The organism is Paenibacillus thailandensis (genome assembly GCF_042685365.1).
In the GTDB taxonomy this organism is placed as follows: domain Bacteria; phylum Bacillota; class Bacilli; order Paenibacillales; family Paenibacillaceae; genus Paenibacillus_AP; species Paenibacillus_AP thailandensis.
In genome coordinates this window covers 115,344-173,014 of sequence record NZ_JBHUMY010000023.1, presented here as the reverse complement: position 1 = coordinate 173,014, position 57,671 = coordinate 115,344, and the positions used below count along the sequence as shown (strand labels likewise).

Below are 57,671 nucleotides of genomic sequence, written 5' to 3'. Positions count from 1 at the left end.
CATCGACCCGTACGCCAACGCCTTCAACGAGTCCGCAAACGGCAAACGTTGGGACGACGACAACACCGAGCTTAATCCGTGGGTCTGGGAACGGAAATACGAGCTGGACTCGCTGTGCTACCCGCTGCAGCTCGGCTACCTGTATTGGAAGGCGACGGGCCGTACCGCCGTGTTCGGCGAGACGTTCGAAGCGGCCGCCCGGGCGATTTTGCGCCTTCTCGAAACCGAACAGCATCATACGGAAAAATCGAATTACCGGTTTACCCGCCCGCAAGGGCCAAAAAGCGACACGCTCCGCAACGGCGGCAAAGGAATGCCGGTCGGCTATACCGGCATGACCTGGAGCGGCTTCCGCCCAAGCGACGACGCCTGCACGTTCGGTTATCTGATTCCGAGCAATATGTTCGCGGCCGTTGCGCTCGGCTATTTGGAGGAGATCGCCCGCGACGTGCTGAAGGACGATTATTTAGCCGCCTGGGCAAGCCGTTTGGAAGAAGAAATCCGTTACGGCATTGAGACGTACGGCGTGTACCGCCATCCGGAATTCGGCGACATCTACGCCTACGAAACAGACGGCTTCGGCCATTACAACCTGATGGACGACGCGAACGTGCCGAGCCTCCTCTCGATTCCGTACCTCGGCTACGCCGGCCGAGACAACCCCGTCTACCGCAATACCCGCAAATTCATTTTGAGCGAACATAATCCATATTTCTTTAAAGGAACGGCCGCGCAAGGCATCGGAAGCCCGCACACGCCCCGCGGCTACATTTGGCACATCAGCCTGACGATGCAGGCGCTCACCTCGGACGATGCGGAGGAAATCGCCTCGATCGTCGAACTGCTGGAACGGACGGATGCCGGAACCGGCTTTATGCACGAAGGCTTCCACGCGGACGATCCATCGCGCTTTACGCGCCCTTGGTTCGCTTGGGCGAACAGCCTGTTCAGCGAACTGGTCACGAAGCTGATTCTCGAAGACATAACCGGAGGTGTAAGCGCTTAATCTCTGAATACCGCGTTTTCATTTGAAGGAGGAGGCTGCGGATGATGGGAACCTTTAAGTCCAGACTTTTGCTGAACTATATTCTGTCCTACCTGTCTATCTTCCTTATTCCGTTATTAATCGTAACCTACTTTATTTATCAGAACGCCGTAAACGATCTTCGGACGGAGATCGAACAATCCAGCATCAATCAGTTGAATCAAGCCAAGACCGTCATCGACGACAGAATCAAGGAGCTGCAGGATATCGCCGCCCGCATTTCGTACGACGAGCAGTTAACGGCTTACCGGTCTCATCATCCTTATTACAGCAGAGAAGCGATTGGCGCTCTCGACAAATATAAAGCGACGAGCTCCATCATCGACGGACTGTTCCTTTACTTCCGCAAAGACGACCGCATCTACTCGTCGGACGGGATGAGCGGGCTTGACGTCTTCGGCGAGTCGTACGCCTTTGACAACTGGAGTCCGGAGCAGCAGGCCATCGATTTGAACGGCGTGCAATTCCCGACCATGCGCCGCGCAGAGCCGGCCAATCCCGGCAGCTTAACGACAACGCTCGCTTATCTTGTGCCGATAAAGCCGAACAACCCGGATCCTTATGCGACCGTGCTTTATTTCATCGACGAATCGAAGCTGACGGAGCTGATCAATTCCATCCTCGTCAACTTCGAAGGAATAACGTATATTTTCGACCATGACGGCAACGTTCTGGCCGCCGACCGGAACGGAGAGAAGCTGACGGAGGAGGACGAAGGTTACTTGTCCCGCCTCGGTCCGGGGATCCACAACAAGGTGCTGGACGGCGAAAAGCATTCCGTCGTTTCGGTCCGATCCGAGACGAACGGCTGGACGTACGTCACCTCGATGCCGAGCGATCAGTTTTTTAACCGGGTCGTTCATATCGACCTGCTCATCACGGTTATATTGTCCGTCGTCATCGCAACGGGCTCCGTCGCGGCGATCTGGATGGCGGTCCGTCAATACGGCCCGATCCGCGCGCTCTCCAACATCGCCGGCCGCAAAAGCTCCGCCGTCCCCGGCCGTTCCCGCGCAAGCAACGAGCTGGAATGGATCGGAACGACATTGCGGGAATACAGCTCGCGGATCTGCCTGCAGGAGCCCTATGCCCGAAATCACTGCCTGCTTATGCTGCTCAAGCGCGGGAACGCGGCCGAGCTGACGCCGGAGCTGATGAGCACGCTGGACATCCGCTTCGAACGCACCCATTATTTCGTCATGGTCATGATGCAGGATAAAACGGCTCTGGACGACCGGTTCCGGCTGACGATGAACAGGCTGCCTTCCCGCTTCGAGCTTGCGGGCTCCGGCGTCCGCGTTTACGGCGTCGAACCCCCGCAGTCCGGGCAATTCGTCTTCATCGTCAATTTCACTCCGGATTCAGACCGGCCGTTAAGGGATCAGACCAAAGCGATTGCGGAGCATATCCGGGAAACGGCGGCGAACGAGCTGGGCGTTTCTCCTTCCGCGATCGGCGTCGGCAATTGCTGCGACAGCGCCGGCCGGCTGAACGCTTCCTTCATCGAAGCGTCGTCCGCGCTTGAAACGGTCGTCGGCGCCGGCGGGCAAGGCCAAATCGTTTATTTCGACACGCTTGCGGAGCCGGCCTCCGGCGGGTCGTTCTGGGTGTCGAAGGAAATATTGCTGAAGCTGGCGCAAAGCTTGAAGCAGGGCAACGAGATCGTCGCCGCGGAGATGATCCGGACGGCGGTGGACGAGTTGCGCGAAGCGCGTCCGGCCGCGCCGATGCTGCAGGCGATCGGCTACGACATTTACAACACGATGCTCAAGACGGCGGATGAGCTGAACGTCGAAGCGGCGCACCATCATCTTTCGAACCGCGTTTCCTTTCATTCGCTGCCGGAAACGGAACGAATCCTGCTGCGGCTCGCCGGGGACATATGCGCCCATGTGGAGACCGAAGCCATAGCGGAGGATCTGTCGCTCATCGACCGGATCATCCCGTACATCAACGAGCATTACACCGACTATTCGCTTAGCCTGGAAAGCATATCGGCTGAGTACCCGATCTCCCCTTCCTACTTCAGCCGCCTGTTCAAGGAGAAGACGGGCATTAACTTTTCCCAGTATATTTGGCAGCTTCGCTTCGACGAGTTCACGCGCCGGCTCGTGATGACGGAGGAACCGATCAAAAACATCATTGTCGGCATCGGCTATCAGGACGCCGCCAATTTCATCCGCAAGTTCAAAAAAGCAACCGGCCTGACGCCGGGACAATACCGAAAGCAATATGCCCGCCCGGCAGCGGCGATCGAGGCTTACGAGCAAACGAGCTGGCCGCAGCTTCGCCTTCGGGACCGATAAAAGGCCGATCCGTCGCAACTTCGGATCGGCCTTTGGCCCGCTTCTATTGCCGGATCTTCCGACGCGCCAGCTTAACTGTTCTGACTTCGTACGGTTTGAAGGTCAGGCTGAACGTGCCGTTCGGCGATTCGATCTCCCTGTTGCCCTCCTCCAGCAAATTAACCTCCGCCGCCTCTATGTCCCCGTCCGGCCACCGCACGGTCACCGTCTCTCTTCCTCCCGCCGACTCGTAGAACCGGAGGATCGTCGCTTCGCCGTCCTCCGATCGTTTGACCGTCTCCAGCACGACATTCCTTCCGGCAAAGCCGATAAGCGCATGCTTGGCGGGCAGATCTCCTTGCCGAAGGGAAGCCTCAAGCAGCCGCACGGGGTCATTAAGCCCGGCCGCTTCCCGCACGACGCCCGCCTCCCGCCAGTCGCCTTTATGCGGATATAACGAATACGTAAACGCATGCTCTCCTTGATCCGCCCCGCTGTCCGGCCATTTCGGCGCCCTCAGCAGGGACAGGCGCATGACGCCGTTTTTGATGTCGTAGCCGTATTTGCAATCGTTGAGCAGACTCGCGCCGTAGCCCGCTTCGGACAGGTCGGCAAAGCGGTGTCCGCACACCTCGAATTGCGCTTGCTCCCAGCTTGTATTCCGGTGCGCAGGACGCTCCAGCGACCCGAACGGAATTTCGTAAGTCGCTTTGGCCGACATCATTTCGACGGGAAAGGCGACCTTCAGCAGCTTATGGCTTTCGTTCCACTTCACCGCCGTTTTAAAATCGACGCGGCGGCGATGATGGTATAGGACGATGTCCTGCTTAATCTCCGATTCGTTCAGCCGCCAGCGGAAGCGCAAAATATCGAACAGCCCCGCTTGTCGGATCGCTTCGCTTCCTATCAGCACCGCTTCGCCGGCGCGCTGCTCCTCAAAGCGCGGATCGATATCCCAAGCGTCCCAATACGTCGGCCGGTCATGGAACAGCTGCAGCTCGTTCGCCTTGCCTTCCGCCGGAATAAGCTCGCGGCTCTCCTGCTTGTCGAACCAGCCGACAATCTCGCCTTTCCCGTTAAACCTCAGCGTATAAAACGGCGTTTCCCAGCAAGCCGGAACTGCCGGCCGTTCTTGCCCCGGCCGATCGACGGCAGTCGAAGCTTCGGCGGCCGACTCCATGCCGGTCCCGATGGCGGATGTCGGCCTTGCGGCGCCGGCTTCGCCGCCTGCCTGTCTGGCGGCGGCAAGCTCGGCGGCGGCCCGTTCGGCCGCTCCGCCTTCCCCCGTGCCGGGTTCGGCGGGAACGGCTTCGCGGAGCCAGATCGTCTTCCAGCCGAACGCCGGAATGGCCGGAACCCGGACCGAGAGGACGCACGCGCCCTCCTCTCCCGGTACGGCCGCGCAGGTTAACGGTCCGAGCTCGTCGTAAGCGGCAAGGCCAATTAACTCGCCCCCTCCTTCGATCGAAACGATTTCGTCCCGCTCCCAGCCCAGGCTGTTGAAGACGAGATAAGGCTTGCCATCTCCCGCGTCCGTCGAAATCCGGGAAGCGAGCGACCGCAGCGCATGATGCAGCACATCTTCGCCCAGGTTGAATATTTCCGCGTATTGCTCTCCCGAAGTAACGTAAACTTCCGGAATGGACGTACCCGGAATAATGTCGTGGAACTGGTTCAGCAGCAACAGCTTCCATCCGTCCCGAAGCTCTTCCTCCCGGCCGCCTTCGCCGTCCGGGAAAGCGAGCCGGCTCCAGAGCTCCGCCTCGCGGAAAAGCACTTCCGCTTTGCGGTTGCTTCGCTTGTTGCGCGCATGGGTCGTATACGTGCCGCGATGCAGCTCCAAATACAGATCGCCGTGCCACTCCGGCAGCTTCGGCTTTCTTCGGCCGATTTCCCCAAAGAAATCGGCCGCCGCAGCGAAACGCGCGGCAGGCAGCCCCGGCATGAGATCGGCCCGCCGGACATATTCGATCATCTCGTGCGTGACCCCGCCGCCTCCGTCGCCGTGCCCGTACAGGAGCATCAGCTCGTCATGGACGTCCTTTTGCCCGAACGACGCCCAATGCTCGTGAATGTCTTTCGGCCGGGCATGCTCGTTCAAGCCGTGATTCTGATAGGCGATAATCGACGTCCCGTCGATGCCGACCCAGCGGAACAAATCGTACGGAAACTTGTTCGTATCGTTCCAGCCCAGCTTGGTCGTCATGAAATATTCGATGCCGGCCTGCTTCAGCAGCTGCGGGAGCGACGCGCAATAGCCGAACGTGTCGGGCAGCCATTCGATATACGACCGTTTGCCGAACTCTTCCAGATAAAAGCGCTGGCCGTACAGCATCTGGCGGACGAGCGACTCGCCGTTCGGAATGTTCAGGTCGGGCTCGACCCACATCCCTCCGACCAGCTCCCAGCGCCCTTCCGCGACGCGCGCTTTGATTTTATCGAACAGCTCAGGGTAGTGCTCCTTGACGAAAGCATACAGCTGCGGCTGGCTTTGCGAATATTTAAAATCGGGATACCGTTCCATCAGCGTCATGACGGTGGAGAACGTCCGGCTTACCTTGCGCACCGTCTCGCGAACCGGCCATAACCAAGCGACGTCGATATGCGATTGGCCGACCATATGCATCGTGCCGGCGAAGCCGTCCCGCGCCGCTTCCCGGACCGCATCGGCGAGCCGCCGTTCGGCTGCGGCAACGGCTTCGCCGTCCTTCAGCAGCTCCGGCGAGCCGCCGTACAAGGCGTCCATCGCGGCCGCCAGCGCCCGCTCCGTCCGAATGCGGCGCATATCGCCCTCCGGCAGCAGCCTTGCCGCCTGATCGGCCGCCTGAGTGGCGTGCAGCAGGCTTTGCACCGGCTTGTTCACCCGCGCCAGACGGCTCTCGATGCCGCCGATCGGCGGCTGAATAACCGCTTGCCGGTTGAGCGGATCCAACGGCTCCGGAATCGGGTCGAACAGCTCGATATCGAGAGCAAGGCGCCTGCCAAGCCGCTCCACTGCCAGCGGAACGAACCAATGGTTCCGGTCCAAGCCGTGATAAGGCTCGCCGTTAACGCGGAGCAGCCCCTCCCCCGCGCCGGCCCGGAATACGAACGCTACCTCGTCCGGGCCCCATTCGTCCGGAATCTCGATAGGCCTGCTCATAAAATACGTCGTCCCTTGCGTACTCGTCATCCGTTCAACGTTCCGCCATTCCGCCTCGGGCATCGTAAATTCGTACAACCCGGGCTTGACGTAACGGGCCGTGCGGACGCTCCATTCCCGGATATCGACCGTTTCGAGCCATTGATGCTCCTGTAAATAGGCGACAAATCTTCCGATGCGGCTCATCGCTTCCCCTCCCGTTCGATCACCTTTAGGCGAGCCGTTTCAACTTGGGCGGCATTCGGCCCGACCATCACCACAAAATCCCCTTCTTCGACGACGGGCTTTAAATCCTTGGCGATCAAGGCGAGCTGCTCCCGCCCGACCGTAAACGTAACCGTCTTCGTTTCGCCCGGCTCCAGCGCGACCTTCTCGAAGCCCTTTAATAAACGCTCCGGCCGCGTGACGGAGGCTACCGGATCGGAAATGTACAGCTGGACGACTTCCGCTCCGCTGCGGTCGCCGACGTTCGATACGCGGACCGACACCGCGGCTTGTTCGTCCGGGCCGATTACTCCCGGTTCGACCGTCGGCTTCCCGTAACGGAATTCGGTATAGCTAAGGCCGTACCCGAACGGGTATGCCGGAGACAGATCCGTCTCCAAGTACCGTTTGCCTCTCGTTCTTCTTCCGTAATAATAAACCGGCAGCTGTCCGACATGCTTCGGCAGCGACAGGGTCAGACGCCCTGACGGGTTCACGTCGCCGAACAAAATGTCGGCAATCGCTTCTCCCCCTTCCTGGCCCGGGTACCAAGCCTCCAATATGGCGTGGGCGTGCTCGTCGATCCACGGCTCGGTTATCGGCCTACCGTTTATATAGACCACAACGAGCGGCTTGCCCAGCTTATAAATTTCCTTCGCCAGCTCCAATTGCGCCCCAAGCAAATGAAGCGTCGACCGGTCGATGCCTTCCCCGCAGTCCATCTCGCTCCAAGCGCGGTCCGTTACGACGGAAGCGCCGGTACTGAGATCGATCGTACCTTCCCCAAAATCCCGCGCGCTGGAGCCGCCAAGCGCCAGCACGACGACATCGGCCCGTTCCGCGCAAGCCAGCGCTCGGGCGAAGCCTTCCTTCGAGTCGTCACGGATGCGGCACCCCGGCGCGTACAGCACCCTGTCCCCGCCGAGCCGGCGGCGCAGCCCTTCCAGCACGGTCACGACCCGTCCCGGCGGCTGGGGAGCCGTATAATCGCCAAGCTGATTGTAAGGAGCGTCGGCGTTTGGGCCGATGAGGGCCACCTTGCCGGCGGCGGGGCTGAGCGGCAGCGTCCGCCCCTCGTTTTTGAGCAGCACGATGCCCTCCGCGGCAACATTCCGGGCAAGCGCGGCATGCTCGCCGCAGCCGACGATCGCCTCCGCCCGCTCCGGATCGGCATACGGCCTCTCGAATAACCCAAGGCGAAACTTCATCCCCAAGACTCGGCTTACGGCCGTATCCAAAGCTTCGCGCTCAATCCTTCCCTCGCGGAGAGCGGCGGCGAGATGCCGCCGGAACATTTCGCCCGACATTTCCATGTCGACGCCCGCCTTCAATGCCTGCGCGGCCGCGTCTCGGCCGTCCTCCGCCGTGTTGTGCCCGCCCGCCAGCTGGCCGATCGCGCCGCAGTCGGTGATGACCATGCCGTCAAAGCCCCATTCGCCGCGCAAAACCTCGTTCAGCAAATATTCGTTCGACGTGCAGGGCACGCCGTCAATCTCGTTATAGGCGGTCATGACCGAACGCGCTCCGGCCTCCACCGCCATCCGAAACGGCAGCAGATCCACCTCATGCAGCTCCCGCAAGCCGATATGGGCGGGCGCGCCGTTGCGCCCGCCCTCGGAAGCGCCATAGCCGGCGAAATGCTTCAGCGTGGCCGCTACCGCATCCTCCGCGCTCAGATCGTCTCCTTGCAGACCGCGTATCGCTTCGACCGCGAATCGGCCGATCAGATACGGATCTTCCCCGAACGTCTCCTCCGTTCGTCCCCAACGCGGATCGCGGACGACGTCCAGCACCGGAGAATAGGTCGCCGCCCCTCCTTGGCTTCGCACCTCCCGCGCGATCGCGCGGCACATCTCCCGGTACAGCTCCGGATTCCAGGTGCTGCCGACGAGCAGCGGAACGGGGAACACCGTCGCGCCGATCGCCATATGCCCGTGCGAGCATTCTTCTCCGAACAAGATGGGGATGCCAAGCCGCGTATGCTCGACCGCGTGCCGCTGAATCTTGTTTAGCGCAGCCGCCCCTTCCTTCGGGGACAAGCCGTTCTCCAGCGTAACCTCCGTCCACGGATCGGCGCGCAGCGTGCCGTACAGCGAGCCGACCCCGCCCTTGGCCCATTCCTCGAGGAATGCTTCCGTCAATTCGACCGCGCCGCCGTTTGTTTTACGATAACATTTCCACCCGAAAGGCTGCACGAGTTGCCCGATTTTCTCTTCCTCCGTCATCCGTCCCAGCAAATCCTTGACCCGCTCGGCAGCGGGAAGCGAAGCGTTCTTGTAGTCCATATAATTACACCTCCCCAAGTTCCTTCACCTCCCCAAACCCCTCCTGAGGAGGGGCCCCAAGGGGCTCGCCCCTCTGGACACCCACTATTACACCTCCCCAAACCCCTCCTGAGGAGGGGCCCCAAGGGGCTCGCCCCTCTGGACACCCCGAATGGGCGTACCTGCCACGCGGCCGTCTTCGACAATCCGAACGTGCAATAAGCCGCTTGCCCTGTCGGGCAAAGCTCCTTTTCGTGCCTCTTACGCCACGTTTTGCCTTATGGTGCTGCCTGCCACGCGGCCGTCTTCGACAATCCGAACGTGCAATGAGCCGCTTGCCCTGTCGGGCAAAGCTCCTTTTCGCGCTTCTTACGCCACGTTTTGCCTTATGGTGCTGCCTGCCACGCGGCCGTCTTCGACAATCCGAACGTGCAACAAGCAGCTTGCACCCGGTACTGAATAACCGGGTATATAATTCCCCGCTTGCCCGGCCGGACAAGCGGGTTGCTGGCGGCAAGCCGCCTATTAGTTTTCGGCCCAGCGGTCGTAGGCGGCCTGGTAGATTTCGACGATACGGTCGCCGCCCATTTTTTTCACCTGAGCGATATAGCTGTCCCAGTTGGCAAGAGGTTCGATACCCGTCACGAATTTCGCCTCCATCTGCACGACATAGGTGTCGAGATCGGAGCGGAGTCTCGAGACTTCCGCCTGCTCCTCCTCCGTCAAATAAACGATCGGGAACGGAACCTGCGCGATCGGCTCAAGCTTCGTTTTGTTTTCGTTGACGATCCACTCGTCGAATTCGCCTCTCAGTCCGTTGTACAGCGAAATATCTTCGAAGCCCGGCGTGCTGATGCCGTAGTTCGGCGTAAGCGTCGCGCGGTATTCCTCGCGGTCTCCTCCCGGGACGTCGAGAAATTTTTTCACATGGTTTTCTTTATCCACATATTCGAACAGCATGCCTTCGGGCCCATGGTTGAACAGCGTAGCCCCGTCATAGCTGTACAGATAGTCGATCCAGCGCATCGTCGCCTCCGGATTTGGGTTGGCGCTCGAAATCGCGAACGCCCCCGTCGACAAGCCCGGATGCTTGCCGTATACCGCCGAATCGACCATATCGCTTTTTACCGGAATCGCCATCGGATCCGCCGTGCCCGGCTCCGTGCCGCCCAGCGTAAAGTAGGCGTTATAATCGGCGAACAGCCCGATTTGGTTGTTTTTGCCCTTGGCCTTCTTCTGCTCGTCGGTTTGGGAGAACGTCTCGGCGTCGAGCAGCCCCTCCGTCCAGAGCCGGTTCATAAACGTCAAGTAGCCTTTGTAGCCTTCTTCCATGAACGGATAATGAACCTTTCCTTCCTTGTCGTTGTAAATGTCCTCGGATACCATTCCCCAAGAGCCGAACATAAACATGCGGATGTCGTCCAGCTTGACCGAAGACAACGGAATTTCGTCCGCTTGGCCGTTGCCGTTCGGGTCCTCATCCTTGACCCGTTTCAAATACGTGTACAGCTCCTCCGTCGTGGTCGGAACCTCCATATCGAGCGCCTCCAGGAACTTGCCGTTATACCACATCGGCCCCCGGTACCAGACCGCCGACAGGTCGATGCGGGGCAGCGTATAAATATGGCCGTCGGGCGTCGTAATCGATTTGCGGATTTCGGGATGTTCGTCCAAAATCGCCTTTAAATTGGGCGCGTATTCGTCGATCAAATTCTCGAGCGGAATAAGGATGCCCTGGCTTCCGTAATTGACCTCCTCCGACTTGGTGATTTCCGATGCATAGAAAAAGTCCGGATAATCGCCGCTGGCAAATACGAGATTTTTTTTCGTCGTAAAGCTGTCGAGCGGTGCGAGCCGGTATTCCAGCTTAATGTTCGTCAGCTTTTCCATCTCCTTCAGGACAGGCATATCCTCCCATTTGGCCATGCCTACGTCCGGAGCCATGACGGACAGCGTAATCGGCTCGCTTACGATCGGAAAGCCCTCTTTGCTAACCGTACTCGCGGGTTCCCCGGATGCCCCGCCCCCGGTGTTGCCGGACGAGCTGCAGGCTGAAAGCATCCCGCCGGCCATAACCAGGGTCAGCGCGAGATTAACGCCCTTTTTCCATACATGCATCATAAACCCCTCCTCTAATATCGTTGATTTATAACAAGAAGACGAAAGCTTCGAGTTACCGCTAGCATGGCGCTGCCGCTTGCAGAACCGCGGGCTTAACCTTTCACGGAGCCGATCATGACCCCTTGCACGAAGAAGCGTTGAAGGAACGGATAGAGCACGATGACCGGCAGGGTCGAGACGATAATGACGGCATATTTCAGAAGAGCCGCGATTTCGGCCTTGCTGTTGAGCGCCGTGGCCACCTCGGCCGTCACCGCAGATTGAGACGCCATCTCCTGCAGGACGAGAATTTGCCGCAATACGAGCTGAAGCGGATATTTGGCTTCGTCGTTGAAATAGATCATGGCCGAGAAGTAGCTGTTCCAATGGCCGACCCCGTAAAACAGCGCCATGACGGCGATGATGGGAGCGGAGAGCGGCAATACGATTTGAAAAAAGATCTGAAAGTTGGTGGCGCCGTCGATTTGCGACGCTTCCTGAAGCTCTCTCGGAATGGTCGATTGAAAGAACGTCCGCGTCACGATAATATTCCAGATGGAAGCGGCGCTGGGCAGAATGAGCGCCCACATCGAGTTGATCATCCCTAATTCCTTCACGAGCAAATACGTGGGCACGAGCCCACCTCCGATGAACATGGTCGCCATAAACATCCCGATAAAGAAACCTCTGCCGACAAAATCGGGGCGGCTGAGCGAATAGGCGGCCGGAAGCGTAACCGCGAGATTGACCGCCGTTCCGGCCAGCGTGTAGACGATCGTATTGAAATAACCGTTCCAAATTTTTTCGTTTTGAAAAACCCGCTCGTACCCTTCCCACGTAATCCCTTTCGGAAGAAGCCACATTTCGCCGGACCCGACCTTTGCCGGGTCGCTGATCGACGCGCTCACGATGTAAATCAACGGATACAAGACGACGGCCATCGCGATAAAAAGAAAGACGTAAACCAACACGATAAACGCTTTATCGCCTGTCGATTGTCTGGCAAAGCTGCTCATGCTTTTGTTCCTCCTAAAAGTTTTGTGAAGCGTTACTCCCTCGATTTCACTTCGCAACAAAACTGGCTTCGGAAGCATCCGCTTAGTTTTGTTGAAGCATTACTCCCTCGATTTCGCTTCGCAACAAAACTCGCTTCGGAAGCGTCCGCTTCCCTCTCTCTACCACAAGCTCGTCTCGCTCGTCCGGCGCGCGATGCGGTTGACGGCAATCAGCAAAGCCGCGTTGACGACGGAATTGAACAGTCCTACCGCGGTCGAGAAGCTGTACTGCGCGTCCAGCAAGCCGGAGCGGTATACGAAGGTGGAAATGACGTCCGACGACTCCATGTTCAGCGAGTTTTGAAGCAGCAAAATTTTCTCGAAGCCGACGCTCAGGACGCTCCCCATGTTCAAAATGAGCAAAATAATGATCGTCGGAACGATCGCCGGGAGGTTAATGTGCCAGATGCGGCGCACCCGGCTGGCGCCGTCCATGATCGCCGCTTCGTGCAGCTGCGGATCGACCGCAGATAATGCCGCCAAATAAATGATCGTTCCCCACCCGGCGCCCTGCCAGACGTTCGACAGCACATACATCGTTTTGAACCATTTCGGATCGGTCAGCACGTTGGGCGCTTCCAGTCCGAACCATTGAAGGATGTGCGTCATAATGCCCGTGGACGGAGAAAGGAACGTAATGATCATGCCCGCCATGACAACCACGGAAATAAAATGCGGCGCGTAAGTGATCGTCTGAACCGCACGCTTGAAGAAGCCGTTCTTCGCTTCGTTAAAGGCGAGCGCAAGCAGAATCGGAAGCGGAAAACCGACCGCGAGGTCGTACAAACTGATGCTAAGCGTATTCCATATCAAGTCCCAAAAATAATAAGATTGGAAAAACCGGGTAAAATGCTCGAACCCCACCCATTCGCTGCCAAAAAAGCCCCTGGTCGGAATGTAGTTCTTGAAAGCGATCTGGATGCCGTACATCGGCCCGTAGTGAAAAATGAGGAAATAGAAGAACGCCGGCGCTATGAATAAATAAAGCTCCCAGTTTCTGACGATTCTTCTTCGCAATTTATGGCCGGCTCCGTTTGGCCGAATCGCATCGGCCGGCAACGTCCGTGGATTGATTTGCTGCACCGCATTCACCCTCCCTGACTTTTCCCGCATTGCCGGAATCTTTTTGGCGTTTGGGCGGTCCGACCCGATTTCCGCCGCCGCCCGTCAGCGTTGTAATCAAATTGTAAAGGCGAGGAAAAAAGCGCGTAAATATGTCGTTCTCGTCTTCCTCTCCGGCAATCGTCCGCGGGATGGCCGGAAACGCCCGAAAGCCGCACCGCCGCCCGCTTTTTCCGTCCTGCAGCTTTCTCGAATATGTTTTGTTTGATGTCACATTATCTTTCGCAACTATCCAAAATGTCAAAAACGGCATATGATAAAAATGAACAATCAGGCCATTTGTAAGCGCTATCCAATAATCTTGCGTCATATTATATAACAAATTCAACCTCGTAATTTTGTTTGTAAACGTTCATATATTCCCTGAAAGTGAATTCTAACCGCCCAAAAAATAAAACGGCCCGGGAACGGCTTTCTAACGCCGTTCCCGGACCGCCGCCTCTAAGTTCGTCCCGGCGAGCCAAAACTAGCTTTCCTCCCAAATCCGCCGCAAATTATCCATTGCGATTTTGGAGGCCCGCTTGCATTCTTCCATCCCTTCGAATTCGACCGTAATATAGCCGTCATAACCGAAGCTCTTGACCAGCTTCACGATTCTGCGAACGTCGACGTCCCCTTGACCGACGATAGCGCCGCGCAAATAGTTGCCGTTCGCCGTCGCAAACCATTCGCCTTCGCCGGGATATTCATCGTAATGGCGGAAATAGAAGTCTTTGAAATGAATAAGGGAAGCGTAAGGAAGGTTTTTCATGACCCCGACGATCGGATTCTCGTCCACGCACATGAAGTTTCCGATATCGAGCGTCGTTTTGAAATTCGGACGGTCGACGGCATGAAGCACCCGCTGCACGCGGTCGCTTGCCTGCACGCTGAAGCCGTGGTTCTCGATGCTCGTCGTCATGCCGTACTGCGCGGCGTAGTCGGCAATCAGCCGGCTTCCCCTCACCATCCAATGCAGATGGTTCTCGAACCACTCGATCGTCATGTTTTCCTTCGGCAGCGAAAACGCGGTTACGTCGTGGCGCATATGCCGGATTCCCAGCCTGTGAACGAGATCGACATGCCGCTTCACGCGTTCGACCTCCGCCTGAAAAAGCTCCTCCGTCTCCTGAACGAAGTTGGCCGGCATCGAATAATTGGACAAGGCGATGCCGGCTTTCTCCGCTTTGTCGCGGACGGCGTCCGCCAGCGGCAAATTATCCGCCAGCGTATACCCGTACGGGACGATTTCCATATGCTCTCCGCCGTTATCCGCAATCCATTGGATCGCGTCCAATACGGTCATTTCCCCCGACTTCAGAGCGTTCAGCAAGCTGTAAGAGCTCAAGCCGACTTTCATGTTCTTGTTCCTCCTAGCATGCGCGCGGTTTGGACTTTGGGATGCGCGCGGTTTGTTTAGTAGCATATGGAACGGGGGAACATTCGTAAATATGTCGTTATTGTCCGAGGTCATGTTCACGTTAATGGGGATATGTCGTTTTTAAATTGTCCCGAATCGTACCTCTCTTCGTTCATTCAAGCGGTCTCTGGGGCTTGCGAAAAAGAAAGACCGTTTGCCGGCTTCGGCCGAAACGGTCTACCAATCTTTCGTTATGCTTTATCGAATCATCGTTCCCATTCTCCGGGCCGCTTCCACGACGGCGGAGCTGTACTTCCGCATCGTTTCGTTCGTCATCCGGTTAGCCGGTCCCGATACGGACAGCGCGGCTTCCAGCTGCCCTTTCCCGTTGAAAATCGGGGCGGATACGGCGGCGGCCCCCGTCTCCCTCTCCTCGAAGCTCGTCGCATAGCCTTGGACCATAATTTCGCCGAGCTGCTTGCGGTATTGCTCGTTATCCATGACGGCTTGCCAGTTCGGATCGTTCAATATTTGTTCCCGTACGTCCGGAGGAGCGAAGGCGATCAATACTTTGCTCGAGGCGCCGGCGTACAACGGCAGTCTCGCTCCGACGGGCGCGACCCGGCGAACCGCCTGATTGCTTTGTACGGCTTGGATGCGAATGCGCTCCATGCCGTGGCGGACGTAGATGCTTACCGTCTCTCCCAATTGATCGCGAAGCCGCTCCATCTCGGGCAGCCACAGCGTCGCCGGATCGTCCGACCGGGACAGATTGGCCGACAGCTCCCAAATTTTCAGCCCCAGGCGATAGCGGTCGGTCAACCGGTCCCGCTCCAGAAACCCTTTCTCCTCCAGCGTAGCCAACATGCGGTGCACCGTGCTTTTATGCAAGCCTACCTTCTCTGCGATTTCGGTCATGGCATAATCCGTTCCGGTCGTAAAACATAACAATATGTCAAGCGCGCGGTCAACCGCGCGAACCGTCGATTTGCTTTCCTCCACCGTCGACACCTCCTGCCGGCCGCTTGTCCGATCTTTTCCGTGCAATGAAATCAATTCTCATTTAAGTATACTTGAATTGCGGCTCCATCGTAAAGAGTCCTGCCAATATTACAGTCTCGTTACAGCCGATTAACATCTTGTCGACGTCAATTGACAGGCTACTTCTTTCGACATACGATAAAAGCACTAGAAACACCCCGTTGCTCTCGCCGAAACGGTTCGTCCTTCGAACAGGACTCTATACTCGTTTCCGCTTATCCGCTATGGTCAACGTTTAATACTCACCGTCCGTGATCCATGGGCGTCCGGAATGGCTGACGGGCCATTCGCCTGCCGCGCCTAACGCCTTTAGGCGTCTTTCGCGAATCTTTTGGAAACGAAGATCCGGCACTTCCGCCGCTGATTACCAAAAACGGAGCATCGCTAAGCTGTTTATACGCCATAAAGGTTGTAAACGCTTACATAATATTCGCAGCAAAGGGGAGAGCGCCTATGAATACGACAAGCACCATGATCACTTCGGTTCCGTTAGATAACGGCATATCGCTTCGTCTTCCCGACATGACCGCTCCGGCAAGCGCCGAACGACCGCTGAAACGCAGCCGAAGCTGGACGAGGTGGCTGGCGGCCGCTTCGTCGGCCATGCTGCTGCTGTTTCTGGCCTTCCACGCTTACGTCGCTTACCTGCTTGCCTATCCGCCGGTCGCTCCGCTGTCGTCGAATCCGAAGGAAGCGCTCGGTCTCGACTACGAGGATGTGCTGTTCCCCAGCGCCAGCGGACGAACGACCGTCAGCGGATGGTACATCCCGGCTTACGGCGGAACTTCCGAAGGAGCGCTTCAGACGGCCGCTCTGGGCGGCGATGCGCTCGCCTCGACCCGGACGATCGTGTTCAGCCATGGCTACGGGGCTAACCGCGAAGAAAGCTGGGTCCCGATGTATAAGCTGACCGGTCTCGTCCATAATCTGAACTACAATGTTCTGTTATTCGATTACGGCTACGCGTCCGAAGCTTACAGGGCGCCGGCGACCGGCGGCGCGGAAGAGTCCGAGCAGCTGCTGGCGGCCGTCGAATTTGCCAAATCCCGCGGGGCCGAGCAGATCGTCGTATGGGGATTTTCGATGGGAGCGGGAACCGCTCTGCAAACGGCTTTAAAAACCGACCTTATCGATGCCATGATATTAGACAGCCTGTTTCTTGCAAGCTCGGATACGTTGTACAGCAATATTTCGAACTTCCTGTCGATCCCGCGTTACCCTACCGTCCCGCTGATTGAGGCGATGATGCCGATCTGGTCGGGAACGTCGCTGGGCAGTTTGCCCATTGAGCAGGTGCTGAAGACGTCGTACGATATGCCGATTTACATTATTCACGGCACGGATGACGAGAAAGCCAGCTACCGGACGGCGGAATGGATTGCCGAAGAACAGCTTAATCCGCTGTCCCGTTCGTGGATCGTGACCGGCGGCAAACACGAGCTGGTATTCCGCGTCTATCCGGATGAATATATGGCCCGTGCCGCCGCATTCCTTCACGATGTGAGCGAACGGCAGCAGCCCGTGCTGCAGACCGTGCAAACCGGGACGAACCCGCTCGCCTGAACGGAACGGATGTTGGAGCGAGCTGCACAACTAGAAAGGCGCTGTCCCGAAAGCCGCCCCAAGCGAGTTTTCGGAACAGCGCCTATTTTTTAAACCCCATTAACTCGAAAGCCCCTCCGCCAGACGTTTGATTTGCGCCGAAGCTTCCTCGGCGAAGCCGATCGTCGCCTCGTAATAACGCTCGCCGTCCGCAAGCTTGCCGAAATCGCCGACAGTGATGCTCAGCGCCGTTCGTCCTTCCCGCTCCGTCAGCTCGTATAAATAACCGATATCGTCCGGCCCAAGCTCTTCGGCCGGTTCCCAATTCGATACGTACAAGCTTGTCCGAAGCCGTTTGAACGGCACAAGCTCGGTTACGGTCAGCTGCGTAAATTCGTCTTCCTCCAGATGCCACACCAGCTCCGATCCGAGCTGCAGCTCGGGCTCGTCGAAGCTTTCCGGTACGTCGTCCCATTGCTTGATGAACTCCGGCTTTACGAGCACCTGCCACACGTTCGAAGCCGGCGCGTCGATCTCTATTTCTTGATGTACGATCAATCGTTGATTCAACCTGGCTCATCCTTTCGTATAACGCGGGTTAGCCGCGCAAGCTCCCGCTCCAAATATTGCGCTACTCCGTCTTCCCCGTTGCCGGCTGTTATATAATCCGCCCTCGCGATAATGTCGGGATGCGCGTTGCTTACCGCGACCTTCTTGCCCCCGGCCTCGAACAGCCCTAGATCGTTTAATTGATCCCCGAACACGGTAATGTCCCGGACGTCGATATCCATATGCTTCGCCCACAGCTTCAACCCTTCCCGCTTGTTGGCGCTCGAATGGCTGAACTCCAGGAAGTAGTGATTCTCGATATAATAATCTTTCATAAAGTGGCAATGAACCGAGTCGCCCCATTGCGCCCGCACTTCCTCCGATAGCGGCTGAAGCTCCTCCGGCAAGCCGATATACGTAATGGACAAAGTACGGTGGTCCGCAGGGCAAATCAGCTCGGACAGCTCCTTGAAACGCGGGTCGTCGCCCCGGCTTTGGCGAAACGCCCTCTCGCCGGGACGCCGGATCGGCTCGTGCAGCACCGCTTCCCGATCCAGCTCGTTTAAAGTGAACAGCAGCGGCGTAATGCCGTGCTTCCTCCCGGCTGCGATAATATCGTTCGTGACCGAAGCGTCCAGCCAATAGCCGTCGACCACCTTGTGCGCGGCGCCGTCGTAAATCAAAGCCCCGTTATACAAAATTATCGGGTGCTTCCACGCGATGCGCCCGGTCACCCGGCTCGAGCTCAAATAACCTCGCGCCGTCGCGTAAGTGAATACGGCCCCGCTATGTTGCAGCCGCGCCGCCACTTCCGCCGTGTAAGCGGACAACGTCTGATCCGGCCGGAGCAGCGTTCCGTCCAGATCGGTGACATAAGCTTTAACGGACATCTTGTTCTCCTCGTTTCATGGGAATGTCGTTGCCGGTACAGCCGTACCGGCATCCGTACTCTACCATTACTTCTACTTACGCGGGGCCATTCCCTTTCCGAAGGAGTTCCCGGTCCGAATCCGTGATGTCTATTATTTTACCCCGGACTCGGCGGTTTTTTTTCAATTCGCGGTTTCGGTAGTGAAGAAACTTGCTCATATACGCTTTTAATACAAGCCTCTCGGCAAGCAGGCCCGCAACGCCTAACGGAGCCTCAAACAAAAGGGTGTCGCGCATAACCGTTTCGCAAGCCGTTATTTCTTCGAAGCGATGCTCGTGCCGCATGCTTTTGAAGGCGCCTGTCACCATCTCGTCAACGAATATAAAGGGTCGGTCGTAGCCGGTTATTCGAGAGGTCAGCTTCTGGCGGATGCCAAAATGGGTTGCTTCAAACGTGACGAGTTCCCCTGCTCCGATCTTGCCTTCCGTTACGCCCGCCGCAGCCTTCTCCCGCGTAAACGGCCATACGGTTCGAGTATGCAGACCGATATCTCGCGCCATATCGAAACAAAGCTCTATCGGAGCCCGAATGCGGGTTTCCGTCTCGATCCGGATCATCGGTGGTTACCTGCCTCCCCACACTTTATTCCTGAATTAAAAATCTATTTGTAAGTTCAATCGTTCGACCCCATTTGCGGGTAATTTCCCGCGTGTACCCGATTGAAAATTTGTCTTTACCAAGTTCCTGTAACAATTGTTTTTATTCGAGTGAATACTATATGAAGATTGACTTTTCTGATAATTCGGATATAATTATGCAACATATATCAAATTCAATGACCGGGAGAGTATCTGTTTAAATCAAGCCAAAGCGAGCCGGGACGGTGAAAGCCGGTGCTGAGATAACAGGGAAACGGACCCGCGAGAATGGCTTCCGAACCTTTCAGTAGGAAGTCACGGTTACGGCCGTTATCCGATCGAGTGGTTAAACGCCAAGTTTAACAACAAGAGTGGTACCGCGAACGCACAAGCCAAGCCTTCGTCTCTTTTATGGAGACGAGGGCTTTTTTTATTTTATAAGGAGGCTCATTCCAATGATAACCCAATTGATGATTGACGGCATTAAGAAATGTGTAAAAAGTGTTTGCATCGATCTGGCTCTCCCCTACGACGATAACGTTCCAATTGATGTCGAGCGGCCCGCTCATTTGGAGCATGGCGACTATTCGACGAACGTCGCAATGCAACTGGCCAGAACGTTTCGCAAGCCGCCCGTGCAAATCGCAGGCATGCTGAAAAACAAGCTGGAGGAGCAGGGCCGCTTCGAGAATCTCGTAAGCAAGGTCGAAGTCGCTCCTCCCGGCTTTCTGAATATGTATATCGATTGGAAGGTATGGGCTCAAAGGGAGTTCGCCCTGCCCTCGAACATAGGCGTAAAGGCGGTCGTCGAGCATACGTCCATCAACCCGAACAAATCGGCCCACATCGGCCATTTAAGAAATTCGTGTATCGGCGATACCTTGGTCAGATTATTGAGAAGAACCGGATATGACGTCGAAGTGCATAATTACATCGACGATTTGGGGAATCAGCTGGCCGACACGGTCGTCGGCATGTTGAACGTCCCTTATAAGAATGAACATTCGCGCTTCGGCGACTTCTGTTGGGACATTTACGCTAGAGTGAATAGGGAGTACGAGACCGATCCACGGCTGCTCGAGCAAAGAACGATAGTTCTTCATGCGCTGGAGGAAGGCAGCGGCAATTTATCGTGGATCGGATTGCTTGCGGCCGAGCGGATTGTGCGCGAGCATCTCGAAGAAATGAACGAGTTCGGCATCGGCTATGATTTGCTGGTGTGGGAGAGCGACATCGTCAGGGAAGGATTCTGGGATTCGGCGTTTGGCCTGCTCAAGGAGACGGGACAATTTTATCGCGAAACGTCGGGCAAATTGGAAGGGTGCTGGGTCTTGAAACAACGCTCTTCCGATACGGAAGATAACGAGTCCGAGCATCATGCGGATAAAGTTTTGGTCCGTTCGAACGGCATTTTGACCTATACCGCCAAAGATATCGCTTACCATCTCTGGAAGTTCGGATTGCTGGACAAAGACTTCTCCTATAAACGGTTCGCCGACGGTTTATGGACGACCCGCGTTAACGGAATCCGCTCGTCGTTCGGCCAAGCGGATATCGTCATCAACGTCATCGACCATCGGCAAGCCTATCCGCAAGCGATGGTGAAGCAAGCGCTCGAAATGTTAGGGTACGCGAAGCAAGCCGCAAAGCTTCGTCATGTCGGATACGGAGTCGTCTCCTTAAGCCCGGGAGCCGCACAAGAGCTCGGAATCGACACCTCGGACGGCAAGGCATCGTACGCCATGTCGGGAAGACAAGGGATCGGGATTAAAGTATCCGAGTTGCTGGATCGTATGGAAGGCATCGTTGACCATAAACGGTCGGACAAAAACGGATTGCCGAGCAGAACGATCGCCGCTGCGGCGATCCGCTACTACCTTCTTCGGTTCGGCTTATTGACGGAAGTCGTCTTTGATCTGCAGCAGGCGACGGAGGTAACCGGGAATACGGGGATTTATCTGATGTATTCTTACGCTCGCGCCGCCAGCATTTTAAATAAAGCCGAAGCCGATTGGAACATAAAGCCGGCAGTGCCGGACGAGATCGGGCAAATGGAAAAAGCCGAATACGCCTTGCTTAGACATATCGCCGCCTGGCAGGATACGCTATGGACAGCCGGCAAGGAGCTGTCTCCTAACGCAATATGCCATTACGCGCACGAGCTCGCTACTTTGTTCAATAACTTCTATGCCGCTTGTCCGATTCTGAAAGCCGCCGAGGACAAAAAAGCGTTCAGGATTTGGCTTACTTCTAAATTCAAAGAAACGATAGGCGATGCATTAGACGTCCTTGGGCTTCCTGCGCCGGACCGAATGTAAGGGAAGCAAGGGGTGAAAACCTATGCGCCATGCAAATCTTCCCGCGCGTTCACAATCCTGAAGCTGTCCCCCGTGTCTTCCATTTCGTAAAGCTTGCACCGCGATTCAGGCATTTTGAACGGCTGATGGAGGATCAGCATCCACGTTCCTTCGAATGTTCGGAACAGCATTCCGTGACCGCTGTCTTCTTTCACTAAAGGGAGGAGCTGCTCCCATGGTCCTTCCAGTTTGCCGGTTGTCGACCGGGCGATCGTCTGTACGTAACTGCCCGACTCATAGCTCGACCAGAGCATGATCAGACGACCGCCCGAAGTACGGTACAATTGACATCCGTCCGTTACGTAAACCCGAATGTTGCCGTCGGGCAGCCTATCTTCGTTGTTCCAAGGCGCATCCGAAGCGTTGAACAGACGAATCGGCACTCCGGCGGCTTCAGACAAATCATCCTTTAACCGAACGCCTTCGATCGTGCCGTCAATGGTCTGGATCCACTCGTGACAAAATACCATCCACGGGGACCCGTCTTCGTCCACATATAACGTTCCGTCCAGCGTCATCATCGTTTCAGGCAGTACATGCGCATCCTCTTTCAACAACCGGAAAGGCCCTTCCGGCGACTCGCCGACGGCTACGGCGGTACCCCTCCAATGCTTGGAATACCCGTTTACGGGCTGGCCCTCCAGTTGCCTGTCCTTATTGTGCAGCGTGACGAACAGATAGAAGCGCCCCTTATACTCGTGCACTTCTGGCGCCCAAGCTCCATGCTGCGGATGAGCCCACACCCCGTCAGGGACTGTGAATACGACATATGGCCCTTCCCACTCGGATAAATTCGCGCTTTTGTAAACGATAACCCCGTAACGATCCATTCCGTGCAGCCGAGGCGCTCCTCCCGTATATAAGTAATAAGAACCGGTGCGGCTGTCGGCTAATACGAATGGGTCGTGTGCGGGAATATCGGCCAGACGGTGCCCCTTCCGAGGGTTGTTCACATCGCATGCGGCATTATAAACGGACATTCGGAATCCACTCCTCTTGTACCAACTTACCAATATCGACGCCAATGATTGGAAAAAGTTTCGGGTTATTCCTTTCCATCCCGTCCGTTAGCGTGCAAAAGGCAGCCGCCGGCTGCCTTCGTTTTTTCGAGCTGAAGTTTCTCGTTAGTTATTGTTTAACCTCTAAACGTCCTGTAAAAAACAACTCGGACGGCTCGATCCCGTCCATTTCACCATCTAATATCCGCTTTACATCTTCTAAAGTTTCGTACAGGGTCAACCATTCACCGGATTTCTTCGTGTACGGTTCCGAGACAAAGAAAGGCTGGGCAAGGAAAGCTTCAAGCCTCTCCCCCCGCTTGTATTGTTGCAAATCGATATCGGATATTTTGTCAAAACCTTGTGCTGCCACAAGCGGTCTCAGCTCCCTGTATCGACGAAGCAATTTCCGGGCACGCTGCTGCGCAGTTAAGTGAACAGCGTCCAGATGCGCCCCTTCCAGAACCGTTGAGGTGGATGCAATTGGATCAATCGCTGGATAAATGCTGCGGCTTATTAAGTCTGTATCGAATCTCCAAAGGGTATCTAGAGGTCCGTATGAGCTCTCATCATCCGCAACTTCACAGTTAATATCTACAAGCGCTGTAGTAACCGGACGGGCACCAACTTCTTTCAGACTTTCCCGCAAGGAAAATAACTCGCCGGATAACACCTTGCTTCGATCCACTCCAAGCAAGACATCCTTTTCGTCGCGAAGACCAGCAATGAGTCTATAAATTTCTTCTTTTGACGAATGTGTAAATTCGGACTGTGCTTGAACATGAGTAATGCCCGGAGCGTCAGAATCGGGAGCCCAAAAGACAGTTGCAAACCCTCGCTTTTTCATTCGAAACATAATTTCCGCCAACAATACTAACTGCCCCATGTTTGGCCGAGCCACAAACCCGACCGTACCGCCGCGTACTACCGGAGCAAGTAAATCCAAAGCTTTAATTCCTGTCTCGATCATCCGCAATCCACTCCCTCTGATAATGAGTTCATCCAGACTGCATCCTGCTAAAGAAGCAAGGGCTGCCAAAGTTCTCACTTCAGCTCGACCGACCGGTATTTTCCCCGTACACAAGTTGGAAACAGTCGCTGCCCTAAGCCCAGCCTCCCGTGCCGCAGTCGTAAGATTGGGAACGCGACGGCGCAATAGCGGAACGTTAAGCTGCAACTCCTCATCCATATTTTAGCACCCCTTACTCTGTATAGTAACAATATTTACTCTAAAGCGCAATAATCACTTCAGCTAAACATGTGAAAGACCCTCTACATCGAAAAAAAACAGCCTGCCGAGTCATCGACTCGAACAGGCTGTTTGGCGTATCGGCAGCGGGCCGTCCGCTCATCGCTTCAGCAGCTCCAGAAATTCCGCCCGAAGGGCGGCGTTATCCCGGAACTCGCCGCGAACCGCCGACGTTACCGTTTTGCTTCCCGGCTTCTTGACGCCGCGCGCGCACATGCACAGATGCTCGCCTTCCACGACGACCATCACGCCGTTCGGCTGAAGCGTCTCGTTCAAAATATCCGCGATCTGCGACGTAATGCGCTCCTGCACCTGAAGTCTGCGCGTCACCGCTTCGACCAGGCGGGCCAGCTTGCTGAGGCCGGCGATTTTGCCGCTTGGAATGTAACCGATATGCGCCTTGCCGAAGAAAGGCGCCATATGGTGCTCGCATTGGCTGTAATATACGATATCTTTGACAATGACGAGCTCCTCGTGCTGCTCGTCGAAGGTGACGCCGAGCACATCGCGAGGATCCACCTCGTAGCCGGCGAAAATTTCTTCGTACATGCGCGTAACGCGCGCCGGCGTCTCGAGCAGCCCTTCGCGCTCGACGTCTTCGCCGATCAGCTTCAATATTTCACGGATATGGTATTCGATTCTCTCCCGATTGTTCGCTACCGAACCGTTCACATAATCTTTGATGCCGGCCATAGCGCTTGTCCCCCTTTACAATGGACCCACTCGGCAGACGATTTATTTACGCGGAAATTTCTGATTTTTCATCATCTGTTGAGCGCGTTGCATTTGCTGCTTGTTCAGATTGTAGCCCATCTGCTTGGCCATCTTCTGAATCATTTCAGGATCTTTCTGCATACGTTCAAGCTGCTTGCGCAAATAAAACACGCCCCCGATGAACCCGAGAATGGCCCCGACAATCAGTGTAATGATCGGAATAATATAGCTCCACATAAACGAATGGTCACCCGGTCCTTTCCAATTATTTCGGCTTAGCCGCTAAATATAATAGCCATAATCCCACCTATGATAGCATGGAAAACAGCCGTTCGCAAACCGCTTTTTCCCTTATGGCCCGCGCGTATTGCCGCTTCCTCCGGCCTGGTTATTGTAGGGAGGAAGTCTTCTCCGTCTCCGGCGCCGCACCCTCCGGTTCGGCGAGCCGTTCCAGCGCCCTCTCGATATAGCGGACCGCTTCCTCATCGGTTTCGGTTTGCAGCGCCTTGCGCAAAGCGGCCTCCGCCTCTTCGCCGCCGATCTGGCCCAGCGACCAGGCGGCCGTCCCCCGCAGCACGGGCCTTGGATCCGTCAGCAGTACCCCTTCCAAATGCGGCACGGCGCTTTTATCCTTAAACGTTCCCAGCGCGATCACCGCGTTGCGCTGAATCGGCTTTTTGCCGCGCCATGCCGACGACGTCCGGCCGTAGCGTTCCTTGAACTCCCGGTTGCCGATCGTGAGCAGCGGCACAAGGAGCGGCTTCGCCAGCTCGGGGTCCGGCTGCAGCTCGGGCTGGTGCGTAAAGTTTTTGCCGCGGTTGGCCGGGCACACCGTCTGGCAGGTGTCGCAGCCGTACAGCCGGTTGCCGATTTTTTTCATGAACTCCTCCGGCACCCAGTCCTTCGTTTGCGTAATAAACGAGACGCACCGCTGAGCGTTAAGCTGCCCCGGCCCTACAAGCGCTCCCGTCGGGCAGGCGTCGATGCATTTCGTGCATTCGCCGCAGCTTTCCGTCACCGGCTTGTCCGGGGGCAGCGGCAAATTCGTAATCATTTCGCCCAGATAGATCCAGGATCCGAACTCGGGCGAGATGATCGAGCAGTTTTTGGCGCTCCAGCCGATGCCCGCCCGTTCGGCGACGGCACGGTCGGACAGCTCGCCCGTATCGACCATGCTTTCCGCACGCATCTCCGGCACCCGCTCCCGCAGCCACGTCTCGAGCTTAGCCAGACGGTCGCGCAGCACCGTATGGTAATCCTCGCCCCATGCGGAGCGCGCCATAATGCCTCTGCGTGCGCCCGGCTCCGACTTGGGCGGATTCGGCAGCTTGGACGGATAAGCGATCGCAATGGCGATAATCGATTGCGCGCCGGGAAGCAGCAGCTCGGGCGTCGTCCGCTTGTCGAGGTCCGGCTCTTCGAAGCCGGATTCGTAGCCAAGCTCGCGATGCCGGATCAGCCGCTGCTTCAGCTCGGCGAACGGCGCCGCGGAAGCGACGCCGATCTTGTCGATGCCAAGCTGCGGCGCCGCCGCTTTCATCTCTTCCTTCAGCTTGGCCCAATAATCGGCCGCGCCCTCCGGAGGGGCGGCAATGACGCCAGCGTCCTGGTTGTCTGCGATGTCTTGATGTCGACGATGGTCCATACCGCCGTCCTCCTTTCTTGCTTTAATCTTTCACGCCATCCCTGTTAAAGTCGTTTTATTGCTTCGCGGGCCAGCTCGTCGCAGCGATTGTTCCATTCGTTGTCGCTATGCCCTTTTACTTTAATGTACTCGACCTTGTGCATGCTCATCGCGTCCAGCAGCTTCTTCCACAAATCCTGGTTTTCGACCGGCTCCTTCTTGCTGTTCTTCCAGCCGTTCCTTTGCCAATTCCGGATCCAATTCTGCTGAAAGCAATTCACGACATAAGCCGAATCGCTGTACACTTTTACGCTGCAAGGCTCCTTCAGAAGCGACAAGGCTTCCACGACCGCAACGATCTCCATCCGGTTGTTGGTCGTGTTTTTCTCCCCGCCGGAAATTTCCTTCTTGTGCGGTCCGTAAAACAGCACCGCCCCGTATCCGCCGGGCCCGGGATTGCCGGAACAAGCCCCGTCGGTATAAATAGTCACTTCCTTCACCTATCGTTCCTCCATTACAGCATAGTCATCTGATCCCACGGCCATACGATAAACTCCGCTTTGCCTTTAATGTACGATTCCGGCACGGCCCCGAACACGCGGCTGTCCTTGCTCGCCTGGGCGTGACGGTTGTCGCCGAGCACGAAATAACGCCCCTCCTCCACGATATGTGGGCCGTAATCGTAGCCTTCGATCTCGGTGTCGACGTACGGCTCTTCGATCAGCTTGCCGTTGCGGTACAGTTTCTTATTGTATATTTCGATCTGGTCGCCGGGCAGCCCTACGACCCGCTTCACCAGCAGCTCGGGCTTCTCTGCGCCCATCCTCACGTCCAGCGGATCCTCCAGCACGACGATTTCGCCGACTTTCGGAGCGCGCAGCATATAGACGATTTTATTGACAAAAAGCCACTCCTTCTCCTGCAAGGTCGGCTCCATGGAATGGCCTTCTACCGTCGATAAATTAAATACGAACAGATGGAGCGCAAGGACGATGGCAAACGCGATTGCCGCCGTTTTCAACCATTCGAACAGCTCTCTCAGCCATCCCGGCCCGGTTGCAGCCGAACGCTCGAAGGACTCTGGTGAATCGTCATGGGGCCTTTCCGACTCGGACACGTTCATGGTCTCACCTCGCAGCTCATTTCAATCGCTTTTCATCAATCATAACAATTTGCGGCCAAATAGAAAAGCATATCCGGCTCGAGCGCAGCCATGCGCTCCCAGCAAGATATGCTTCAAATGAATATCGTCGGCAGACGTTTCTATAATCTAAAGAGTATAAACGGCATCTTAACCGGCTACAATGCTCAGCTTCTGGAAAGAACGGAAAAAATCCGAAGCAACGTAGCCAAGCGATTCGTAAAGAGGCAGGATCGGCTCGTTGTGCTCGTCCGCGGCGACCATGATTTTCGTTACGTTGCGCTGTTCGAAACGCTGGCGCAGCGATTGGATCAACGCTTTGCCGATTCCTTTGCGCTGATGATGCGGATGAACGGCAATACGGTAATAATAGCCTTTATGATTGTCGATCGTTCCGATAATGATGCCAACGATTTCTGAATCTTGAACCGCAACGACAACGAGATCGCTATCCCATGACAATTGACGGGCGAATGCTTCCATGGTTTGCTCGTAGCATTCCTCGGTAAGAACCGTCTCCAACAAGCTCGTTACAAACTTGTAATCGGACAACTGAAAGGAACGAACTATCATTCATTTACACCTTCTATACCATGTCATAGTGATGCCTATAGTTAATATTATACGACATGTTTAAACAGAATCCTGCTAAAAACTTTAAAATTCCTTAAAAAATTTAAAGAAACATGCGATTTTATCGTGAAAACGCTTAAATTTAAGCGCTTACACGTTATTTCTTTACGTTTTGAACGATTTTCCCGGTCATTCGGAATAAAATACTTTTGAAACGTAAATGTTGATTTATTAGTGCGAATGCGAGATAATGGATAGGGATATTTACCAAACTACATATTGGAGGATGATTGAATCATGGCTCATCAACTGCCTGCATTGCCATACGCGACTAACGCGCTCGAACCGCATATCGACGCGACGACGATGGAAATCCACCACGGCCGTCACCACAATACTTACGTAACGAACCTGAACGCCGCTCTGGAATCCGCTCCCGAGCTGCAAGACAAATCCCTCGAGGAACTGCTTGCGAACAACCTGGCTATCGTTCCGGAATCGATCCGTACGGCCGTTCGCAACAACGGCGGCGGCCATGCGAACCACAGCCTGTTCTGGGAAGTTATCGGCCCGAACGGCGGCGGCGCTCCGACTGGCGCGATTGCTGCAGCAATCGACAGCGAGCTGGGCGGCTTCGACAAGTTCAAGGAAGATTTCGCGAAAGCGGCTACGACGCGCTTCGGCAGCGGCTGGGCATGGCTTTCCGTCAAAGACGGCAAGCTGAAAGTAAGCAGCCTGCCTAACCAAGACAGCCCGCTGATGGAAGGCGAAACGCCAATCCTCGGTCTGGACGTTTGGGAGCACGCTTATTACCTGAAATACCAAAACAAGCGCCCGGACTACATTGCAGCGTTCTGGAACGTTGTAAACTGGGCGGAAGTCAACAAACGTTACGAAGCGGCCGTAAAATAATCGGCATCTTTAACGTACGACGGAGTTTGTTCCCGGGGCTGACCGCCCTGCGGAGCAAGCTCCGTTATTTTTTGCCGCAAGACCGGTCCGATTCGGCGAAAAAAACGCTCCATGCACATGATTAGCCCTCCGCCGCATACAATGTCGCAGAATATTCGCCTAATCTTTGCAAAAAGGAGTCTGATCGATCCGATGGCATCCTCGCGGCAATACATCTACATTCCTCCCGCTACGCCCGCAGCCGGCGGCTGCGGCTGCGGCGGGCCAAGCTTGCGCAGGACTGGCAGGCAAGGCGGCCCGGCCGGCACAGGATTGGACGGACAAGGGAAGCCCGGCGGAACGGCCCGGCATGAAGAAGCACCCGGGAATACGGCTTCCGCCGGATCGAACGGGCCGCCCGGCCATCGGCATAGTCCGCACGGACATATGCCTGTCGCGCACAGGAACAGGCCGGTGCCGAACGGGCACAAGCCGTTTCCGGCCCCGTTCCCCGTCCCGTATTTCCCGGGTCCGGCCGCCGCTTTCGTGTATGTTCAAATCCGCGGCGGCATGGCGGCGCCCGAGCTGAACCAAAGTCACTCGGCCCGCTATCATCCCGGCATACCCGTCGGAGAAGCGCTCGCCCGGACGGGAGCGGTTCGATTCGGACCCGGCGGCCGAATCGCCGCCGTCGCAGGCATACCGGTTGTCTCCGGCGACACCGGCTTTATTCTAAGGCTGAACGGGCGCCAAATCCCGGCGGCGCTTCTCAGCTTCCCGCTGCAGGCGAACGACACCGTGGAACTGGAGCTCGTAAAGCTGCAGCGAGAGGCCAGGGGATAAACGCCCCCCCTCCCCGGACGCTTGGCGGAAGAACAGGATTGAGGGACGCCCGCCGCGCTCGTTTTGCGTAAAAAAGAGACCCAAGGCCCGTTACCCCCGAACGAAGCCTTTGCGTCTCTTTTTTCAAATGTATTTTAATTCACGTACCCTAAACCCGGGCAAGCTTATCCGGGTTTCGTACGGCATACATTGCGGCAAGCTTTCCGCGCCGGAGCTGGATCAATAGAGCGGCCACGATCTCTTTCTCCGAACGGAGGATGATACCGGTCTCACCGTTCAGAGGGGCAACCTCGAAGCGAATACTTCCCTGATCGTAGCGCTTGATTTGGCCGAACCCGTCCAGCAGGATTCGGGCCACATGATTGCGCGTTTGTATCGGATGCTTGAACGCGGTTGCTTTGCCGCCTCCGTCGGCGACGAGCATGACGTCTTCGGTCAGCAGGGACAGCAATTGATCGACGTTGCCTTGCTCGAGGGATGCGAGGAACCGGCCGACCCATTCCACTTCAACCGCTTCGGCCGCGATCGGCTCCTCCTCGGATATGCCCATCTTGCTTCTTGCCCGGCTCATCAGCTTACGGCAATTGGCCTCTTGCTTGTCGAGCAGCTCGGCGATTTCGGGATAATCGAAGCCCAGCGCCTCACGCAGGACAAAAACCGTCCGTTCTGTCGGCGTCAGCCGCTCGAGCAGGACGAGCATGGCGTAAGACAGCAGATCGCGGCCGGAACAACAGCATTTTGCGCAGATGACCGGGCTGCTTGTCGATCAGAACAAACCGAATCCGCCGCCCATTCGCCATGCCCCGGGTCTCTTCCTTTATGGCTTTGAGCGAATGAAGCCCTACATGGCCGCCTCCGATGATGATGCATGTCAAGTCGTTCATTTCCCATCAGCTCCTCCTCGTTTTGCACATATAACAACGTCAGGCTCGAATTTGTGACATCGGAAACGAACGAAGGAGGAGCCTTGCATGGGCCCGTTCCATAACACTTCGACGCTGCCGCACCATCTCCTCCGCGTACAACGCAAAGCGGTCTTTCTCCATAGATCTCCATCAAAAAAAGTCAGGTTATAAGTTTTCCGCTTATAACCTGACTTTTATTTCACCGCGCGGCACATAAGCTTCGCCCGTTTATTCTTACTTTATCGCTTTCCCGCTTCCTTTAATCAGCTTCAGCTGATCGTTCTCGTACCCGACGGTATACGTCACTTGATACTTGCTCAGCTTATATTCGCCTTCCACGCGCTCGTCCACCGATATGACCGCCGTCACGGTCGCCTCGTCCTCGCTTTCGCTGGTGACGATCAGATCGTCGATCACGACGTTGCGGGTCGCCAAATACCCTTCGCGGAATTCGGCGTAAGTCGTCCCTTCCTTCCAGTTCCCGCCGAGCAGCGAATAAGCGTATACGTAGTCCGCGTTGTTCAGACTGTCGTAGAAGTGTCTGACCAGATATTCGCTGTATTCGACGATCGACGTCTTCGCTTGCCCCGACTCGGCTTTATCCAGCGTCTTGCCGGGCGGCAGCGTCTCCATCGGGTTTTCGGACCAGCCCTCCGCCAATTGAAGCACATCGGCGATCGGAATGCTGAATCCGATCATCCCTTCCTCCATGCCCGCCGAATTAATGCCCAGAACGCCGCCGGTTTTCTTGTCGACAAGCGGCCCGCCGCTGTTCCCGTGGGCGATCGGCGCGGAAATTTGGTATAAGCCTTCATAATGATAAGGCTCAATGACGAACGAGCGGCCTAAGCCGCTGACAATGCCGGTCGTCACCGTATTTTGAAAGCCAAGCGGGCTCCCTACGGCAATGACTTCGTCCCCCACTTCGGCACGGCGGTCGCGAACGACAGGCAGCGGCGTAACGCCGGCCAGCTCCGAGACGCGAACGACCGCAATATCCGTATCGGCGCTTATCCCGATCACCTTGCCCCTTAACTCCCGGGCGTCCGCCGTCTTGACCGACACCTCGCTCTCTCCCGCGACGACGTGGGCGTTCGTAATGAGGTCGCCCTTCGTATTGTACAGAAACCCCGATCCTTGCGTGCCGTCGGACGTTTCGATCATGACGACAAGCTTCTGCGTTTCGTAAATGACGTCCTTTAACGATTTCGGCCCGTCTTGCTCCTGCGCCGCCGCCAGCAGAGGCGGTCCGGATAGCCGCTTGGGCATCTCCGACCGCAGCGCCGCGGCCGCTCCGAGCGCGCCGCAAACGATAAGCGCGCATAACGAGGCGCTAATCCAAGCCGCCTTTCTCATCTGTATCGTCTCCCCTAATCCAAATACCATGTCGCATGATCCACGACGACTTCAACATCTGTACGCTTCACTTTCTCCGAGGTCCACTTGAACGTCATCGCTTCGCCGGGCTCCACATAGTTCGGAGTCGCATCCGCTTCTCCCGTTGCAAGGGTGTCCCCTTCGGCCGAATAGACCGTGAAGCGGATCTTGACCGTATAGATCGGCCGCGTCGCCGCGTTGACAAGATGGCCCGTCAACGATAGACGGCCCTCGTCATCCAGCTTCCGCTCAATGCGCTCAACCTCGACGGCCGCCGTATGGTTGCGCAAATCTTCGGCCGCGGCCATCTGCATCGCGTCCTCGATCCGCCTCTGCTCGGCTTCCTCGAACTTCTCCTTCGCAACCGCAATTTGCTGCTTAAGCGAAGTAAGCGCCTTGTTGCCCGGATCGCGTTCCAGGCCCGCCTCTACGGCGGCGATAGCGTCGCTGAACCTTTTTTTCTCCAGAAGACGGGAAGCTTCCTCGCCGCTTACGGTTACGATCTTCTCGCTGAGCTTCGCTTGAAGCCGTTCCGCCTGTTCCCCGGTCATCCCTTTCACTTCCTGCCATTTCGCCACCAGCTCGTCCAGCGTATGCAGCGATTCCAGCTGAACCGCCGCCTGCTCGACGGCAAGGCTTACGCTTGCCGTTTCAAGCTGTTCGTTCAATTTGCCGAACAACGGCTCGCTGCGCAAATGAAGCTTGGAGCGAAGCTGCTCCAACCGAAGCTGGGCGTCGCCGAACGAACGCTTCCCGATCAGTCCGTTAACGGCCCGAAGCTCCTCTTCGGCTTTGATCGCCTCGCGAACGGCGGCCGCATCGTCAAGGAGCGCGCCGTATTCCGGCCGCTTCGCCGACGCAAGCTCCAGCAAACGCAGCGCCTCCTGGTAATGCCCGTCCAGCCCCTCCTGCTGCGCTTTCACATGCAGCTGCCGGACGTCGTTATTGATGCCCGATTCATATATATAGTAGGCAAATACGCCTCCCGCCGATAAAAACAGCACAATGACCGGCAGCAGCGCAGCCGCGAGCCGGCCGCCGCGCTCTTCGGTTCTGCTCCGCTTCGTCCGCTCCCCGCGTTTCCGTTCGGCTTCGAGGCCGCGATAAACCGCCGGAGCCGCCGCAACGCTTTCCGCGCTTGCAGCCGCCTCCTCCATCCCCAATCCCGGCCAATCTCCCTCGCCCTGGAGCTCCAGCCGTCTGCCGCATTGATTGCAGTACACCGCATCCTCCGGTTGTTTCCTTCCGCAATGATGGCAATACACTCCGTTTCTACCCCCGCCCGCGTTTCTCTCTCTGTTTTCTATTCGATTAAGCGATCGCCGCTTTCCATTCCTTATGGCAATCCTTCTTTTTAAATAACCCAAATCAGCTAGAATTACCCAGCCGCAAACGCAAACAACCGCCGTTATTGGTTCCCGGCATTGGCTGCGCCAAGCGGAAACGGCGGCGCCATCCGCTTCTCCGGGACGAACCCGTTCAACGGCTTCCTACTCCCATTGTGGCATATACGGTAGCGGCTTGCAAACGTCGGCAAGCCTTTCGTCCCTTTCAAAACATCATCCAAAATACAGTTATATTGTATTTGATTGCCATGTGTCAACAAAAAAAGAAACAAGGCTCGCCGCCATGCTCCAAAATAGCCATTGCTATGACTTGCAGCTTGCGATCCGCCCGCCGATCCGGCTCCTTCTCGTTCCGGCGCTTCCGCTTCGGCGCGGGCCGGGCCATGATGCGGCGCACGCTTAACGCACCGATTCCTTCATGCTCTTCAGACGTTTCATGACATCGTTCGCGCCGCGTCCGAAATAGTCATGAAGCGCATTGTACTCGGCATACAGCTTGTCGTATACCGCCACGTTCTCCGGAATCGGCTTGAACGTTTCCTCGCGGACGCGGGCCATCTTCCCTGCCGCCTCGACGATGCTGTCGTAGCCGCCTTTCCCCGCGCCGGCCGCAACCGCCCCGAACATGGCCGCGCCAAGCGCAGGCGTTTGCCTGGAGGCTGCGATTTTGATTTCGCGGTTCGTCACGTCCGCATAGATTTGCATCAGCAGACGGTTTTTCCGGGGCAAGCCGCCGCACGCGTACAGCTCCTGCACCTCTACGCCGTTGTTATGGAACGCTTCCACGATTTTGCGGGTGCCGAAGGCCGTCGCCTCCAGCAGCGCACGATAAATTTCCCACGGCTTCGTCCGAAGCGTCAGCCCCGCGATCGCACCGGTCAGATCGCTATCGACCAGCACCGAACGGTTGCCGTTCCACCAGTCCAGCGCCAGCAGGCCGCTTTCGCCGGGCTTCAGCCCGGAGGCTTTGCGCTCCAAATACAGATGAACGTTTACGCCTTCCTTCTCCGCTTCGTCGCGGATATAAGCCGGAACCGCCTCTTCCACGTACCATTCGAAAATATCGCCGGCCGCCGATTGGCCCGCTTCATAACCGTAATAACCGGGAATAATGCCGTCTTCCACGACGCCGCACATGCCTTCGACCGGCTTCTCCTCCGCGCCGAGCAGCATATGACAGATCGAAGTTCCCATCGCCATGACCAGCTTGCCCGGCGCGACGACGCCGGCGCCCGGCACTGCCGCATGCGCGTCCACGTTGCCGACCGCGATCGCCGTTCCGGCCGCAAGGCCCATTCGTGCGGCCATTTCGGCCGTCAGCTCGCCCGCCTTCGCGCCAAGCGGCAGCACTTCGCCGCGAAGCTTCGTTTCCGTCAAGTTTTCAAGGCGCGGATCTAACGCTTTGAAAAAGTCTTTGCTCGGGTAGCCGTCCTGCTTATGCCAGATCGACTTGTAGCCGGCCGTGCAGCTGTTGCGGAACGCCTCTCCGCCCGTCATTTGGCTGACGATCCAGTCGGCCGCTTCGAGGAAACGGTCGGCTTTCTCATAAATCTCCGGCGCTTCGTTCAACATTTGCCAAGCTTTCGCGATCATCCATTCGGACGAAATTTTGCCTCCGTAACGGGGCAGGAAACGTTCGCCGCGACGGGCCGCGATTTCGTTGATCCGGTTCGCCTCGTCTTGCGCCGCGTGGTGCTTCCACAGCTTCACCCAGCTGTGCGGGTTGTCCTTGTATTCGTCCAGCCAGCAGAGCGGCTGGCCTTCGCTGTCGACCGGAAGCATCGTGCAGGCCGTAAAGTCGATGCCGAGGCCGATCACGTCTTCGGCCGCTGCCCCCGATTCCTTCATAACCGCAGGCACCGATGCCGCCAGCACTTCAATATAGTCGGACGGATGCTGCAGCGCCCAGCCGTGCTCCAGCTTGATGCCGGATACCGGCAGCACCTCGTCGATTACGCCGTGGCGGTACGGCGTCACATGCTCCGCGACTTCCTCGCCGTTCGCCAGATTGACCAATACCGCGCGCCCGGACTGCGTCCCGAAGTCGACGCCGATGGCGTATTTATTGCTCATGATCTGCCCCTCCAAGCGGAATGAAAGATAGCTTGCCGCAAGCGGCAGCCGTTCGCCGCTCCGAGCCCGCCGTCAGCCGAGTGCGCCGGCTTTGCTTTGGCCCGTAAGAATCGTTGGCGCCGTGCTTGACGCCAATACGGCGATCGGGCAAGTTCCGGTCCATCCGGCGCAAGGCCCGGAGTCGGCGCGTAATTGTCCCCATCGCTGATTTGTATGCCTTGTAGTATACCATATGGCGAACTTGTACGTACATGAATGGAAGCCGTTAAAAAAAAGCACCATTCCCCGCCTTACGACAAGGAACGATGCTTCTGATTATCGGTTTCTATAACCTTCCTGAATCGGCACCGCGGAAAGCGCCTAACGGCGCTCCGCCGGCCGGTTACGCCGGCTGGGCGGTCAACGTCAGCCTAAGCTGCACCGTGACCGTATTTTCCGTATCCAGCACGACGCGGTGCGGATTGGTCATGCCGAAGTCCGAGAACGTAACGGCCGTATCGCTCTCCAGCTTGATTTGACCGCCCTCGTACACGCCGTTTCCTTCGAACGTCACTTCCTTCGAAATCCCTTTGACGGTCATCGTGCCGCTCATCTTGAAAGGGAACGGCTGGCCCTCCGTCCATTCGGCCGGAACGCCCTCGAAGGAGGTTGCCGTAAAGGTAGCCTCCGGCGTTTCCTCGACATTAAAGTAATCGGCTTCTTTGATGTGTCCGTCGCGCTGCGAGTTGCCGGAGTCGATGGCGTTCAAGTCAATCTTGCCTTCGCCGGCCATGCGGGACGGATCGGCCGTATCGATGGTCCAGCTGCCGGAGACGTTATTCACGGCGAAATTAACGGTTTCCTTCGACGTCGTAACCGAAAAATAAACGGTCGACGAAGGGTCGATATTCCATACGCCGTTAATCAGCTCCATATCGACTGCCTCTCCCGTGCCGCCTTCAGCCGGCGCCGCGATGACGCTCTCCACCTGGACATGATTGCCGGCATAATAATCGTACAGACCGTAGCCGACACCGCCGCCTACGATCAGTACGGCCAAGCCTGCCGTCAAAATTGCCGTCTTTTTTCTCATCCTTTTTCTCCTCCAATTGCACTACATTATGTAGTGTATTTATTCAAAAAAATTTACAGCATGCTAAGCGCAAAAGCGGCAAACAGCATGCCGTAAACGATAACCGAAACAAGAGACTCCCGCATGGGCAAAGCAAGCTTCGGACCGGACGCGCCCGGATTGACGAGCTGCTCGATGCGCAATGCGACCGATTGTCCCGCGAAAGTCGCCACCGCAAGCCCATGGCCCGGCTTCCGTGCGTTTCTCGCCAGCTTAAGCAGCGCGCTTCCGAGACCGTAAGCGGAAGCTCGGCCGGCGGCATAACGATCCGCAAGCATCTCCCGGGTGACGGCGAATTGCCGATGGCACCATTGCAAGAGCGGGATGTACCAGAACGCCCTGGCGCATACCATGACCAGCATAAGCAACAGCGGGTCGCGGTGAATCGAATGAAAACGCTCGTGATGAACGACCGCTTCAAGCTCCTCGTCGTTCAGCATCGCAAGCAGCCCTTCCGACAATACGATCGTCGGACGGACAAAACCGACCGTAAGCGCTACGGGAGCGGAGCTTGCCACCGCCACGATGTCCTCCCTGCCGTCCGTTCCGAAGCGGCGGTTCAACTGCATCGTGAGCTCCGGACTTAGACAGCCGCGAATTTTTCTCGCCGCCCGGCTTGCGCCGACGATCTGGCGGCCGGTTAACCACGCCAAATGGCCGATCGTCCCCAGCACGAACAGCGCCATGAACGTATCCGCCGCCCGGATGCCGTAAGCGTGCACCCACCGGGTGCAGAGCCATAGCAGATTGTACTGGAACGCCTTCCAACCGAACAGCGTACATGCCGCATACATAAGCATTTGCAGCACGATAAAGCCGGTTAAGGCAAGGCTAAGCGCCAGAAGCGCTTTCGATTGACGATGCCACATCCTATTTCCCTCTTTTAAGCGAATGGATTTTTTGCTCAAGCTCGGCCAGAATCTTAGGGTCGACCTCTTCGAGCGCATCGAACATATGGCTGACGACCAGCGGACCGAAATCTTCAAGCAGCTCTTGCGACAGCTCCCGGGAACGGTTCTCCACGAAATGCTCTCTCGATTCGACGGGACTGTACCGCGACGCCCGCCCGGCGGACGTTTTGTTCAGCGCCCCTTTGTCCACGAGACGGTTCATGATCGTCATGACGGTGTTGAAGCTGACCGGCTTGCCCTGCTTCTCCAGCCGCTGCGTGACGTCTTTAATGTACAAGTCCGGCTCGTTCCACAAGATCGTCATAATCTTCGCCTCAAGCGGCCCGAAAAACCGCTCCAAGCCCCTCTCATGCCCTTTGCTTGCCATCGTTTTCACATCCTTAAGCACTACGGGGAGTAGTGCAATCATATAACCGAAACCTGAATAGAACCTTAAAACGGCATGAAAAAATGCTTAAATCGTCGGGAGCATGCCCGGCTTGCGAAACAAAGGAAGGCCGCGGGAGCGCGGCCTTCCTTGCATGATGCCCTTTTTACAGCTTGCCGCTTAAATATTCGCGCACCGCCGCGGACAAATCCTCGCGCTCCAGCGCGAAATCGATCGTCGCCTGAACGAAGCCAAGCTTGTCGCCGACGTCGTAACGCCGACCGTCGAACCGGTAAGCGACCAACGGCTCGATCTCCTGAAGACGCTGCAGACTGTCCGTCAGCTGAATTTCCCCGCCTTTGCCCGGCTGCGCCTTCTCCAGCAGCTCGAAGACCGTCGGGCTCAGCACATAACGGCCTACGATCGCGCTGTTCGACGGCGCCTGTCCGGGCAGCGGCTTCTCGACGAGCCCGGTCACCCTGCCGCTCGTCCGGCCTTCTTCAAGCGCCACGATGCCGTATTTGTGCGTCTGATCCCACGGCACCTCCATGACGGCGACTACCGAAGCTTGCTCGCGTTCGTACGTATCGATCATTTGCTTTAAGCAAGGCGGGTCGGATTTCAAAATATCGTCGCCCAGCAATACGGCAAACGGCTCGTTGCCGATAAAACGCCGCGCGCACATCACCGCGTGCCCAAGTCCGAGCGGCTCCTTCTGGCGCACGTAATAAATGTCGGCCAGCTGCGAAATGCCGCGAACGACCTCGAGCATCGTCTCGTTGTTTCTTGCCTCCAGCTCCGCCTCAAGCTCAAAGGACTTGTCGAAATGATCCTCGATGGCCCGTTTATGTCTGCCGCTGACGATCACGATGCTGTCGATGCCCGACTGGACCGCTTCTTCTACAATGTATTGAATGGATGGCTTATCGATGATCGGGAGCATTTCCTTCGGCTGCGCCTTCGTTGCGGGCAAAAACCGGGTTCCGAGCCCTCCCGCCGGAATTATGGCCTTCCTTATCTGTTGTGACATTTCAGTTAATCCGCCCTTTCTCCATCGTTGCAACCTTACATTATTTTACCTTGATTGGAACCGGGGCACAACTTTTATTGGCCCAAATGGGCTATCGGCAGCCTGACGGCGAAGGACGCCCCCCGCTCGCTGGGCTCCGCTTCGATCGTCCCGTCGTGGTTTTCGACGATTTTTTTGGCGATGGACAAGCCGAGTCCGCTGCCTCCGACGTTCCAATCCCGCGACTTGTCCGCTTTATAAAACCGTTCGAATATCCGTTCCCGGTCCTCCTCGGAGATGCCGATCCCGGTATCCGTAATGCGTACGAGCGCATAGCCGTCCTTTTCCGTAAGATAAAAGGAGATTTTGCCGCCCTCCGGCGTAAATTTCATCGCATTGGCGAGCAAAATCACCCATATCTGATTCAGCTGGTCTTCGTCCGCCGTAATCGTCGTCTCCTCCATCGTCAGCTCGACGGTCAGCCTTTTTTCCAGCCATTGCGGCTCAAACGTCAGCACGACGTCCCGCAGCTGCCTGTCCAGCCGATACCGCCTCGGCTCGAACGGATGCTGCTTCGCGTCAAGCGAAGCCAGCTTCAGCAAGTTTTCGCTCAAGCGGGACAGCCGGCTGCTCTCCTGCTTGATGACGGAGACGTAATGGTCTCTTTCCTCGGCGGACAGATCGCCGCTGCGCAGCGCTTCGGCGAAGCCCCCGATGGACGTAAGCGGCGACTGGATTTCATGCGAGACGTTGGAGACGAAATCTTGCCGCATCGCCTCCTGCCGCGACAGGCCAAGCGCCATCCGGTTAATGCTGTCGGCCAGCTCCCCGAGCTCGTCCCTGCGATGCACCGGCAGCCGGGTGCTGTAGTCGCCTTTCGCGATGCGCGTCGTCGCCGCCGTCATCATTTTTAAAGGTTTGACCAAATAGCGGGTGACGACAACAATCAGAATGCCGCCTACGATAAGCAAGGTGAACAAAATCGAGTAGGTGTTGCGCTGGAAGCTGCGCACCTCCGGCTGGAACGACGGCTGCAGAAATACGGCCCATTCCGAGCCGCCCAGCCGCGCGGGACGCCCAATCGCAAAGGGGGCAGCACTTTCCGGAGAAACGGCTTCCCGCCCCAGCTTGATCGTTCGGCCGGCAAAAACGGCGCGCAATTCGTCCGCCGTCATCGCCGCCAGCATCGCATCGCTCCGCGGGCCTGCCGCCACGTATTGCCCTCTTGCCGAGACGGCGACGATGGACAAGCCTTGCATATCCGCGGTTTCCTGCAGAAACATCGGCAGCGACCATGGCGAAGAGACGGCATACAGCCGCTCGATAGACCGCACGGAAGCCGAAAGCCTTTCTTCCAGAAACGCGGAATTGTCTTTGCGGAACAATAAATTGGCCATCGCGTAGGAAATGCCCATGCTCAGCAGCACGATAAGCAGAAACGTCAAAATAATCCGCACGTACAGGCTTCGCATTAAGCCCCCTCCTCCAGCCGGTAGCCGAGGCTTCGGACCGTTACGATCCGGAAGCCGCATCTCTCCTCGGGGAACCGTTCCCGAATCCGTTTAATATGTACATCTACCGTCCGTTCGTCGCCCTCGTAATCCATTCCCCATATTTCCTCGATAAGGCGCTCTCTGGAGAACGTTTTGCCCGGATTGCCGGCCAGCTTGAACAGCAGCTCGAACTCCTTCGGCGGCATCGCCACCTTCTCGCCGCCTACCGAGACGTCGTATTCGCTATGGTTCATGACAAGCGCTCCGACCTCGACCGTTTGCGAGGCGGCAATGCGGTACCGCCGCAGCAGCGCCTTGACCCGCATGACCAGCTCGATCGGATCGAAAGGCTTCACCACGTAATCGTCCGCCCCGTGCTCGAAGCCTTGCACCTTGTGGGCGCTTTCTCCTTTGGCCGTAAGCAGCAGCAGCGGCATATCGTACGCCTGGCGCAGCTCCGCGCATAAGCTTAACCCGTCCTTGCGGGGCATCATGACGTCGATGACGGCCAGATCCGGCTTCACCGATTCCAGCCGCTTCAGCGCTTCTTCGCCGTCCCGCGCCTCCAGGATTTCATAGCCTTCCCTTCTCAAAAACAGACCTACAAGCTCGCGAATATGCGGATCGTCATCCACGACGAGCACTCTAGCCATTTGCAGACGCCCTCCCTGTCCTGCTATTTAAGGATAAATCCATCCCCTGAATCTTCTATCGACATCCTACTACATCCAGATGAAAACTATATGAATAAATCCCCCTGTTCGTTGACAATGTCATTTTTTTAACCATAATAAAATTACGAAGCAATTGGAATGACAAAATTCGATTCGGCGATGAGAAAACCTCTGTCGAGGCCTTTCAAGCTGTACGACCTCGTTCAGCGGTTGGTTGTATCTAACCGCAGTCGTCCCATAGAAGTTACAGATAGGAGGTTTCACCCATGATTCATAAATCGATTATTGTCGGCACGGGCCCTGCCGGTCTCACCGCCGCGATATACTTGGCGCGCGCCAACATGCAGCCGCTTGTCATCGAAGGATGGCAGCCGGGCGGCCAATTGACGACAACAACGGAAATCGAGAACTTCCCGGGCTTTCCGGAAGGCATTCTCGGCAGCGAGCTGATGTCTAACATGCGCAAGCAGGCGCAGCGGTTCGGCGCCGAATTCCGGACCGGCTCGGTCACGAGCGTCGATTTCAGCAAGCGTCCGTTCAAGCTGAACGTTGAAGGCCACGGCGAGCTGCTGGCGGAGACGGTCATTATCTCGACCGGCGCTTCGGCGAAATACCTCGGCATTGCAGGCGAACAGGACAATATCGGACGCGGCGTCAGCACATGCGCGACATGCGACGGCTTTTTCTTCCGCGGCAAAAAAATCGTCGTCATCGGCGGCGGCGATTCGGCGATGGAAGAGGCGCACTTCCTGACGAAGTTCGCTACCGAAGTCGAACTCGTCCACCGGCGCAACGAGCTGCGCGCTTCGAAAATTATGCAGGACCGCGCCCGCGGCAACGAAAAAATCCGCTGGAGCCTGAACCGCACGCCGGTTGAAGTGCTGTCGAACGGCATGAGCGTAACGGGACTTAAAGTCCGCAACAACGACACCGGCGAAGAAGAAGTGATCGAGGCAAGCGGCGTCTTCATCGCCATCGGCCATACGCCGAACACCGGCTTCCTCGGCGGACAGATCGATCTGGACGAATCCGGCTACATCAAGACCGTGCCGGGTACTTCGCAGACGAACATTCCGGGCGTATTCGCTTGCGGCGACGTCCAGGACAACAAATACCGCCAGGCGATTACGGCTGCCGGCAGCGGCTGCATGGCCGCGCTGGACGCGGAGCGCTTCATCGAAGAGCACGCGCATGCCGTCAAGGCGTAACGGCAAATCGTTAGCAAAAGCAAAACGGCTATGTCCTCTCCGGGGCAAAGCCGTTTTTTTTGCGCGCGGTGCTTTTTTTCTCCAAAAAATAGTGTTGCATTGGCTCCTGACGATGTATAATAAAGCTGTTGAGAGTTTTTAACATAAAGGCAATGCTTACCTGACATTCGCGGCGCTGCACCGCCGGCGGATGTGCGAAGGTACAACCTCGGATCTCCTCTTTCCAGGTTGTGCCTTTTTTATTTTTTATCATAAAGGAGATGTTGCCGATGCTGCTTGAAGCGATGTTACACCGCCCCAAATTCAACTGGGCCTACGCGTACGACCAGAATACCTTGCATCTACGCCTCCGCGTCAAAAAAGGAGACGCCGCCGCCGTCACGGCCATAACCGGAGACAAGTACAGCTGGGAGGAGACGAAAGCGGAAGCGCCGATGCGCCTTTTGTCGTCGGATGAGCTGTTCGACTATTGGGAAACGGCCGTCGTCCCTCCTTACCGGAGACTCCGTTACGCGTTCCGGCTTACGGGACATGGCGGCGAATCCGTCGTGATGACGGAGAAGGGATTTTTCGATAAGGTTCCGGACAATCCGCATAAAGACTTCTTCGACTTTCCGTTCCTGAACCCGGCGGACGTGTTCGCGCCCCCGGAATGGGTGAAGGACGCCGTCTTCTATCAAATTTTCCCGGAGCGCTTCGCGAACGGGGACCCGGACAACGACCCGGAAGGCGTCCTGCCGTGGGGCGGCAAGCCGACGCCGACGAACTTCTTCGGCGGGGACCTGCAGGGGGTGATCGACCATCTCGATCATCTCGAGCGGCTGGGCGTCAACGCCATTTATTTCACGCCGCTGTTCGAGGCGACGACGAATCATAAATACGACACCGAAGACTATCTTCGGGTGGACCGGCATTTCGGCACGAACGAGAAGCTGAAGGAGCTCGTCGACGCCTGCCACGCGCGCGGCATCCGGGTCATGCTCGACGCGGTGTTCAACCACGCGGGCAGCACGTTCGGGCCGTTCGTGGACGTTGCGGAAAAAGGGCCCGATTCGCCTTACGCCGACTGGTTCCATGTGCGGGAGTGGCCGATCGCCGTCCGGGACGGCATTCCGACCTACGACGCTTTTGCTTTTGGCGCGAACATGCCCAAGCTGAATACGGAAAACCCCGAAGTGCAGCGGTATTTGCTGAAGGTCGCCCGCTACTGGATCGAGGAGATCGGGATCGACGGCTGGCGTCTGGACGTCGCCAACGAGGTGGATCACCGTTTCTGGCGGAAATTCCGCGATACGGTTAAAGCGGCGAAGCCCGACGCGTACATTCTCGGCGAAATATGGCACGATTCCCTCCCTTGGCTGCAGGGCGACCAATTCGACGCGGTGATGAACTATCCGTTCACCGAAGCGGTGCTGGACTTTTTCGCCCGCGGCGTTACGGAAGCGGAAACGTTCTCGGCAAAAATCGGCGCGCAGCTGGCCGCTTACCCGCAGCAGGTGACGGAGACGGCGTTCAACCTGCTGGACAGCCACGACACGCCGCGCCTCCTGACCGAATGCGGCGGCAACGAAGCGGCGCTAAGGCTGGCGCTGCTGTTCCAGCTGACGTATCCGGGCGTGCCGTGCATTTATTACGGCGACGAGGTCGGCATGAGCGGGCTCGGCGACCCGGATTGCCGCGGATGCATGGTGTGGGAGGAGGAGAAGCAGAACGCGGAGCTGTTCCGGTTTTACCGCGAAGCGATCGCGCTGCGGCGAAGCCATCCTTCGCTCCGCGGCGCGGGCTTCCGCTTCCTGTACGCGAAGGGGAGCGTCATCGTGTACGAGCGGAGCAAGGACGGCGAGCGCATCGTCATCGCGCTGAACGCCGGCGGCCAGGCGGCGGAAGCGGCCGTGCGGCTGCCGCTTGGCGGCGGCGCGGGCGCAGAGGCTGGCGCGAGCGTGACTGCGGCTTCCGCAGGCGGTGCAGCCCCTGGCGGTGCAGCCGCAAGCGGCACGGCAGGGGCTGCGGGCTCGAGCGGCACCGATGCCAACGGTGCAGCCGATCCGAGCACGGACGCCGCTGCGAGCGCAGCCGCCAACCCGTTCAAGCAGGTTGCCCTGGCCTCTTCGGCGTCCGCCGTCTCTACGCTGGCGTTCGCCCCGGACGCGGTCTGGCGCTCGCTGCTGGACGACTCCTCCGTCGAAATCAAAGGCGGCTTGCTCCAACTGCAGCTGCCCGCATACGGCTACCGCGTATGGAGCGTGCAATAACGAAACAAATAAACAAACCAAGGCTCCTGCCTTGGTTTGTCCGCTTTTCATGATTCCAAATCCGGTTCTACCGTCTTCGTTACAGCAATTCTTTGCGAAGCTGCTCGCCGCTTTTGGGAGATAAATAACCAAGCGGAATATCGAACACCGTTTTGGCGCCTACCGCCCCTTCTCTCGCTAAACGGGCCGCCGCTCTTGCATAGGCCGTCAGAACGCTCGCCGTAAATTCCGGGTTGCTTTCCAGCTTCAGGCCGAATTCTATAATTTGCTTGGTTCCGCTGCCCGTAATCCCGCTTCGAATCACGAAACCGCCGTGCGGCATTCCGCTATGCTCCGCCCGAAGCTCCTCTTCCGTAATAAACGCAACCGTTGTATCGTACTCCGCAAAATAGTTCGGCATCGTCACAATCGCCTTCTCAATCTCCGCTTTATCCGCTCCGTCCTCCGCAACGACGTAGCAATACCGCCGGTGTTTTTCGCGGGTTTCCAGTTCTGGAGCTTCGCCGGCGCGGATTTGTTCGATGACGCTTTCGACAGGAATCGTATATTGGACCCCCGCCTTCACGCCCGGAACGCGGCGTATGGCGTCCGAATGCCCTTGGCTGACGCCCTTGCCCCAGAACGTATATTCCTTGCCTTGCGGAAGAATAGCCTCGGCAAGCATCCGATTCATGGAGAAAAGCCCAGGATCCCATCCGGTTGAAATGACGCTGACCGTACCCGCGCGTTTGGCGGAAGCATCGACGGTTTCGAAAAACTCCGGGATTTTGGCATGCGTGTCAAAGCTGTCCACCGTATTGAACATAGCGGCGACCGCCGGCGTTTGCTCGGGCAGATCCGTTGCCGAACCCCCGCATAAAATCATGACGTCGATAAGTCCTTTAAACCGTTCCGCGGCGGAAATCGGCTCGAACCTCACCCCTTCCTCAGCCTTCATGGCCGAAGGATCCCGTCTTGTAAACACCGCTACCAATTCCATATCTTCGTTTTGCGCAATCGCTTTTTGGACCCCGCGTCCGAGATTGCCGTATCCGACAATCCCAATTCTAATTTTGGAAATCATTATAGAGCCTCCATTTTTGGTTTGTCCTCCCTCACATTATACCTGACATGACATGTTAGATGCAAAGCCGTTTTGAAGGCGCTTTATCCTCGTGAAAACGAACGCCAAAATGCAAAAAAGAGACGGTCTCCCGCCTCATCATGAAGAATGATGTCAACTTCATTGAAAAAGAAGGCTGCGGCAAGCCGCAGCCTTCGCATCTTCATTATCCGCTTCCCGTTACCCCTTCGAAGCGCCGGACGTGAGCCCGTGCACCAGGAAGCGCTGCAGGAATACGAACAGCAGCGTAATCGGAACGGCGATCAGCACCGCGCCGGCGGCGAACATCGTAAAGTTGCTGTTCTGGTACGAGTTGACCAGATCCCACATGCCGACCGCCAGCGTCCAGTTCTCCTTCGTCCGCAGCACCAGGCGGGCGAAAATAAAATCGACCCAAGCCCCGGTGAAGCTCATCAGCGCGATATACGTCAGCATCGGACGGGAAAGCGGCAGCATAATGCGCGTGAACACCTGCCAATGGTTGGCGCCGTCGATGCGGGCCGATTCGTCCAGACTGCGCGGAATCGTGTCGTAAAAACCTTTGATGACAAAGCCGTTGCCCAGCACGGACCCGGCCGAATAGACGAGAATAAGCGCGAAATGCGTGTCCAGCAGGTTCAGCTGCAGCAAGAAAATAAAAATCGCGATCATGCTCATGAAGCCCGGGAACATCCCCAGCACCAGAAGCAGCGTCAGAAGCGATTTCCTTCCCCGGAAGCGGAAGCGCGACAGCGCGTACATGCTCATCGTCGTCAGAATCGTCGAGAAAATCATCGTCAGAAACGCGATTTTTAACGTGTTTACGTACCAGGTCCCGTACATGAATATTTTCGACGTAAACAGCTCGCGGTAATGATCGAGCGTCCACACCTCGGGAATCAGATGCTCGCTGTACAAGGAGCCGCCCGGCCGGAACGAGGACAAGACGACCCACAAGGCCGGATAGATCGCGCACACCGCGATCAGAATCAAGACGACATAGCTGAGCGAAAGCCGCATAACGCCCTTTTTCATTGGATCATGTCCTCCTCTTTAAACGACTTGGTGCGGCGGTAATTGTAGATGGAGAACGAAGCGATCAGAATGAAGATGATGATGCCGATCGCGGACGCCATATTGAACTGGTTGTTGTTGAGCGACAGCTTGTAGAGCCACGTAACGAGCAGGTCCGTGCTGCCCGCGTACTGATAGCTTCCGTTGACCGGGTCGCCGCCCGTCAGCAGGAAGATGATGTTGAAGTTGTTGATGTTGCCCGCGAATTGCGTTATAAGAATCGGCGCCGTCGAGAACAGCACGAACGGGAGCGTGACGATCCGGAACTTCTGGTAAGCCGATGCCCCGTCCACGTCCGCCGCCTCGTACAGGTCCTTCGGAATGGCGGTCAGCACGCCCATTATAAGCACCATCGAGACCGGGATGCCCACCCACATGTTGACGACGATAACCGTAACTTTCGCCCAGAGAGGGTCGGTCAGCCATGGCAGGCCGCCAAGCCCGAAATACGATAAATATTGGTTGATCGGGCCGAATTGGCCGTTAAACAGGTTTTTCATAATCAGCATCGAGATCAGCTGCGGAATCGCATACGGCAAAATAAAAATCGTTCTCCACAGCTTCTTGAACCGTACGCCTTTCTGTTCGACCAGCAGCGCGACAAGCAAGCCGCCGAAATAAGTGGTGACGGTCGCCACGACCGCCCATATGAGCGTCCAGGCAAATACGCCAAAAAACGTATGGCTCCACGTCTTCATCGTCAGCAAATTGGCGAACGTTTCAAAGCCGACCCAATCCACCAGCTTGGCCGGAGGAATGTGATTCGGCGCGGCATAGTTCGTAAACGCCAGCAAAATCATGAACAAAATCGGCATGATCGTCAGAAACAAAATGCCGAGGCCCGGAAGCGTCAGCAGCAGATGCGGGAAGTTCCGGTCCAAGACGTAAGCGAGCGTCTTCCGGAAATTGGCCGGCGACTCTCCCCGGTCTCTGGCCGCTCCCGTCTTCGTCGCATCCTTCACGTTCATCACGTAAATAACAATAAAGATAGCGAATATGAGCAGCGTAATAAGCCCGTTAATGAGCAGAAAAATCGAATGGTCTCCGGCTACTTGCTGCGTCAGTCCGTTGATCTTCTCCATGCGGGTCGTATTTTCGCCAAGCGTCGCGACGCCCCAGACGGCCGTCCCCAAATTCGGCACGAAATAGGCAAGGGCGGCCGCTTCAAGCAAGACGAGAATAAGCCCTTTGATCAACTGTCGGTTATATAGTTGCCCGAGTCCCATAAAGAGCACGGATAATACGGCTGCGGTGTTGCGGTGACGGTTCATGCCGTTTTGCTCCTCCCCCGTGACGTTCGGAACCCGCCATGCTTATGCCGCCTGGCGGGTCACCGTTATGAATGCTTTTGACAATGTCGTATATTTTCGTCTATCTGCGGCCGTTACTTGGCAGCCGTTCCGCCGTTTGCGTCCTTGATTTGCTGCACCGCGTTGTCGAGTGCCGCTTTCGGATCTTTGCCGTCGTTCCATACGTCGGCGAACGCCGCGCCGATCGGCGTCCATACGTTGCCCATCTCCGGAGCTGTCGGCATCGATTGCGAGTTGTTGAACTGCGCGAGGAAGCCTTTGGTCGCTTCGTCGTTCTGAATGGCCGGATCGTTAGCCGCTTCCTTGTTGGCCGGAATCGCGCCCGTCATCTTGAAGTCGAGAAGCTGCGATTCCTTCGAGCCGAGGAAGTTCGCCAAGAGGCGGGCCGCCTTCGGATATTTCGAATAAGCGTTAACGTACCATGCTTTGACGCCCGAGAACGATACGGTCGAATTGCCGTTAATCGTCGGGAGCGGAGCTACGCCGATGTCGAGTCCGGCGTTTTTGTATTCGCCGATCGTCCAAGGACCGTTGATGTCCATCGCCAGGCTGCCGCTCGTGAACAGCCCTTTCTTAATGTCGTACGTAATGTCGCCGGAATTCATCGGCAGCAGGCTCTCTTTGAGCGAAGCGAAGTAGGTCATGCCTTGAACCGCCGCATCGTTGTTCAAGCCGATGTCTTCCGCGTTCTGGCCGTTGTCGCCGTACACATAACCGCCGTTGCTCGCGATGAACATATAGTTGTAATAGAAGTTTCCAAGCTCCCACATGATCGCGTATTTGTTGGCGGCGGGATCGTTATACGTTTTTGCGAAAGCAACTACGTCGTCGAACGACTTCGGCGCTTCCTTTACAAGCGCTTTGTTATAGATGAGCGTATACGTTTCGACCGAACGCGGATAGCCGTACAGCGTGCCGTCGTAAGAGACGGCATTAACCGCGACTTCGGAATTTTCTTTTCTCGTTTGCTCCTCGAAGAAATCGTTCGGGAGCAGCAAGCCGGCAGGCACCGCCGTGCCGAGGTTGTCATGGGCGAACGATACGACGTCCGCTCCAAGGCCCGCAGGTCCGTCCGTCGTCAGCTTTTTCACTTGATCCGGGCCTTCGACCTCTTCGATTTTGACCGGAATGCCGTATTGCTCCGTAAATTTCTTCGTCATTTCCTCCAAATAAGCGCGTTCCGATTTGCTGTCCCATACGACGAGCGAAGCGCCTTCTTCCGGCTCCAGCTCCGCCGTCTCTCCGCCCGCTCCGGCCGAAGCCGTCGGCTCGGCAGAAGCCTCGGAAGTCGGCGCGGCCGTATTGCCGCCGCCGTTGCTTCCGCCGCATGCCGTTACAACGAACAGCGAGGCGAGCAGTGTCATGACCAACCATTTTTTCATGCAGAAATCCCCCTCCAAAAAATAAATGACTGAATGAATCATGCATTTGCAAGAACGTTTGCTTTTCGCCGGATCAGCTTCCGGCCCGAACGCGGCCGTAAGCCCGGACGAATTTTTTCCGAATAAACCGCTTTCACTTTGAACGCCACGCCGAACCGAAGAGCGCGGTCCAAGGAGGCCTTGCCCGCAATTCGTTTCGAACGGCTGTCCCCTTTACGTTTTCGGCCTTAACCCCGCTCCAAACTGCGATTTATGGCGCAAATCCGCAAAGTGAGGAAAAGCTATGCAAACGTTTGTCCAAAATCGTGCAACGTTGCATTCAAACCTTTGAAACTAGTGCTTTTCGACCGTTTTTCATGGTTTATTTTGGTATGAAAGCGTTATATTCTTGGCTTCATCATACAACACGGCACGAATGTTGTAAAAACGTTTGCACAAGTCTTTTTCCGGGTAAAAATGAGCAAAATCTTATTCTCTCTCGTTTTTTCTTCTTCGAGGTCAGTTTTTCGCAATTTGTGCAACGATTTCCGCTGCTTTATATTTACAGAAGACAGCGTTTGCATTACGATGAAATGAAGTTATACAAACGATTGCACACATAAGGGGTTTTATCCGATGGTAACGATAAAAGACATTGCAAAAGCTGCGGGGGTGTCGCCTTCCACCGTGTCGAGGGTCGTCTCGAACCACCCGCGGATCAGCAAGGAGACATCCGATAAAGTGAAGCGGATTATGGAGGAAATGGGCTACCACCCGAACGTGATGGCCAAAAGCCTCGTTTCCAAAACGACCCGGACACTGGCGATCTTGCTGCCAAGGCCGGCCGAAGAGATGTTCCAGGATTTCTTCTTCGGCGAGCTGCTGCGCGGCATATTGACCCAATCGACGCGCGCCGGCTACGATATGCTGCTTACGGCCGCAACCAGCGAGCAGGACGAGATCGATACGGTCGCCCGCCTTGTGCTCGGCCGCCGGGTCGACGGCGTCATCTTGTTGTCTTCCCGCGTCAACGATCCGCTGATCGATTATTTGAACGAGCGGGATTTCCCCAGCGTCTTGATCGGCAGAGCCGACAGCTCGCACGAGAACATGCTGTGCGTGGACAACGACAACGTGCAGGCGGCGTTCGACGCGACCCGGCATCTGATCTCGCAGGGGCACGAGCGGATCGGCTTCGTTAGCGGACCGCCCAATCTGACGTTGTCGCACGACCGGATGCAAGGCTACTTGAAGGCGCTGGAGGAGGCCGGGCTGAAAGCGCGGTCGGAGTGGATCGTCGAAGGCGAGTTTCTGCAAGAAAGCGGCTACCGGGCGATGTCCTTCATCATGAGCTTGCCGGAGCGGCCGACCGCCCTTGTCGTCATCGACGACGTCGTCGCCTTCGGCGTGCTGCGCGGCTTGACCGAGCTCGGCTACAAAGTGCCGAAGGACTTGTCGATCGTCAGCTTTAACAACATTACGCTTTCCGAGCTTGCGTCGCCGCCGATCAGCTCGGTCGACATCGGTACGTACCAGCTCGGCTATACCGCCTCGCAGCTGCTTCTGCGGATTATTCAAGAGGAACCCGTTCACCAGCGCCGGATCGTTATCCCGCACAAGCTGGTCGTCCGGGACTCCTCCATCTCGATCGCACCCAAAAGGAGCTGAATAGATGAACGCCAACAAACCTTATCTCATCGACGCCGTCATCGGCAATTCCCGCATGCTCGCTACCCTTGGCCGCACGGGACGGCTGTACCGGCTGTGGTGGCCGCACATCGATCTGCCCCAGCATGTCGACGCCATTCGGACCGGCATCCGGCTCGATGAGCCTAAGCGGCATGGATCCGTCTCGTGGTTCGACGATCCGGACTGCGGCTGGAGCCATGAAGCCGCTTATGTCCCAAGCACGAATATACTGCGGGTAACCGCCCGTTCGAACGGTCTGCCGATTGCCGTCGAGAGCGATCATTATGCCGTTCCGGGCCGGGACGTCCTCATCAGGCATTACCGGTTCCGGAATACGGGAAGCGAGACGTTGTCGTTCAGCTTCGTACAATATTCGTCGTTTCTCGTGGCCGAGCATTCGCTTTACAACACGACCGCCTTCCATGAGGAGACGGACTCGCTCGTCCATTTCCGCCACCATTATTATTTCGCCGTCGCAAGTCCGCGAGACTGCTCGGGCTTCCAGTCGGGGAGCGCCTGGCAAGCGGCCGAGGCCGCGGAGCTGAACGGCAACGGCATCGATATGAAGCCGGACGGCGCCGTCCTGTGGCGGATCGAAGGACTCGCTCCCGGCGAAACGGCTTCCGTGCCGGTCTACATCGCGGCCGGCGAGACGGAAGCGGACGCTTTACGCGCCATGAGAGAAGCGAAGGAACGGACCGCCGAGGAGTGGTTTAACGATACGGCCGATTACTGGCGCCATTTCGTCGCGGCTTGCGCGCCTTGCCCTTCCGACAGGCCGGCGTTTAAGGAGCTTTACGAGCGTTCGCTCCTGACGTTCAAGCTCATGTCCGACGAGCAAACGGGCAGCATTATCGCCGCTCCCGAATTCGACGAGACGTTTTCGCGCTGCGGCGGCTACGCCTACTGCTGGGGACGGGATGCGGCGTTTATTACGACGGCGCTCGACCGCTCGGGCTTGTATGAGCTGTCCGACCGTTTCTACGATTGGGCGCTGACGTCGCAATCGCCCGACGGCTCGTGGCAGCAGCGGCATTATCACGACGGAAGCCTCGCTCCGTCCTGGGGGCTGCAGATCGACGAAGGGGCTTCGATCCTGTGGGGAATGTGGGAGCATTACCGCGTCCGGCAGGACGGCGGTTTTGCCGAGAGGGTATGGCCGGCGGTCCGTAAAGGCGCCGACTTCCTCCTCTCCTTCCTCGATCCGGAGACGGGGCTGCCGAAGCCGAGCATGGACTTGTGGGAGGAGCGCAGCGCCTCGCATACGTATTCCGCGGCGGCCGTCTACGGCGGCTTGCAGGGCGCGGCTTCGTTCGCGCAGCTGCGCGGCGAAGCGGAGCTTGCAGCCGCGTGGCGGCGAGCGGCTGCCCGCATCGCCGCCGTTATCGAAGGCGGGCTGTGGAACGAAGAGCGCGGTTCGCTTTATCGCGCGCTCAACCTTGCCGTCGGGAAAGAGCAGTTCGAGGAAGCGGCTGCAGCCGGCAAGACGGGAAGCGTGACCGTGTCGGCCAAAGGCTACGAGACGTTCCGGCTGAAATACGATCCGGTCATCGATATCAGCCTGCTCGGCGTATCGGTGCCGTTCGGCGCAATGCCGGCCGGGCACGACTATATGCGCCGCACGGCGGACGCGGTCGAGCAGGCGTTGACCGTCCCCGGCGTCGGCGGCATCAAGCGTTACGAGAACGACCATTATATCGGCGGCAACCCTTGGATATTGACGACGATATGGCTTGCCCACTACCGCTTGCAATGCGGCGAGATCGAACGCGCCGATGCGCTGCTGCAATGGGCGGTGAACCATCGCACCGAGCTGGGGCTGCTGCCCGAGCAGGTAGACAAGAACACCGGCGAGACCGCATGGGTCGTGCCGCTTACTTGGTCGCACGCCATGTTCGTGCTGGCGCTGTTTATGCTGAAGGAAGCGAAGGCGTCCAGCGGCGCCGAAAGCGCAGCTCAGTCGGGATAAAGATCGGGCGGCGGTTCCGCTTGGACGGGCGGTTCCCAGTCGCCTTCATTTACCTGCATTTCTGCCATTAACGTCCGTTCAACAAGCGGACGCGCAATAACGGAGGGTCCTTAGCTTAAGGACCCTCCGTTTTGCGTTGCCGGTACAACGTATGCGGCATAGGCGATCGGCCGGAACAATTTTCCCGAACGTTCCATTCCGAACGGCCGCTGCGCGGCCGCCCGTCATCCTTTCACGGACGTATTCGAAATGCCTTCGATAATGAACCGCTGTCCGAGAACGAACACGATCAGCATCGGAATAATGCCGGCGGTTGCCGCGGCCATCATCCCGTTGTAATCGATGTTAAATTCGAGGATGAAGTTTTGCATGCCAAGCGGCACGGTGTACAGCCGGCTGTCGGTCAGGAACACGAGCGCGTTCTCGTAATCGTTCCAGCTCCAGGAGAAATCGATAATCATAAACGTCGCGAGCGCCGGCTTGGCCAGCGGAAGAATCAGCTGAAAGAAGCTGCGCACATGGCCGGCTCCGTCGATAAAGGCCGCCTCCGTAATTTCCTTCGGAATGGCCATAAAGAACTGGCGCATGATGAACACGCCGAAGATGCTGATGAGGCCCGGCAGAATAAGCGCCCAATGCGTATTGTAGATGCCCGCCCAATCGAACATGATGAACTTCGGCACGAACAGCACCTGCGGCGGGATCATCATCATGGACAGATAAAGCAGGAACAGGCCGTCCCGCCCTTTGAACTCGATTCGGGAGAAGCCGTATGCCGCCAGCGACGAAAGAAAAGCCGCTCCCAGCACGCTTGTTATAGAAATTTTAAGCGAATTGGCGTAATAAGTGACGAAGCTTTGCTCCCCGGTCCACACTTTGACGTGATGCTTCCATTCCGCATGCTCCGGTATCCAGCGAATCGGATAAACGAACACTTCCGACGGGCTTTTGATCGACGTGCTGAGCATCCACAGGAACGGGACGATCATGAGCAGGCCAAGGGCGAACATGATCAGCGTCGCCGCGCTTTTTTTCCACGAAATCGATAGATCTCCGATCTTCATCTTCCGCTCATCCCCTTTCCTCTAGTAATGCACCCATTTCTTCTGCCCGTACCATTGAATGAGCGTAATGGCGAAAATAATCGCGAACAGCACCCAGGAAATGGCGGAGGCGTACCCCATCTCGTAATAGCTGAAGGCGGTCCGGTAGACGTACATCGCTACGGTGGTCGTGCTGTTGCTCGGCCCGCCTTGCGTAATCGCCTGGATGATGCCGAACGTCTTGATCGACATGATCAGTCCGGTCACAAGCAGCAGGAAGGTCGTCGGACTGACAAGCGGCCAGACGATGTACCGGATCGTCGTCCATCTGCGCGCTCCGTCGATCGTGGCGGCCTCGAGCAGATCGTTCGGAAGCTCCTGCAGGGACGCCAAATAAATGATCATGAAGTAGCCGAGCATATACCAGATCCATATCAAATCGATCGCGTACATCGACGTTTCGGTCGTGGAAAACCAGCCCGGAGGATTGCCGACGCCGACCGCGAGAAGGAAATTGTTGATCGGGCCTTCGGACGGATGGAACAGCAGCATCCAGACGAACGCGATGGCGATGCCGCTTGTAATGTAAGGCATGAAGAACATCGCCCGCAGCAGCGATTTGAAATAAACGCTTCTGTTCAGAATAAGCGCGACGAAAAAGGCGAGCGCAATCGATACCGGAATGGAAGCGAGAAACAACAGCGTATTGGTCAAAGACTGGTAAAACACCTCGTCGCGAAACAGCCTCGCGAAGTTGTCGGCCCCGACGAACCGGGCAGGCGGCCCCGCGAACCGGTAATCGGTAAACATAAGGCCAAACGAAATGATGGCCGGAACGATAAAAAACAGCAGCACCCCGAGCAGATTCGGCGCGATGAACAATACGCCGATCCACCGTTCTCTTTTTCTCCAGTTTCGTGCCATTCGAATCCTCCTTAAGGCTATGAACCGGGACGATTGTTGCGCCTGTGTGCGGTAAAAACGAGCGAAGGAGGAAGAGGCCTCGCCCTTCCTCCTTCCCGTTTAATTCGGACGATCACTTGTTGCGCTGAATAAACTCGTTATGCCGCTTCGCCATGTTGCCCAGCGCCGTATCCAAATCGGATTGGCCGAGGAAATATTTCTCGTATTCTTCCTTCCGCAGGTCGACAACCTGCTGGTCAAGCGTGCGGACGAAGGTCGGAAACTCGCCGAAGACGACTTTCATAAGCGAATCCTTGTCGTACGTATCCTCTACGCCTTTCAGCAGCAGACCGATCGCCTCCTCGGCATTCACCGCGTTCGAGGACGGAATCCGCCCGCCGGACGCCATCGGCATCATCCCGCCGTCGGCGTACCACTTCAGAAACTTCCAGGCCGCTTCCTTGTTGGGAGACTTCGGATTGATGGAGATGACGTCGCCAAGTCCGCCCGGATATTTGTAATCCGGCTGATCCTTCGTAATCCGCGGCAGCGTGGCGAAAGCGATCTTGAAATCCCGCGGGTATTCCTGCAGGTTGTTCGAATTGCGGAAAATAAATTCGCCTGCGTTCAGCATAGCCGCCTTGCCTTGGAGGAACATCGTATCGACCGGCATCTTCGTCGTTAGCTGCTCGCCATAGGCGGGCGTCGATTTATCTTCGAACATCATGCCGTACAGCTGTTCGAACGCCTTCTTCATGAGCGGATCGTCCAGATTGGACGTGCCGTCCGGCTTCGTCTCGCCGACGGAAGCGAGCCCTGCGTCAAGCGATGACGTGAAGACCGCCTCGTGCTGCAGGAAGCCCCATCTTTCGCCTTGCTGCAGCTTCGCCGCGTAGCTTCTCAGATCGTCCCACGTCCAGTCCAGCGGAGGAAGCGGCAGACCGGCTTCGTCGAGCGCATCCTTGTTCAGCCATACGAACGTCATGTTTTTCTTGGTGGGCATGCCGTAATAAACGCCGTCAATCTGCCACAGCTTGGCGTCCGGGCCCATCTTCTCGTCGATGTTGTAATCGGTTAATTCGCTTAAGTTGGCCGCCAAGCCGGCCTCCATCCTTTTCATCAGTCTGGACAGATCGTAGTTGACGTACAGATCGGCTCCTTGTCCGGTCGTGAGCGCCGTATCGAGCTTCATGTTCCCGGCGTCGTCGTTCACGAAGCGCTCGTATTCGACTTGAATGTCTTTGTTCTCGGCGTTCCAGGCGTCCACGACGGCCTGCGGGCCCGCTTCGGCCGGAACCCCTCCCCAGAACTTGAGCTTGATCACCTTGTCGCCGGATCCGCCCGTTCCCGATCCTCCGCCCGCCGAGCCGCATCCTGCGGCCAGCGCCGCAACCAGCAGCAATCCTATCGCTGTCGCCATCCATCGTTTCATCTTTGTCATCCCCTTTCTCTCTGGCTTTACTATAGCAACTTCCGCCCGGCGGAATAAGAAACGCATTTTAGCGATCAATAGAACGTTTTTTGGGTCATATTCCTATCTATATAAGTTGGAACTTAAAATTCGAAGGCCATGTCATTCCGACAGGGATTCCCTTTCTTCATTCCATTAGGCTTAGTCAAGGGGAGCTCATGAGGTTCAACATCTATAGAATCTATTCGGGACGACCGCCGGCGTGCTGTTTCCGGTAGACGCTGGGCGTAACGCCGGTGAACCGCTTGAAGATCTTAATGAAATAATTGTCGTTCATGAAGCCGACCCGCTCCCCGATCCCGCTCACCGAGTCGCCGGTGTGGGTCAAGTAGAAACGGGCGGCGTCCACCCGAAGGCGCATCACATATTGCGTAAGGGTATAAGAGGTTTTCCTTTTGAACAGGTCGCTCAAATAGCTCGGGTCCATCTTGACGTAAGCCGCCGCCGTCGCCAGCGTCACGTTCTCCCGGTACGATTCGTTCAAGTAGTCGATCACTTTATTGATCTCCGGATGATCGGTTGCCGCTTTCGTCTCCTCGGGGAGAGCGGACAGATAGCTCTCGAGCCGCTTGAAGCGGCCCAGCTTCTTCAGCTCCGCATCGACCTTCTCCAGCATCTGCTTGAAGGAGGCAAGATCCATGGACAGCTTCAGCATATAGCTCGAAGCCCCGAATTCCAGCGCCTGCCGCGCATATTCGAATTCGTTCATGCAGGTGAGCATCACGAAGCGGCAGTCGTACCCCGCTTCGCGCGCCTTCTTCAGCAGCTCCACGCCGTCCATTGCCGGCATCATGATGTCGGTAATGACGAGATCCGGACGGTAGCGCCCGATCAGCTCCAGCGCCTCCTTCCCGTCGGCCGCTTCTCCGACGACCCGGAATTCCGACTCCGACCGGTGCAGCAGCGTCTTCACATAAGCTCTTGCCTGAGCCTCATCCTCCACGACGATCGCCGACCATGCCATGCTCGTTCCCTCCTTCGGCATATGGCGTCGAGAGCAGCAGCGGAATCGTAATCCGCGCCATCGCTCCCTGCTCCATTCCGAGCAGCTCGAGCGAAGCTTGCCGCCCGAAAAGCAGCTCCAGACGCTCGCGAATATTTTGTATGCCGATGCCTTTCCGTTTGCGGTAAGCCTTCGGCCCGGGCGCCAGTCCGCTCCCGTTGTCCTCCACCTCCAGCATGAGGCATTCGCTTCTCCGGTACGCCCGCACCTTGATCAAGCCTTCCCGCCGGGCGGCAAAGCCGTGATAAATGGCGTTCTCTACGAGCGGCTGCAAAGTCGCCTTCGGCACAAGCGCATAGCGGAAGGCGTCCTCAAACTCGTATTCGATCGCGAATTTATGGCCGTACCGGATATTTTGAATGAAAATATACGCTTGAACGAGCTCGATCTCGTCCTTCAGGAAGATCATGTCGACCTCCAGGTCGAGACTGACCTCGAGCAGCTTGCCGAGCGA

The 57,671-nt window shown here is 56.9% G+C and carries 47 protein-coding genes and 1 other annotated feature (2 of these 48 cut by a window edge); of the genes, 10 read left to right on the top strand and 37 right to left on the bottom strand.

The window, feature by feature from the left end; translation table 11 throughout:
• On the top strand, positions 1-1,006 hold the 3' portion of the coding sequence (locus ACFSW5_RS18350; protein ID WP_379276144.1) for a glycoside hydrolase family 125 protein. 302 nt of this gene lie to the left of the window's left edge; 1,006 of the gene's 1,308 nt are visible here — the last part of the coding sequence; the start codon falls outside the window, past its left edge; the stop codon is at positions 1,004-1,006.
• 41 nt (positions 1,007-1,047) lie between these two features.
• A complete protein-coding gene (locus ACFSW5_RS18345) occupies positions 1,048-3,351 on the top strand; it encodes a helix-turn-helix domain-containing protein (RefSeq protein ID WP_379276141.1) in 2,304 nt (767 codons plus the stop codon).
• A 43-nt stretch (positions 3,352-3,394) separates the two neighbouring features.
• Here ACFSW5_RS18345 and ACFSW5_RS18340 read toward each other — a convergent pair whose 3' ends face one another.
• From ACFSW5_RS18340 to ACFSW5_RS18310, 7 genes are all read right to left on the bottom strand, one after another.
• A complete protein-coding gene (locus ACFSW5_RS18340; RefSeq protein ID WP_379276139.1) occupies positions 3,395-6,658 on the bottom strand; it encodes an alpha-mannosidase in 3,264 nt (1,087 codons plus the stop codon).
• On the bottom strand, positions 6,655-8,961 hold the full coding sequence (locus tag ACFSW5_RS18335) for a glycoside hydrolase family 3 N-terminal domain-containing protein (protein WP_379276137.1): 2,307 nt from the start codon (positions 8,959-8,961) through the stop codon (positions 6,655-6,657). The genes ACFSW5_RS18340 and ACFSW5_RS18335 overlap by 4 nt, the downstream gene beginning before the upstream one ends.
• Before the next feature lie 504 nt (positions 8,962-9,465).
• On the bottom strand, positions 9,466-11,058 hold the full coding sequence (locus tag ACFSW5_RS18330; protein WP_379276134.1) for an extracellular solute-binding protein: 1,593 nt from the start codon (positions 11,056-11,058) through the stop codon (positions 9,466-9,468).
• 95 nt (positions 11,059-11,153) lie between these two features.
• Complete coding sequence (locus ACFSW5_RS18325) at positions 11,154-12,056, bottom strand: carbohydrate ABC transporter permease (RefSeq protein WP_379276131.1); 903 nt, start codon at positions 12,054-12,056, stop codon at positions 11,154-11,156.
• A 159-nt stretch (positions 12,057-12,215) separates the two neighbouring features.
• On the bottom strand, positions 12,216-13,178 hold the full coding sequence (locus ACFSW5_RS18320) for an ABC transporter permease (protein ID WP_379276129.1): 963 nt from the start codon (positions 13,176-13,178) through the stop codon (positions 12,216-12,218).
• A 505-nt stretch (positions 13,179-13,683) separates the two neighbouring features.
• Positions 13,684-14,556 (bottom strand): sugar phosphate isomerase/epimerase family protein, encoded by an 873-nt coding sequence (locus ACFSW5_RS18315; protein WP_379276127.1) that lies wholly within the window; start codon positions 14,554-14,556, stop codon positions 13,684-13,686.
• A gap of 258 nt (positions 14,557-14,814) precedes the next feature.
• A complete protein-coding gene (locus ACFSW5_RS18310) occupies positions 14,815-15,558 on the bottom strand; it encodes an IclR family transcriptional regulator (protein WP_379276125.1) in 744 nt (247 codons plus the stop codon).
• A gap of 492 nt (positions 15,559-16,050) precedes the next feature.
• Here ACFSW5_RS18310 and ACFSW5_RS18305 point away from each other — a divergent pair, with 492 nt between their 5' ends.
• A complete protein-coding gene (locus ACFSW5_RS18305) occupies positions 16,051-17,160 on the top strand; it encodes an alpha/beta hydrolase (RefSeq protein ID WP_379276122.1) in 1,110 nt (369 codons plus the stop codon).
• A gap of 99 nt (positions 17,161-17,259) precedes the next feature.
• On the opposite strand, the gene ACFSW5_RS18300 is transcribed toward ACFSW5_RS18305, so the two are convergent.
• The 3 genes from ACFSW5_RS18300 to ACFSW5_RS18290 form a co-directional block, all read right to left on the bottom strand.
• Positions 17,260-17,709: an SRPBCC family protein gene (locus ACFSW5_RS18300; RefSeq protein WP_379276120.1), complete on the bottom strand. Its 450-nt coding sequence runs from the start codon at positions 17,707-17,709 to the stop codon at positions 17,260-17,262.
• Positions 17,706-18,578, bottom strand: a complete 873-nt coding sequence (locus ACFSW5_RS18295) for an HAD-IIB family hydrolase (protein WP_379276118.1) — start codon at positions 18,576-18,578, stop codon at positions 17,706-17,708. Before ACFSW5_RS18295 ends, ACFSW5_RS18300 begins: the two co-directional genes overlap by 4 nt.
• A 76-nt stretch (positions 18,579-18,654) precedes the next feature.
• Positions 18,655-19,176, bottom strand: coding sequence for an SRPBCC family protein (locus ACFSW5_RS18290; protein ID WP_379276116.1), 522 nt, complete (start codon positions 19,174-19,176; stop codon positions 18,655-18,657).
• Between the two features lie 209 nt (positions 19,177-19,385).
• Positions 19,386-19,608: a binding site (T-box leader), on the top strand.
• 44 nt (positions 19,609-19,652) lie between these two features.
• Here ACFSW5_RS18290 and ACFSW5_RS18285 point away from each other — a divergent pair.
• Positions 19,653-21,515, top strand: coding sequence for an arginine--tRNA ligase (locus tag ACFSW5_RS18285; protein WP_379276114.1), 1,863 nt, complete (start codon positions 19,653-19,655; stop codon positions 21,513-21,515).
• A 20-nt stretch (positions 21,516-21,535) separates the two neighbouring features.
• On the opposite strand, the gene ACFSW5_RS18280 is transcribed toward ACFSW5_RS18285, so the two are convergent.
• The 8 genes from ACFSW5_RS18280 to ACFSW5_RS18245 all read right to left on the bottom strand — a co-directional run bounded on the left by ACFSW5_RS18280 (position 21,536) and on the right by ACFSW5_RS18245 (position 27,853).
• Complete coding sequence (locus ACFSW5_RS18280) at positions 21,536-22,534, bottom strand: glycoside hydrolase family 43 protein (RefSeq protein ID WP_379276112.1); 999 nt, start codon at positions 22,532-22,534, stop codon at positions 21,536-21,538.
• Between the two features lie 148 nt (positions 22,535-22,682).
• The gene (locus ACFSW5_RS18275; RefSeq protein WP_379276110.1) at positions 22,683-23,741 is read right to left on the bottom strand and encodes an ATP synthase beta subunit C-terminal domain-containing protein; all 1,059 of its coding nucleotides are present in this window, start codon (positions 23,739-23,741) and stop codon (positions 22,683-22,685) included.
• A gap of 159 nt (positions 23,742-23,900) precedes the next feature.
• Positions 23,901-24,494, bottom strand: a complete 594-nt coding sequence (gene folE, locus ACFSW5_RS18270; RefSeq protein ID WP_379276108.1) for a GTP cyclohydrolase I FolE — start codon at positions 24,492-24,494, stop codon at positions 23,901-23,903.
• A gap of 42 nt (positions 24,495-24,536) precedes the next feature.
• Positions 24,537-24,752, bottom strand: coding sequence for a YneF family protein (locus tag ACFSW5_RS18265; RefSeq protein ID WP_379276106.1), 216 nt, complete (start codon positions 24,750-24,752; stop codon positions 24,537-24,539).
• A 151-nt stretch (positions 24,753-24,903) separates the two neighbouring features.
• The gene (queG, locus tag ACFSW5_RS18260) at positions 24,904-26,160 is read right to left on the bottom strand and encodes a tRNA epoxyqueuosine(34) reductase QueG (protein WP_379276104.1); all 1,257 of its coding nucleotides are present in this window, start codon (positions 26,158-26,160) and stop codon (positions 24,904-24,906) included.
• 44 nt (positions 26,161-26,204) lie between these two features.
• Positions 26,205-26,639, bottom strand: coding sequence for a ribonuclease HI (gene rnhA / locus ACFSW5_RS18255; protein ID WP_379276102.1), 435 nt, complete (start codon positions 26,637-26,639; stop codon positions 26,205-26,207).
• Between the two features lie 14 nt (positions 26,640-26,653).
• On the bottom strand, positions 26,654-27,262 hold the full coding sequence (gene lepB / locus ACFSW5_RS18250; RefSeq protein WP_379276100.1) for a signal peptidase I: 609 nt from the start codon (positions 27,260-27,262) through the stop codon (positions 26,654-26,656).
• Between the two features lie 168 nt (positions 27,263-27,430).
• Entirely contained in the window at positions 27,431-27,853 is a 423-nt protein-coding gene (locus ACFSW5_RS18245) for a GNAT family N-acetyltransferase (RefSeq protein WP_379276098.1), read from the bottom strand.
• 297 nt (positions 27,854-28,150) lie between these two features.
• Between ACFSW5_RS18245 and ACFSW5_RS18240 the strand changes: the two genes are divergently transcribed.
• Both ACFSW5_RS18240 and ACFSW5_RS18235 read left to right on the top strand, forming a co-directional pair.
• Positions 28,151-28,765 (top strand): superoxide dismutase, encoded by a 615-nt coding sequence (locus ACFSW5_RS18240; RefSeq protein WP_379276096.1) that lies wholly within the window; start codon positions 28,151-28,153, stop codon positions 28,763-28,765.
• Positions 28,766-28,957: 192 nt separating this feature from the next.
• Positions 28,958-29,587, top strand: a complete 630-nt coding sequence (locus tag ACFSW5_RS18235; RefSeq protein WP_379276094.1) for a hypothetical protein — start codon at positions 28,958-28,960, stop codon at positions 29,585-29,587.
• Between the two features lie 148 nt (positions 29,588-29,735).
• On the opposite strand, the gene ACFSW5_RS18230 is transcribed toward ACFSW5_RS18235, so the two are convergent.
• From ACFSW5_RS18230 to ACFSW5_RS18185, 10 genes are all read right to left on the bottom strand, one after another.
• Positions 29,736-30,287: a sigma factor-like helix-turn-helix DNA-binding protein gene (locus tag ACFSW5_RS18230; RefSeq protein ID WP_379276092.1), complete on the bottom strand. Its 552-nt coding sequence runs from the start codon at positions 30,285-30,287 to the stop codon at positions 29,736-29,738.
• A 439-nt stretch (positions 30,288-30,726) separates the two neighbouring features.
• On the bottom strand, positions 30,727-31,848 hold the full coding sequence (locus ACFSW5_RS18225) for a S1C family serine protease (protein ID WP_379276089.1): 1,122 nt from the start codon (positions 31,846-31,848) through the stop codon (positions 30,727-30,729).
• Positions 31,849-31,862: 14 nt separating this feature from the next.
• Positions 31,863-33,134, bottom strand: coding sequence for an FxLYD domain-containing protein (locus ACFSW5_RS18220; RefSeq protein WP_379276087.1), 1,272 nt, complete (start codon positions 33,132-33,134; stop codon positions 31,863-31,865).
• A gap of 480 nt (positions 33,135-33,614) precedes the next feature.
• Entirely contained in the window at positions 33,615-35,288 is a 1,674-nt protein-coding gene (locus ACFSW5_RS18215) for a ribulokinase (protein ID WP_379276084.1), read from the bottom strand.
• Positions 35,289-35,670: 382 nt separating this feature from the next.
• Positions 35,671-36,360, bottom strand: a complete 690-nt coding sequence (locus ACFSW5_RS18210; RefSeq protein ID WP_379276082.1) for a YceI family protein — start codon at positions 36,358-36,360, stop codon at positions 35,671-35,673.
• Between the two features lie 53 nt (positions 36,361-36,413).
• Positions 36,414-37,268 carry a M56 family metallopeptidase gene (locus ACFSW5_RS18205; protein WP_379276079.1) on the bottom strand — a complete coding sequence of 285 codons (855 nt, stop codon included), beginning with the start codon at positions 37,266-37,268 and terminating at the stop codon, positions 36,414-36,416.
• A gap of 1 nt (position 37,269) precedes the next feature.
• Positions 37,270-37,686: a BlaI/MecI/CopY family transcriptional regulator gene (locus ACFSW5_RS18200; protein ID WP_379276198.1), complete on the bottom strand. Its 417-nt coding sequence runs from the start codon at positions 37,684-37,686 to the stop codon at positions 37,270-37,272.
• Positions 37,687-37,843: 157 nt separating this feature from the next.
• On the bottom strand, positions 37,844-38,707 hold the full coding sequence (gene galU / locus ACFSW5_RS18195; protein WP_379276077.1) for a UTP--glucose-1-phosphate uridylyltransferase GalU: 864 nt from the start codon (positions 38,705-38,707) through the stop codon (positions 37,844-37,846).
• A 74-nt stretch (positions 38,708-38,781) separates the two neighbouring features.
• Positions 38,782-40,158, bottom strand: coding sequence for a sensor histidine kinase (locus tag ACFSW5_RS18190; protein ID WP_379276075.1), 1,377 nt, complete (start codon positions 40,156-40,158; stop codon positions 38,782-38,784).
• Positions 40,158-40,832: a response regulator transcription factor gene (locus ACFSW5_RS18185; protein ID WP_379276073.1), complete on the bottom strand. Its 675-nt coding sequence runs from the start codon at positions 40,830-40,832 to the stop codon at positions 40,158-40,160. The genes ACFSW5_RS18190 and ACFSW5_RS18185 overlap by 1 nt, the downstream gene beginning before the upstream one ends.
• A gap of 290 nt (positions 40,833-41,122) precedes the next feature.
• Here ACFSW5_RS18185 and trxB point away from each other — a divergent pair, with 290 nt between their 5' ends.
• Both trxB and ACFSW5_RS18175 read left to right on the top strand, forming a co-directional pair.
• Complete coding sequence (gene trxB / locus ACFSW5_RS18180) at positions 41,123-42,061, top strand: thioredoxin-disulfide reductase (RefSeq protein ID WP_379276195.1); 939 nt, start codon at positions 41,123-41,125, stop codon at positions 42,059-42,061.
• Positions 42,062-42,330: 269 nt separating this feature from the next.
• Positions 42,331-44,313 (top strand): glycoside hydrolase family 13 protein, encoded by a 1,983-nt coding sequence (locus tag ACFSW5_RS18175; protein ID WP_379276070.1) that lies wholly within the window; start codon positions 42,331-42,333, stop codon positions 44,311-44,313.
• A gap of 79 nt (positions 44,314-44,392) precedes the next feature.
• Here the strand turns inward: ACFSW5_RS18175 and ACFSW5_RS18170 are convergent, their stop codons facing one another.
• The 4 genes from ACFSW5_RS18170 to ACFSW5_RS18155 all read right to left on the bottom strand — a co-directional run bounded on the left by ACFSW5_RS18170 (position 44,393) and on the right by ACFSW5_RS18155 (position 49,160).
• Positions 44,393-45,376 (bottom strand): diaminopimelate dehydrogenase, encoded by a 984-nt coding sequence (locus ACFSW5_RS18170; protein ID WP_379276068.1) that lies wholly within the window; start codon positions 45,374-45,376, stop codon positions 44,393-44,395.
• A 219-nt stretch (positions 45,377-45,595) separates the two neighbouring features.
• A complete protein-coding gene (locus ACFSW5_RS18165; RefSeq protein WP_379276065.1) occupies positions 45,596-46,429 on the bottom strand; it encodes a sugar ABC transporter permease in 834 nt (277 codons plus the stop codon).
• A complete protein-coding gene (locus ACFSW5_RS18160) occupies positions 46,426-47,739 on the bottom strand; it encodes a carbohydrate ABC transporter permease (protein ID WP_379276063.1) in 1,314 nt (437 codons plus the stop codon). Before ACFSW5_RS18160 ends, ACFSW5_RS18165 begins: the two co-directional genes overlap by 4 nt.
• Before the next feature lie 113 nt (positions 47,740-47,852).
• The gene (locus tag ACFSW5_RS18155; protein WP_379276059.1) at positions 47,853-49,160 is read right to left on the bottom strand and encodes a sugar ABC transporter substrate-binding protein; all 1,308 of its coding nucleotides are present in this window, start codon (positions 49,158-49,160) and stop codon (positions 47,853-47,855) included.
• Between the two features lie 615 nt (positions 49,161-49,775).
• Between ACFSW5_RS18155 and ACFSW5_RS18150 the strand changes: the two genes are divergently transcribed.
• Both ACFSW5_RS18150 and ACFSW5_RS18145 read left to right on the top strand, forming a co-directional pair.
• Positions 49,776-50,807, top strand: coding sequence for a LacI family DNA-binding transcriptional regulator (locus ACFSW5_RS18150; RefSeq protein WP_379276057.1), 1,032 nt, complete (start codon positions 49,776-49,778; stop codon positions 50,805-50,807).
• Between the two features lie 4 nt (positions 50,808-50,811).
• Positions 50,812-52,797 carry a glycoside hydrolase family 15 protein gene (locus ACFSW5_RS18145; protein WP_379276055.1) on the top strand — a complete coding sequence of 662 codons (1,986 nt, stop codon included), beginning with the start codon at positions 50,812-50,814 and terminating at the stop codon, positions 52,795-52,797.
• A gap of 224 nt (positions 52,798-53,021) precedes the next feature.
• On the opposite strand, the gene ACFSW5_RS18140 is transcribed toward ACFSW5_RS18145, so the two are convergent.
• From ACFSW5_RS18140 to ACFSW5_RS18120, 5 genes are all read right to left on the bottom strand, one after another.
• The gene (locus tag ACFSW5_RS18140) at positions 53,022-53,861 is read right to left on the bottom strand and encodes a carbohydrate ABC transporter permease (protein WP_379276053.1); all 840 of its coding nucleotides are present in this window, start codon (positions 53,859-53,861) and stop codon (positions 53,022-53,024) included.
• A gap of 21 nt (positions 53,862-53,882) precedes the next feature.
• The gene (locus tag ACFSW5_RS18135) at positions 53,883-54,764 is read right to left on the bottom strand and encodes a carbohydrate ABC transporter permease (RefSeq protein WP_379276050.1); all 882 of its coding nucleotides are present in this window, start codon (positions 54,762-54,764) and stop codon (positions 53,883-53,885) included.
• A gap of 112 nt (positions 54,765-54,876) precedes the next feature.
• Positions 54,877-56,175 (bottom strand): ABC transporter substrate-binding protein, encoded by a 1,299-nt coding sequence (locus ACFSW5_RS18130; RefSeq protein WP_379276048.1) that lies wholly within the window; start codon positions 56,173-56,175, stop codon positions 54,877-54,879.
• A 220-nt stretch (positions 56,176-56,395) separates the two neighbouring features.
• Complete coding sequence (locus ACFSW5_RS18125; RefSeq protein WP_379276044.1) at positions 56,396-57,178, bottom strand: response regulator; 783 nt, start codon at positions 57,176-57,178, stop codon at positions 56,396-56,398.
• Positions 57,147-57,671, bottom strand: partial view of a cache domain-containing sensor histidine kinase gene (locus ACFSW5_RS18120; protein WP_379276041.1) — the end only. It continues 1,272 nt past the right edge of the window; 525 of the gene's 1,797 nt are visible here — the last part of the coding sequence; its start codon lies beyond the right edge, outside the window; it ends in the stop codon at positions 57,147-57,149. Before ACFSW5_RS18120 ends, ACFSW5_RS18125 begins: the two co-directional genes overlap by 32 nt.

Coding starts and splice junctions, on each gene's coding strand:
- queG (WP_379276104.1), bottom strand. CDS start 26,160: ATGGACCATCGTCGACATCAAGACATCGCAGACAACCAGGACGCTGGC.
- ACFSW5_RS18150 (WP_379276057.1), top strand. CDS start 49,776: ATGGTAACGATAAAAGACATTGCAAAAGCTGCGGGGGTGTCGCCTTCC.
- ACFSW5_RS18265 (WP_379276106.1), bottom strand. CDS start 24,752: ATGTGGAGCTATATTATTCCGATCATTACACTGATTGTCGGGGCCATT.
- ACFSW5_RS18155 (WP_379276059.1), bottom strand. CDS start 49,160: ATGAAAAAATGGTTGGTCATGACACTGCTCGCCTCGCTGTTCGTTGTA.
- folE (WP_379276108.1), bottom strand. CDS start 24,494: ATGGCCGGCATCAAAGATTATGTGAACGGTTCGGTAGCGAACAATCGG.
- ACFSW5_RS18130 (WP_379276048.1), bottom strand. CDS start 56,175: ATGAAACGATGGATGGCGACAGCGATAGGATTGCTGCTGGTTGCGGCG.
- ACFSW5_RS18225 (WP_379276089.1), bottom strand. CDS start 31,848: ATGAGAAAGGCGGCTTGGATTAGCGCCTCGTTATGCGCGCTTATCGTT.
- ACFSW5_RS18170 (WP_379276068.1), bottom strand. CDS start 45,376: ATGATTTCCAAAATTAGAATTGGGATTGTCGGATACGGCAATCTCGGA.
- ACFSW5_RS18345 (WP_379276141.1), top strand. CDS start 1,048: ATGATGGGAACCTTTAAGTCCAGACTTTTGCTGAACTATATTCTGTCC.
- ACFSW5_RS18330 (WP_379276134.1), bottom strand. CDS start 11,058: ATGCATGTATGGAAAAAGGGCGTTAATCTCGCGCTGACCCTGGTTATG.
- ACFSW5_RS18135 (WP_379276050.1), bottom strand. CDS start 54,764: ATGGCACGAAACTGGAGAAAAAGAGAACGGTGGATCGGCGTATTGTTC.
- ACFSW5_RS18230 (WP_379276092.1), bottom strand. CDS start 30,287: ATGCTCGTCCTGCTCGAGCGGCTGACGCCGACAGAACGGACGGTTTTT.
- ACFSW5_RS18185 (WP_379276073.1), bottom strand. CDS start 40,832: ATGGCTAGAGTGCTCGTCGTGGATGACGATCCGCATATTCGCGAGCTT.
- ACFSW5_RS18335 (WP_379276137.1), bottom strand. CDS start 8,961: ATGGACTACAAGAACGCTTCGCTTCCCGCTGCCGAGCGGGTCAAGGAT.
- ACFSW5_RS18275 (WP_379276110.1), bottom strand. CDS start 23,741: ATGGATGAGGAGTTGCAGCTTAACGTTCCGCTATTGCGCCGTCGCGTT.
- ACFSW5_RS18190 (WP_379276075.1), bottom strand. CDS start 40,158: ATGCGAAGCCTGTACGTGCGGATTATTTTGACGTTTCTGCTTATCGTG.
- ACFSW5_RS18295 (WP_379276118.1), bottom strand. CDS start 18,578: ATGTCCGTTAAAGCTTATGTCACCGATCTGGACGGAACGCTGCTCCGG.
- ACFSW5_RS18340 (WP_379276139.1), bottom strand. CDS start 6,658: ATGAGCCGCATCGGAAGATTTGTCGCCTATTTACAGGAGCATCAATGG.
- ACFSW5_RS18145 (WP_379276055.1), top strand. CDS start 50,812: ATGAACGCCAACAAACCTTATCTCATCGACGCCGTCATCGGCAATTCC.
- ACFSW5_RS18140 (WP_379276053.1), bottom strand. CDS start 53,861: ATGAAGATCGGAGATCTATCGATTTCGTGGAAAAAAAGCGCGGCGACG.
- ACFSW5_RS18160 (WP_379276063.1), bottom strand. CDS start 47,739: ATGAACCGTCACCGCAACACCGCAGCCGTATTATCCGTGCTCTTTATG.
- galU (WP_379276077.1), bottom strand. CDS start 38,707: ATGTCACAACAGATAAGGAAGGCCATAATTCCGGCGGGAGGGCTCGGA.
- ACFSW5_RS18210 (WP_379276082.1), bottom strand. CDS start 36,360: ATGAGAAAAAAGACGGCAATTTTGACGGCAGGCTTGGCCGTACTGATC.
- lepB (WP_379276100.1), bottom strand. CDS start 27,262: ATGAACGTGTCCGAGTCGGAAAGGCCCCATGACGATTCACCAGAGTCC.
- ACFSW5_RS18175 (WP_379276070.1), top strand. CDS start 42,331: ATGCTGCTTGAAGCGATGTTACACCGCCCCAAATTCAACTGGGCCTAC.
- ACFSW5_RS18280 (WP_379276112.1), bottom strand. CDS start 22,534: ATGTCCGTTTATAATGCCGCATGCGATGTGAACAACCCTCGGAAGGGG.
- ACFSW5_RS18215 (WP_379276084.1), bottom strand. CDS start 35,288: ATGAGCAATAAATACGCCATCGGCGTCGACTTCGGGACGCAGTCCGGG.
- ACFSW5_RS18240 (WP_379276096.1), top strand. CDS start 28,151: ATGGCTCATCAACTGCCTGCATTGCCATACGCGACTAACGCGCTCGAA.
- ACFSW5_RS18245 (WP_379276098.1), bottom strand. CDS start 27,853: ATGATAGTTCGTTCCTTTCAGTTGTCCGATTACAAGTTTGTAACGAGC.
- ACFSW5_RS18125 (WP_379276044.1), bottom strand. CDS start 57,178: ATGGCATGGTCGGCGATCGTCGTGGAGGATGAGGCTCAGGCAAGAGCT.
- ACFSW5_RS18285 (WP_379276114.1), top strand. CDS start 19,653: ATGATAACCCAATTGATGATTGACGGCATTAAGAAATGTGTAAAAAGT.
- ACFSW5_RS18165 (WP_379276065.1), bottom strand. CDS start 46,429: ATGAAAAAGGGCGTTATGCGGCTTTCGCTCAGCTATGTCGTCTTGATT.
- ACFSW5_RS18315 (WP_379276127.1), bottom strand. CDS start 14,556: ATGAAAGTCGGCTTGAGCTCTTACAGCTTGCTGAACGCTCTGAAGTCG.
- ACFSW5_RS18325 (WP_379276131.1), bottom strand. CDS start 12,056: ATGAGCAGCTTTGCCAGACAATCGACAGGCGATAAAGCGTTTATCGTG.
- ACFSW5_RS18205 (WP_379276079.1), bottom strand. CDS start 37,268: ATGTGGCATCGTCAATCGAAAGCGCTTCTGGCGCTTAGCCTTGCCTTA.
- ACFSW5_RS18305 (WP_379276122.1), top strand. CDS start 16,051: ATGAATACGACAAGCACCATGATCACTTCGGTTCCGTTAGATAACGGC.
- ACFSW5_RS18290 (WP_379276116.1), bottom strand. CDS start 19,176: ATGATCCGGATCGAGACGGAAACCCGCATTCGGGCTCCGATAGAGCTT.
- ACFSW5_RS18235 (WP_379276094.1), top strand. CDS start 28,958: ATGGCATCCTCGCGGCAATACATCTACATTCCTCCCGCTACGCCCGCA.